Raw genomic sequence first — 42925 nt, 5'->3', positions numbered from 1 at the left:
ACAACATCGCCATCGAGGTGGAGCTCATCACCCCCATCGCCATGGAGAAGGAGCTGCGCTTCGCCGTGCGCGAGGGCGGCCGCACCGTGGGCGCCGGCGTCGTGGCGGACATCATCGCGTAATTCGGGGTTATCCCGGCCCTTCTGGCATCCGCAGCGTAGGCGGATGTCAGAAGTTGAAGATTCGTCCTTGCATCCACCGGGGCGCGGTGGTATTTGCCGCGCCCCTTCGTCTGCACCAACGGCTCTGTGACATCCAGGGGACGTGGTTTCGAGCGCCTCCGTTTGTAGGGGCCGTCAAAGAGGTTTTTCCGAATGGCGACACAGAAGATTCGCATCCGGCTGAAGGCGTACGACTCCAAGCTCCTGGACCAGAGCGCGGGTGAGATCGTCGAGACGGCCAAGCGCACGGGCGCCAAGGTGGCCGGTCCGATCCCCCTGCCGACCCGCATCAACAAGTTCACGGTCCTTCGTTCGCCGCACGTGGACAAGAAGAGCCGCGAGCAGTTCGAGATCCGCACGCACAAGCGCCTGCTCGATATCCTCGAGCCGACCCAGCAGACGCTGGACGCGCTGATGAAGCTGGATCTGTCCGCGGGCGTTGACGTCGAGATCAAGTCCTAGAGAGCAGGGCCGGCGCGGCGCAACTCCCGCCGACCCGCCTGAGGAAAGAGCCATGGCGAAGTTTGACGTAGTCGATCTGGATATGAAGAAGGTCTCGGAGATCGAGCTCTCCGACGACGTGTTCGGCGCTGCCCCGAACAAGAACCTCTTTTACGAGGTTGCGAAGATGCAGCAGATCAACCGTCGTCGCGGCACGGTCGGGGTGAAGAACACCTCGCTCGTGAGCGGTGGCGGCAAGAAGCCCTGGAAGCAGAAGGGCACTGGCCGCGCTCGCCAGGGCTCGATCCGCGCTTCCCACTGGGTCGGTGGCGGTAAGGCGATGGCTCCCAAGAGCCGCGACTACTTCTACCGTCCGCCCAAGAAGGTGCGCCGCGGCGCCCTCCGGGCCGCGCTCAGCCTGCGCGCCTCCGAGAAGACCCTGATCATCCTGGACGGCTTCAAGCTGGACGCGCCGAAGGCGAAGCAGGCCTTCGAGACGCTGACCAAGCGCCTGAAGCTGGCGGATGCCCTGGTCATCGAGGAGAAGGGCAACGAGAACCTGCACCGCAGCGTGCGGAACCTCGCCAAGTTCGACGTGCTGCCTCCCGAGGGCCTGAACCTCGAGAGCGTGCTGCGTCACAAGCACCTCGTCATCACGTCCGCGGCCGCGAAGGCCCTCGAGGGGTCGCTCTCATGAACATCAACGACGTCGTCAAGGGTCCGCTGATCACCGAGAAGCTCGATCAGGCCCGCGAGAAGTTCCGTCAGTACTCCTTCATCGTGGATCGCAAGGCCACCAAGCTGGACGTGGCCCGCGCCGTCGAGACCCTCTTCAAGGTCAACGTCGAGGCGGTCCGCACCAACGTCGTGCGCGGCAAGATCAAGCGCGTCGGCAAGAGCATTGGCAAGCGCCCCAACTACAAGAAGGCCGTCGTGACCCTCAAGGAGGGTGACAAGATCGAGCTCTTCGAGGGAGGGGCGGTCTAAGGCGCGCGCAAGCGCACCGAGGAACCGCCAGGAGACCACCATGGGCATCAAGAAGTTCAAGCCGACCTCCGCCGCCCGCCGCTTCATGACGGCGTCCGACTTCGCGGACATCACCAAGAGCACGCCGGAGAAGAAGCTCACCAGCTCGCTCTCCAAGAGCGGCGGCCGCAACGTGCACGGCCACATCACCCGTCGTCACCAGGGTGGTGGTCACAAGCGTCGCTACCGCGAGATCGACTTCAAGCGCCTGGACAAGGACGGCGTGCCGGCCAAGGTCGTGGGCGTGGAGTACGACCCGAACCGCACCGCCAACATCGCGCTGCTGCACTACGCGGACGGCGAGAAGCGCTACATCCTCGCCCCCGTGGGCCTGGCCGTCGGTGACACGCTGTTCGCGGGTCCCACCGCGGACATCCGTCCCGGCAACAGCCTCCCGCTGCAGAACATCCCGGTGGGCACGGTCATCCACAACATCGAGCTCCACCCGGGGCACGGTGCGCAGATGATCCGCTCGGCCGGCAGCTGGGGCCAGCTGATGGCGAAGGAGGAGCGCTACGTTCAGGTGCGCCTGCCCTCCGGCGCCGTGCGCAAGGTGCTGCTCGAGTGCCGCGCCACCGTGGGCCAGCTCGGCAACATCGAGCACGAGATCATCCGCGTCGGTAAGGCCGGTAAGAGCCGCTGGCTCGGCATCCGTCCCACCGTCCGCGGTCTGGCCATGAACCCCGTCGACCACCCGCACGGCGGTGGCGAGGGCAAGTCCGGTCAGGGTAACCCGCACCCGGTCTCGCCCTGGGGCAAGAAGACCAAGGGCCTCACCACGCGCACCAACAAGCGCACCGACAAGTTCATCGTCAGCGGGCGCCGTCAGGGCCCCCGCAGCCAGTAAAGGATTTGATCAATGGCTCGTTCGATCAAGAAGGGTCCGTTCGTCGACCAGCACCTCGCCAAGAAGGTCGAGGCGATGCTGGCGGCCAACAAGAAGGCGGTCGTGAAGACGTGGTCGCGTCGCTCCACGATCCTGCCTGAGTTCGTCGGTCACACCTTCGCGGTGCACAACGGGAAGAAGTTCGTCCCGGTGTTCGTCACGGAGAACATGGTGGGTCACAAGCTCGGTGAGTTCTCGCCGACGCGTACGTTCGGCGGGCACTCGGCGGAGAAGAAGGTCGCCAAGGCTCCGGGTAAGTAGAGCTCGCAGGGCGAGCTTCGCCCACTGAGGAGATGACGATGGAGTCGACTGCACACCTGCGTAACCTGCGCATGGCCCCCCGGAAGGTCTCGATGGTGGTCGCGCTTGTCCGGGGCAAGCCTGTGGAGGCTGCCCTCAACATCCTGCGCTTCACCCCGCGCGCCGCTGCGCGTCCGGTGGAGAAGCTCATCAAGAGCGCCGTGGCGAACGCCACCGACCTGTCCAAGGGCCAGGTCGACGTGGACACGCTCTACGTGAAGACCATCTCGGTCGACCAGGGCCCCACCCAGCGCCGCTTCATGCCGCGCGCCATGGGCCGGGCCAGCCGCATCAACAAGAAGTCCAGCCACATTCACGTGGTGCTCGCCGAGGCGAAGAAGAAGTAGCCCCCGAAGCGCCGATCACGTCACAACTTCTGAAGGAGAAGCACGTTGGGCCAGAAAGTTCATCCGATCGGGTTCCGCCTCGGGGTCATCAAGACCTGGGACTCCAAGTGGTTCGAGCACAAGAACTACGCGCAGTGGCTCCATGAGGACATCCGGATCCGCGAGTTCGTGAAGAAGTCGCTCAACCACGCGGGCGTCTCCAAGGTGGAGATCGAGCGCGCGGCCAACAAGGTGAAGGTCAACGTGCACACCGCTCGGCCGGGCATCGTGATCGGCAAGCGCGGCGCGGGCATCGAGACCGTGAAGAAGGACCTCCAGCAGTTCACGAAGAACGAGGTCTTCCTCAACATCGTCGAGGTCCGCAAGGCCGAGACCGACGCGCAGCTGGTGGCCGAGAACATCGCCACCCAGCTCGAGCGCCGCATCGCCTTCCGCCGCGCCATGAAGAAGGCCCTGCAGACCGCCATGAAGTTCGGCGCCAAGGGCATCCGCGTGGCCTGCTCCGGGCGCCTGGGCGGCGCCGAGATGGCGCGCTACGAGTGGTACCGCGAGGGCCGCGTGCCCCTGCACACCCTGCGCGCGGACATCGACTACGGCTTCGCCGAGGCGAAGACCACCTACGGCAAGATCGGCTGCAAGGTGTGGATCTGCAAGGGCGAGGTCCTCCCGGGCAAGGGTGGCCAGGCCGCGCTGCCCACCAACCGCTAATTTCCGCTCGAGGGTCGCTCTCCGGAAGGGGAGCGCCCCGGCGCTCGAAGGACGACCACGATGCTTCAGCCTGCTCGTACCAAGTACCGCAAGATGCAGAAGGGCCGCATGCCTGGGAAGGCATACCGCGGCAGCAACCTCACCTACGGTGAGTTTGGCCTGATGACCCTGCAGCCGGGTTGGCTGACCAGCCGGCAGATCGAGGCGGCCCGTATCGCCATGACCCGCCACGTGAAGCGCGGCGGCAAGATCTGGATCCGCGTGTTCCCGGACAAGCCCATCACCAAGAAGCCCGCCGAGACCCGTATGGGCACCGGCAAGGGCGGCGTGGAGTACTACGTGGCGGTGATCAAGCCCGGCCGCATCCTCTACGAGATGGAGGGCATGACCAAGGACGTCGCCACCGGCGCCCTCAAGCTCGCCCAAGCGAAGCTGCCCGTGCTCACCAAGATCGTCCACCGCAGCGAGCTCTCGCTGTAGCCGAGCCGCGGGGGGGCCTGATAAGGGGCCCCCCGGAGCTCCACCGGAGAAGAAGAACATGGCGACTGCCAAGGAACTGAAGGAACTGTCGGGCGAGGAGCTGGCGAAGCGCGCGTCCGAGATGCGCGAGACGCTGTTCCAGGACCAGCTCAAGCGCCGCACGGGCTCGCTGGACAGCCCGGCGGAGCGCACCGCGCACCGGCGCGACCTGGCCCGCATCCTCACCGTCCAGGCCGAGCAGGCCCGCGCGGCGAAGGCCAGCAAGTAGGCTCAACGGTGCCGCCCCCGGTGACGGGGGCCCACGGCACGGGGCGCTTTCGGCGAGGAGCCGGGTGCCCAGACTGACAGGCGAGATTCACGATGGCTGAAGCGACCCAGACCCCCGCTGAGAAGACCACCACCCGCGGCCGTCCCAAGACGCGCGTGGGGATCGTCACCTCGAACAAGATGCAGAAGACGGTCGTCGTCACCGTCTCCCGCCGCACCGCGCACCCCCAGTACGGGAAGATCATGAACGTGCGCGAGAAGTACAAGGCGCACGTCGAGGACCACGACTACCCCGCCAAGGTCACCATCAACGAGGGTGACCGGGTGCGCATCGCCGAGACCAAGCCGGCCAGCAAGGACAAGCGCTGGCGCGTGGTCGAGGTGATCGAGAAGAGCAAGGGCATTTAGTTGCGCGCACGGGCCCTCCGCCCAGGCCGGTAGACCGGCCGGTAGGGGAGGGCCCCGTCTGCTGCCGCACGCCGCCGCCCGCCGGGAGGTGGTCGGCGCGTTCGTAGGTTCCGAAGAGGGAGATTCTCAGATGATTCAGATGCAAAGCGTGCTCGACGTTGCCGACAACTCGGGCGCCAAGAAGGTGTTCTGCATCAAGGTGCTGGGCGGCTCGAAGCGCAAGTACGCCTCCATCGGCGACGTGATCGTCGTCTCCATCCGCGAGGCGCTGCCGAACTCGAAGGTGAAGAAGGGTGACGTGGCCAAGGCCGTCATCGTCCGCACCAAGCGCGAGCTCGGCCGTCCGGACGGCAGCTACATCAAGTTCGACGGCAACTCCGCGGTCCTCATCAACAAGGACCTGGAGCCCATCGGGACCCGCATCTTCGGGCCGGTCGCCCGCGAGCTGCGCGCCCGCAAGTTCATGAAGATCATCTCGCTCGCCCCCGAGGTCCTGTAGTCCCGGGATCCCCCTGAGCGGCGCTCGAGCGAGTCGCTCACAAGAGAGAAAAAGCCATGCAGAAGCTCAAGGTTGGAGACACGGTTCAGGTCATCTCGGGCGCCGAGCGCTCGGAGAAGAGCCCGGCCAGCAAGCGGGGCAAGGTCCTCAAGATCGACCGCGAGGCCGAGCGCGTCACCGTCGAGGGCGTGCGGATGGTCAAGCGCCACACCCCCAAGAGCGCCCGGAACCCCGAGGGCGGCGTCATCGAGAAGGCCGGCACCGTGGCCCTCTCCAACGTCCAGGTCGTCTGCGCCAAGTGCGACAAGCCGACCCGCGTGGGCATCCGCGCTGACGGGGACAAGAAGAAGCGGTTCTGCAAGAACTGCGACGCGCTGATTGACTAGCGGTCGTCACTAGGGCATGTACGCGCTCCCTTCCGCCTACCCGGGCTGGAGGGGTGGGCGGGCAGGCGTGCGCGAGGGTCCGAAGTTTCCTCGGACCCTCTGGTGTTTTGAGAGTTCTCCATAGCGGTAACTGATCGGCGCGGCTGGGTTCAACGACGGCGCTCCGAAGCAGAGGAAAGCACGATGGCTGACGAGAAGACTGAGAAGGCAGCGAAGGCCCCGAAGGAGAAGAAGGGCCGCAAGAAGGAAGAGGCGAAGAAGGTTGGCTTCGCGGCCAACATCGAGGAGGGCCTGAAGGTCGGCCCCGCGCGCCTCAAGCTGCGCTTCCGCAAGGAGGGCGTGCCCGCCCTCATGAAGGAGTTCGGGTTCAAGAACCCGAACCAGGTCCCGCGCCTCGAGAAGATCGTGGTGAACATGGGCCTCGGCGAGGCGCTCGCCAACAACAAGATTCTCGAGTCGGCGGTGGAGCAGCTGGCGGCGATCACCGGTCAGAAGCCGGTCATCACCCGCGCCCGCAAGTCGATCGCGAACTTCAAGCTGCGCCAGGGCCAGGCCATCGGCTGCGCCGTCACGCTGCGCGCCGACCGCATGTACGAGTTCATGGACCGCCTCATCGCCGTCGCGCTGCCGCGCGTGCGCGACTTCAAGGGCGTGTCCCCCAAGGCCTTCGACGGGAACGGTAACTACACGCTCGGCGTGCGCGAGCAGATCATCTTCCCCGAGATCAACTACGACCAGATCGAGAAGGTGAAGGGGCTCAACATCAGCTTCGTCACCACCGCTCAGAACGACGAGCAGGGGCTGGCGCTGATGCGTCACTTCGGCATGCCGTTCCGCACCTAAGCCTTCCCAAGGACACCTCTTCACATGGCCAAGCTCTCCAAGATTGCCCAGGCGAAGCGCAAGCCGAAGTTCTCCGCTCGCGCGTACAACCGCTGCCCGCTCTGCGGTCGCCCCCGCGCCTTCCTGCGCAAGTTCAAGATGTGCCGCATCTGCCTGCGCAAGCGCGCGCTGGCCGGTGAGATCACCGGTCTGACCAAGTCCTCCTGGTAGCCCCAGGCGGCAGGTGGCCGGCTCCAGCAGGGCAGGGGAGCCGGCGCGCAGCAGGCAGCAGCCGTTCCAGGTAGCACCGCAGTTGGACGATCGCAGCGAACCCCCGGGATGGGCCCGGCAGGCGCGGCGGTCACGAGCAGGGCGCGCGCCTCCCCCAGGGGACGCGCCAGCCGCCCCGAGAAGGTAGCCTCACCATGCCGGTCAATGACCCCGTCGGCGACATGCTGACCCGCCTGCGCAACGCTTCCCGCGCGCGGCACGACAAGTGCGTCATCCCTCACAGCAAGCTGAAGGTGGAGATCGCCAAGGCCCTCAAGAGCGAGGGCTTCATCGGCGACTACACCATCCACGAGAAGGCGCCCCAGAGCGAGATCACCGTGCAGCTGAAGTACGGCCCGGACCGCAGCGCGGTCATCGCCGGCATCAAGCGGGTGAGCAAGCCGGGTCTGCGCCGCTACGTGAACGCCCGCGAGATTCCGAGCGTTCTGGGTGGCCTGGGCATCGCGATCCTCTCCACGTCGCGCGGCGTGATGACGGACTCCGAGGCGCGCAAGGCCAATGTCGGTGGCGAGCTGATCTGCACCGTCTACTAGCCAGCAGCCCGGGTGCGAGCGGGGCCGAGAGGCCCTGCGCGCGCTGGGCAGACTGCACGAGGCAACTATGAGTCGGATTGGAAAGTTGGCGATCAAGCTCGGCGACAAGGTGAAGGCGACCGTCGCGGGCCAGAAGGTGAACTTCGACGGCCCCAAGGGCAAGCTGTCGGTGGACGTGCCCGAGCTCATCGCGGTCCAGATCAAGGACGGCGAGATCACGGTCAGCCGCAAGGACGAGTCGCGCCAGGCCAAGAGCCTGCACGGCCTGTCCCGCACCATCCTCGCCAATGCGGCGAAGGGCGTGGGCACCGGCTTCGAGCGCAAGCTCGACATCCGCGGCGTCGGTTTCCGCGCCGAGGTGAAGGGCAAGGCCATTCACTTCGCCCTGGGCTTCAGCCACCCCATCGTGTTCCCGCTCCCCGAGGGCGTCACGGCGGAGATGGACAAGACCAGCCGCACCGAGGACGGCCTGCCCACCCTCGGCCTCACGCTCCGCTGCGCGGACAAGGAGGTCCTCGGGACCACCGCCGTGAAGATCCGCGCGCTGCGCCCGCCCGAGCCGTACAAGGGCAAGGGCGTGAAGTACTCGGACGAGCGCGTGCGCCGCAAGGAAGGCAAGACCGGTACCGCCTAGTCTTTTTGAACTCACAACCCGGCCGGTGCGCCTGTGGCGCTCCGGCCCTCATCCGGCGGTGGAAGGCCCTATCGCCGCCGGACGGAAAAGGAAGCAGCCATGGCCATGGTCGAAGCGCGCATCAAGAGGAAGAACCGCATCCGCCGGAAGCTCTCGGGCACCACCGAGCGTCCGCGGCTCACCGTCTACAAGAGCCTCAAGCACATCTACGCGCAGGTGGTGGACGACTCCACCGGCAAGACGCTCGCCTTCGCCTCCACCCTGTCCAAGGAGCTCAAGGGCCAGGACGAGGGGGACAAGAAGGCCGACGCGAAGCGCGTGGGCGCCCTCATCGCGCAGAAGTGCAAGGCCGCCAACGTGGACGCGGTGGTGTTCGACCGCAACGGCTTCCCCTATCACGGGCGCATCGCCGCCGTGGCTGACGCCGCGCGCGAGGCCGGGCTGAAGTTCTAAAACTTTCGAAAGGCATCCCAAGTGGCAACTCCGATCAATCCGAACGATCTCGACCTCACCGACCGCGTGGTGAACATCAACCGCGTGGCCAAGGTGGTGAAGGGTGGCCGCCGCTTCAGCTTCGCCGCGCTCGTCGTGGTGGGTGATGGCGCCGGGCACGTGGGCGTGGGCCTGGGCAAGGCCAACGAGGTCCCCGAGGCCATCCGCAAGGGCGGCGAGAACGCGAAGAAGAACCTGTTCCGCGTCCCGCTGCAGGGCCACACCATCCCGCACGAGGTGCTCGGGCACTTCGGCGCCGGCTGGGTGCTGCTCAAGCCGGCCGGTGAGGGTACCGGCGTCATCGCGGGCGGCGCCGTGCGCGCGGTCCTCGAGGCCGCGGGCATCCGCAACATCCTGACCAAGAGCCAGGGTTCGCGTAACCCGCACAACGTGCTCAAGGCGACCGTGGCGGGCCTCAAGGGCCTGCGCTCGCCGGAGCTGGTGAGCCGCCTGCGCGGCAAGGACATCGAGCTGGCCAAGGCCGGCGGAGCGAGGGGTTAAGTCATGGCGCTGAAGATCAAGCTCGTGAAGAGCTTCGCCGGCGCGAGCGCGTCGCAGCTCGCCACCATCGAGGGGCTGGGCCTGAAGAAGTTCGGTCAGGAGCGCCTGCTCAAGGACACGCCCGCCAACCGCGGCATGGTGTTCAAGGTGAAGCACCTGGTGACGCAGGAAGTGGTGAGCGAGGAGGCTCCGGCGCCGAAGCGCCGCAAGCCCCGGAAGATCGTTCGCCGTGACCAGGCCCGCGCGAAGGCCGCGCAGTAGGCCCTAACAGTCTGGATGCGGGGCCTCCGGGAGGAGGCCGCCCGCGAGACGAGGATTCACAGATGGCTACTCTCAACAACCTGTCGCGCCCCCGCAACAGCTGGCACAAGAAGAAGCGCGTCGGCCGCGGCCAGGGCTCCGGCCTCGGCAAGACCGCCGGCCGTGGTGGCAAGGGCCAGAAGGCCCGCTCCGGCAACATGCGCTTCGAGGGCTTCGAGGGCGGTCAGAGCCCCCTGCAGCGCCGCATGCCGAAGATCGGCTTCAACTCGCCCAACCGCCTCGAGTACGCGGTGGTGAACCTCGCGGACCTCGAGGGCTTCGACGCGGGCGCCACGGTGGACGAGGCGGCGCTGCGCAGCGCGGGCCTGGTCAAGGGTCGCCCGGACGGCATCAAGGTGCTGGCCCAGGGCACGCTCTCCAAGAAGATCGCGGTCACCGCGCACAAGTTCTCCGCGGCCGCCCGTGAGGCGATCGAGAAGGCGGGCGGCTCGGTGAACGAGCTCCCCCTGATGGCGCACAAGCCCGAGGCTGCCAGCAAGGCGCACTCCGGCAAGGGCGTGAAGGCCCCGCGCAAGGCCCAGGGCTGACATTTGTCGGGCGCGCATCACTTCCAGGTGACGCGCGCCCGGCTGCTTGTGTAGGCTTTCGCGCCCCTCTCCGTTCCGGACAGGGGCGCTGTTGTTCTGGAAGAACCTTCACCAGGGGATGGCTCCCACGTGGCTCTGAACGCCTTCGCCAACGTCTTCCGCATCGCGGAGCTGCGCAACCGGCTCGCGTACACGCTGATGCTGCTCGCGGTGTACCGCATCGGCATCTTCATCAACACGCCGGGCGTTGACCGCGCGGCGATGAACGCCTTCATGGACGCCCAGAAGCAGTCGGGCGGCCTCGTGAGCCTGTTCAACCTCTTCTCGGGCGGCGCGCTCGAGCAGATGTCGATCTTCGGCCTGGGCATCATGCCGTACGTCTCCGCCTCCATCATCATGCAGCTGCTGGCGGTGGTCGTGCCCACCTTCGAGCGCCTCCAGAAGGAGGGCGCGGCGGGGCGGCAGAAGATCAACCAGTACACCCGCTACGGCTCCATCGTGCTCTCCATCGTGCAGGGCATCGGCATCTCGCGCTGGCTCGCGAGCCTCGGCCGCGGTGACGTGGGGCAGACGGGCATCAACCAGGTGGTGGTCCCCAACGACAACCTCTGGTTCACCTTCATGACGGTGATCTCGCTCACCGCCGGCACGGCCTTCATCATGTGGCTGGGCGAGCGCATCACCGAGCGCGGCATCGGCAACGGCATCTCGCTCATCATCTTCGCGGGCATCGTGGCGCGGCTCGTGCCCGGCGCGAAGAACCTCTTCGACCTCACCAGCCAGGACGTGATCAACGCGGGCGCGGTCATCGCGCTGCTCGCCTTCATGGTCCTCGTGGTGGGCGTGGTGGTCTACGTGGAGCGCGGCAACCGCCGCATCCCGGTGCAGTACGCGAAGCGCATGGCGGGCCGGCGCATGTTCGCGGGCCAGGCCACCTACTTCCCGATGAAGGTGAACACCTCGGGCGTGATCCCGCCCATCTTCGCCGGCGCGCTGCTCAGCTTCCCCGCGACCCTGGGCACCTGGTTCCCGTTCCTCCAGAGCTTCGAGCGCGCCATCACCGGCAACCTCTGGATCTACAACGGCATCTTCGTGCTGCTCGTCATCTTCTTCAGCTACTTCTACACGGCGCTCACCTTCAAGCCGGACGACGTGGCGGACAACATCAAGAAGCAGGGCGGCTACATCCCCGGCATCCGCCCGGGCCGCCAGACGGCCGACTACATCGAGCGCGTGCTCAACCGCATCACCTTCGGCGGCGCCATCTACCTCGCGGCCATCTGCGTGATCCCCTCGGTCATCAGCAGCCTGCTCGGGGTGCACTTCACCTTCGGCGGCACCGCGCTGCTCATCGTGGTGGGCGTGGCGCTGGACACCGTGCAGCAGATCGAGGGCCACCTCATCAGCCGCAACTACGAGGGCTTCGCCGGGCCGCGCGGTCCGCGCATCCGCGGCCGCGTGCGCGTGGCGGCGTAGCAGGGCCGCGAGCCGCAAGAGGTCTCCCGGCGCCTCTCCCCGGCCTCCGGGGAGGGGCGCTGTGTCGTTGAGGGTTGGGCGTTTTTGCAGCGGGCGTGTCAACTCGGGCTTGGCCCGAGCCGCCGGGCGTGCATTGGTACTCGGAGGCGAGAGGAGCGTATGAATCTCATCCTGTTGGGCCCGCCGAACGCGGGGAAGGGCACCCAGGCGAAGAAGCTGTACGCGGAGTTCCAGATCCCTCAGATCTCCACGGGTGACATTCTCCGGCAGGCCGTTCGCGAGGGCACCCCGCTGGGCAAGAAGGCGGGGCCTCTCATGGACGCAGGCCACCTGGTGCCCGACGATCTGGTGATCGCGATCGTGCAGGAGCGCCTCAAGGCGCTCGACTGCGCGAACGGCTTCGTGCTGGACGGCTTCCCGCGCACGATTCCGCAGGCGGATGCGCTCGAGCAGGCGCTCGCCCAGCTGGGCCGCAAGATCGACGCGGTGGTCTCGCTCGAGGTGCCGCGCGAGAAGCTCGTGGAGCGCGGCAGTGGGCGGCGCAGCTGCCCGGTGGACGGCTCCGTCTACCACGTCTACCAGAACCCCCCGAAGCGGGCCGGCTTCTGCGACAAGTGCGGCACGGGCCTCATCCAGCGCCCGGACGACGCGCCGGAGAAGATCCTCGAGCGCCTGGACGTGTACGACCGCCAGACCGCGCCCCTGAAGGACTACTACGCGAAGAAGGGGCTGCTCACGGTGGTGGATGGGATCGGGAGCCCCGAGGGCATCTTCGCGGAGATCAAGGCCGCGGCCGGCAAGCGCTGAGGGCGCGCCCGCGGCGGAGACGCCGGGGCCGCTCGCGCATCGAACAACGCATGGGTCAGGTCGAGATCAAGAGCGCGGACGAGATTGCGCGGATGCGCGAGGCCGGCCGCATCGTGTGCGAGATCCTCGACGAACTCGAGCGCGCGGTCGCGCCGGGCGTGAGCACCTGGGACCTGGACGCGCTCGCCGAGAAGCTGATCCGCGCCAAGGGGGCCAAGCCGGCGTTCAAGGGCTACCACGGCTTCCCGAGCTGCCTGTGCGCCTCGGTGAACCACGAGGTGGTGCACGGGATCCCATCGCGCAAGCGCAAGCTCGCGGAGGGCGACCTGATGAAGCTGGACTTCGGGGTCGTCTACCAGGGCTTCTACGGCGACTCGGCGCGCACGGTGCCGGTGGGGAAGGTGAGCGCGCAGGCCCAGGCGCTGGTGGACGCGACCCGCGAGGCGCTGGCGAAGGCGATCGAGGCGATGGTGCCGGGCAACCGGGTGGGGGACATCGGGCACGCGATCCAGAGCTACGTGGAGCCGCGCGGCTTCTCCGTGGTGCGCGACTTCGTGGGCCACGGCATCGGGCGGGCGCTGCACGAGGCCCCCCAGGTCCCCAACTACGGCCAGCCGGGCAGCGGGCTGCGGCTGCGGCCGGGGATGGTGCTGGCGGTGGAGCCGATGATCAATGCCGGCACCCCCCAGGTCGAGGTGCTGGAGGACGACTGGACGGCCGTCACCCGGGACGGAAAGCTGTCAGCTCACTTCGAGCACACCATCCTGGTGACCGAGGCGGGTCCGGAGATCCTGACGCGGCGCGCTTCCTGATGTAGGCAGAGGGGCGAAATAAGCGACCGTCGGGCGGGGTTCGTAGGGATTTGTGGTTCCCATGCGCGAGGAGGCTTGCCTCTAAAGAGGCGAAGTGCTATCCCGCCGCGCTTCCAAGAGCGTTTGCTGTTCGAAGGACGGGTGTTGATTGCCGAAGGATGATTCCATCGAAGTCGAGGGCACCGTGATGGAGCCCCTCCCGAACGCGATGTTCCGCGTGGTGCTCGACAACGGCCACAAGGTGCTCGCGCACATCTCGGGCAAGATGCGCATGCACTTCATCCGCATCCTCCCCGGCGACAAGGTGAAGGTCGAGCTGTCGCCCTACGATTTGAGCCGCGGCCGCATCACCTACCGCGCGAAGTAGCCCAGCCGGGCCTCCCGAGAGGGGAGGCACCCGGCTGCTTGATTTTTCATTACTCGAAGGAGAAGCACCGCCATGAAGGTTCGGGCGTCCGTCAAGAAGATCTGCGACAAGTGCAAGGTTGTCCGCCGCAAGGGCATCGTGCGCGTCATCTGCGCCTCCAACCCTCGGCACAAGCAGCGCCAGGGCTAGCGACTCCGGTCGCCAGCTTCAGACCAACTCCACCCAGAAGGAACGACTCAGATGGCTCGTATCGCAGGCATCGACCTCCCGCCCAACAAGCGCGCCGTGATCTCGCTGCAGTACATCTACGGGATCGGCAGCACCTCCGCGCAGAAGATCATCGAGAAGGCCGGGATCGATCCGACCACGCGCACCAAGGACCTCACCGACGATCAGGCGCGCAAGCTCCGCGAGATCATCGAGGCCGACTACAAGGTCGAGGGTGACCTGCGTCGCGAGGTGACCATGAACATCAAGCGCCTCATGGACCTCGGCTGCTACCGTGGCCTGCGTCACCGCAAGGGCCTGCCCGTGCGCGGCCAGCGCACCCACACCAACGCCCGCACCCGCAAGGGGCCCAAGCGCGGCATCGTGCGCGCCAAGGCCACTGCGCCGGCCGGCCGCTAGTTTCCCACCCCTGCGCGGGGAGGCCGCTTAGACGGCGCCCCGCGTCGATCATCTACTTTCAGGAGCTCCGACTCACATGGCTGAAGAGGCGAACACCAGCGCTGCAGCGCCCGCCGCCCCGGAGGGCGCCGAGGCCCCCAAGAAGGTCAAGGCCCGCAAGGGGAAGAAGAACATCCTCAACGGCGTGGTCCACATCCAGTCCACGTTCAACAACACCATCATCACGATCACGGACGTGTCCGGGAACGTGATCTCCTGGTCTTCCGCTGGCGCCCGTGGCTTCAAGGGCAGCCGCAAGAGCACCCCGTTCGCCGCGCAGGTTGCCGCGGGCGACGCCGCCGCCAAGGCGATGGAGCACGGTCTGAAGAACGTGACGGTGCTGGTGAAGGGTCCGGGCTCGGGCCGCGAGTCGGCGCTGCGCGCGCTGGCCGCCGCGGGCCTGAAGATCTCGCTCATCCGCGACGTGACCCCCATCCCGCACAACGGCTGCCGTCAGGCCAAGCGCCGTCGCGTCTAATTCCCTCTTCGTGGAGCCGGAGAGCCCCCGCGGGGGCGCCGGCTCCTAGACCACCTCAAGGAAAAAGCCATGGCCCGTTATACCGCCAGCGCCTGCCGCATCTGCCGGCGCGAGAACCTGAAGATGTACCTCAAGGGTGACCGCTGCTACACCGACAAGTGTGCGATCGAGCGGCGTCCCTATCCCCCCGGTCAGCATGGCCAGGGCCGGGTGAAGTTCTCCGGCTACGGCGTGCAGCTGCGCGAGAAGCAGAAGGTCAAGCGCATGTACGGCCTGCTCGAGAGCCAGTTCCGCGGCTACTACCACCGCGCGTCCGCGGCCAAGGGCAAGACGGGTGAGAACCTGCTGCAGCAGCTCGAGCTGCGCCTGGACAACGTGGTGTTCCGCATGGGCTTCGCGGACACCCGCGCCGAGAGCCGCCAGCTGGTGCGCCACGGCCACTTCACGGTGAACGGCAAGCGGGTCAACATCCCGTCCTTCGCCGTGCGCCCGGGCTCGACCATCGAGGTCGCCGAGAAGAGCCGCAAGATGCTGCGCATCGCGGAGGCGCTCGAGACCGTGGACCGCCGCGGCGTGCCGCAGTGGATCGACCTGGACAAGAAGAACTTCAAGGCCACCGTGCGGACCGCGCCGAACCGCGAGGACCTCACGATGCCGATCCAGGAGCAGCTGATCGTGGAGCTCTACTCCAAGTAGTCGCACCGCGCTCCCTGGAGCTCTCCCAGAGCTCCCAATGGAGCGTCTTGCGCGCCCCGGCCTCATCCGCCGGGGCGTGCGTGCTTTTGCGGTACCCCGCTCGGGCGGTTAGAAGAGCGGTTCATCCCGTGCCCATCCTCCCGCCATTGCGGCGGGTACGTCGGTGGTGGCGCACGCACGAGGAGCAGCACACATGGCAGATACGTACGTGGCGAAGAACTGGCGCGACCTCATCAAGCCGCGCCGCATGGACGTCGACCAGGACTCCCTCAGCCAGACCTACGGCAAGTTCGTGGCGGAGCCGCTCGAGCGCGGCTTCGGGACCACGCTCGGCAACTCGCTGCGCCGCGTGCTGCTCAGCAGCCTGCAGGGCGCCGCCATCACCTCCGTGAAGATCGAGGGCGTGGACCACGAGTTCACCACGATCCCCGAGGTGGCCGAGGACGTGACGGACATCGTGCTCAACCTGAAGGAGGTCCTCCTTCGGATGCACACCAACGAGACCAAGACGCTGCGCATCGAGGTGGAGGGTCCCAAGGAGGTGAAGGCCGGGGACATCATCACCGACGACCAGGTCGAGGTGCTCAACCCTGGTCACCACATCTGCACGGTGTCCGAGGGTGGCAAGCTGCGCGTGGAGCTCACCTGCCGCCGCGGCCGTGGCTACGTGCCGGCCAACTCCAACAAGGTCGCCGGCAGCCCCATCGGCACCATCCCCATCGACTCGCTGTTCAGCCCGGTGCGCAAGGTGAACTACCAGGTCACCAACGCCCGCGTCGGTCAGGTCACCGACTACGACAAGCTGAGCCTCGAGGTGTGGACGGACGGCTCCGTCACCCCGCAGGACGCGGTGGCGTACGCGGCGAAGATCATCAAGGAGCAGCTCACGGTCTTCGTGAACTTCGACGAGACCGAGGAGCCGGTGGTCGCCGAGGCCCCGAAGGAGGAGGCGAAGCTCAACGAGAACCTCTTCCGCTCGGTGGACGAGCTGGAGCTCTCGGTGCGCTCGGCCAACTGCCTGCAGCAGGCGAACATCAAGAGCATCGGTGACCTCGTGCAGCGCAGCGAGGCCGAGATGCTCAAGACGAAGAACTTCGGCCGCAAGTCGCTCAAGGAGATCAAGGAGATCCTCGCGGAGATGGGCCTGTCGCTCGGCATGAAGCTCGAGAACTGGCCTCCGAAGGCTCCGGCCGCGGCCCCTGCCGCTCCGGCCGCCGCGAAGGTCTAGCGTTCCCGCAGGACCCTTCCCGGTGCGCGCGACACGCCCTCAAGCAGGGGCGCGGGCCGGGGAGGGGGTGGCGCCCGTACGCGGCCACCGAACCCACGCAGTGGTGCCCTCCGGTGTCGGGGCGCCCTTCCCACCCGGTACCTGATACGGCCGGAGTGGTGGAGCCGAGAGGCTCCGGAGTGCAACGCCCATGCGTCACAAGGTTGGACAGAGGAAGCTGCACCGCACCACGAGCCACCGTCTCGCGATGCTCAACAACATGGTGACCTCGCTGCTCGAGCACCAGGCGATCAAGACCACGCTTCCCAAGGCCAAGGAGGCCCGGAAGATGGCCGAGCGGATCATCACGCTCGGCAAGCGCGGCGGGCTGTCGAACGTGCGCCTCGCGGCCAAGATCGTGAAGGACAAAGACGTGCTGCAGAAGGTCTTCAGCGAGTACAAGGACCGCTATGCGACCCGTCCCGGCGGCTACACCCGCATCGTGAAGCTCGGCTTCCGTCGCGGCGATGCGGCCGAGATGGCGCTGCTCGAGCTGGTGGACCGCCCGGCGAAGCCTGCCAAGGGCACCGAGGCCTCCGAGGCCGAGAGCACCGAGGAGACGGCCAAGGCGGAGTAGTTCCCGCTTCCGGCTGCTTCCAGCGACGCCCTCTTCGCCCTCCCGGCGGAGAGGGCGTTCGTGTTTCCAGCGCCCGCGGGCGCTGCCGTGCGCTCAGCGCAGCTCGCCCTCGCGCATCAGGGTGGCGCGCCCCTCGGAGGTGCGCAGCTCCACGTCCGTGACGTGCAGCCCCAGCGGCGCGAGCACGTTGCCCGGGCCCAGCAGCAGCTTGGGCGTGAGCGTGAGGTTGCCGCCCGCGGCCACACTGCCCGACGAGGCGCGGTACTGGCGGTTCACCACCACCGTGACGTCCTGCCAGGGCTCCTTGCTCTCGTTGTAGATGAGGATGATCGGGGGCACCCGCTCCGCGTTCACCACCAGGCGCGCGCCCATCTCGCCCGCGCTGAGGGCCCCGCTGGGGCACGCCACCACCACGCCCGACACCGAGAGCAGCACCCACGCGGCCACCACCATCGCCTTGAACTTGAAGAAGCGGTCGCGGCGGCGGAAGTCCTCCACGGCCTCCCGCGCGTAGGCGAGCGCGTTGAGGCCCGCGTTGGTGAGCGCCGCGCTCACGCGCTTGCCCAGGGGGGGCGGAGGGCCGGCGGGGGCCAGGGGGGTGGCGCGCGCGGCGCTCACCGCCCGCATCGCGGGGCGGCTGGTCCCTGCCGAGGGCGGCGGCGGCGCTTTGCGGTCTGGCGGCTGGCGGGCGTCGCTCATGGGGTCTCCCGGGGCCGGCAAGTCTAGGAGCCGGCGCGCGTGCTGGCTACTGCGCTCGTCACTGCCCTCGCAAGGAGGCGAGGGCGCGCGAGGCGACGGCGTTCTCCGGCTGGGCCTCGAGCACCTGGCGCAGCCACTTCTCGGCCTCCGCCTGGGCCGCGCGCCGCGCCGCGGGCTCCGGGGTCTTGCCTGCGCGCTCGGCGTGCAGGAGGCCCAGGCGCAGGGCGAACTCCACGTTCTCCGGGTCCCCGTCCAGCACGGCGTGCAGCTCGCGGTCCGCGCCCTTCCAGTCGCCCTCCAGCTGCAGCACCAGCGCGAGCTTGCCGTGCGGGGCGGGCGAGTCCGGCTGCAGGGCGCTCAGCACCTGGAAGCAGCGGCGGGCCGCACCGAGGTCGTGGCGCTGCAGCTCGAGGTCTCCCAGCTGGTACCAGGCCACATCCAGCAGGGGGTGCAGCGCCACGGCCTGCTGGAACTCGGGGCGCGCGGACTCGGGGCGCTGGCGGGCGAGGTACAGCTCGCCGAGGTACTGGTGCGTCTTGCCGTCCGAAGGGGCGAGTTCGAGCGCGCGCCGGTACTCCTCCACCGCGCGGCCCGCGTCGTCCAGGCGCTGGTAGGCGAGGCCCAGCAGCGCGTGCACCACGGCCAGGTCCGGGAAGTCGTGCAGCACCTCCTCGAACGCGAGGATGGCCTGCTGGGGCACGTCCTGCTCGTGCAGCGCCCGGAGGCCCTCCTCGAAGCGGGGCCCGGCGCCCTTGGGCAGGCGCGCGAAGGGGTCCGAGATCTGCTCCATCAGGGCCCGCGCCGTCGCGACCTCGGCGCGCGAGGGGGACTGCTGCACCAGCGCCGAGAGCGCCGCGACGGCGCCCTGCGTGTCCCCCGTGCGGTGCAGCGCCTTTGCGAGCGGCAGCTGCAGGCCCGCGCGCCCGGGTGCCAGCTCCACCGCGCGCCGCAGCGGGCCCACGGCCTGGGCGTACTGCTCGGATTCGAGCAGGGCGATGCCCAGGCGGTGGTGCAGCTCGGCCTCCCCGGGCGCGAGCGCGATGGCCCGCTCGAAGGCGCGGATGGCCGGCTCCCCGGCGCCGGCGGAGCGCGAGAAGTGGGCGAGGCCCAGCATGTAGTGCTGCGAGGCGCGCTCGTGGGCGCGGTTGCGGCGCTCGAGCTCGGCGATCCACGCGTCCGTGCGGCCCGCCTTCACCTGTGCCTCGGTGAGCGCGCGCGCGAGCTCCAGGTCGTCCGGCGCGGCGGCGTGCAGGCCCTCCAGCAGCGCGATGGCCTCGGCGGGCTTTCCGGCCTCCACCAGGGCCCGCGCCCGCTCGCGCGGAGCGGTGGGAGCGGCGGTGCGGTGCGCGCTGCAGCCCGAGGCCGCGAGGCCGAGGCAGAGCAGGGCGCAGAGGAGCCGGCGCGAGGAGGCAGGCGCCATGATCAGGCCTCCGCGGGGGCGCGCGCAGCGCCCTCCTGACCCGCGCCGGCGACCGCTGCGTCCCGGTCTCCGCCCGCGCCGCCCAGCTCGAGGCTCTGGTCGATGATGATGTTGCGCACGTAGCGCGCGAGCCCCTCGCGATCCTCGGCGGCGAAGCGCGTGGTGTCGATGGGGGCGCCGATCTTCACGTGGATGGTGCCCGGGGTGATGTTCCAGCTGTTCTTGGGCATGACCTTCCCGCTGCCCTCGATGGTGACGGGGCAGATGGGCACGCGTGCCTTGAGGGCGAGCGCGAAGGGGCCCTTCTTGAAGGGCAGCACGCGCCCGTCGTCCCCGCGGGTCCCCTCCGGGTAGAGGAAGATGCTGACGCCGCCGCGGATGCGCTCGGCGGCCGCGTCCAGCGAGGCGATGGCGGAGCGGCGGTTGGAGCGGTCGATGAGGACGTGCCCCGCGAGCCAGAGGTACCAGCCGATGAAGGGCACCCAGCGCAGCTGGCTCTTGGCCACGTAGCGGAAGTTCACCGGCACCGAGACGAAGTGCGCCGGGATGTCGATGGTGGACTGGTGGTTGGCCACGTAGATGGTGGGCCGCTTCGGATCCACGTTCTCCGCGCCATGCACCACGAGCTTCGCGCCGCCGGCCCACAGGAGAATGGGGCCCCAGAGATGGCGCGCCACCCACACCGAGTTGCTCGGGTTCAACGTCACGACCATCGCGAGGATCGCGAGCACGAAGCAGACCGCGGAGGCCACGACCGCGACGAAGACACAGAAGAGTTTACGCAGCACGCGCTGGGGTCCTCGGGGCTGGGCCCCCGGCGGGACCCGCCGGCGCGCACCGGCCGGGAGCTCCGGACGGGGGGCAGCGGGGCAGGGCTCGCGGGGGCAGGGACGGCGCGGTTCTAGCACGGTCCCCTTGGGTCTGGCGCGCCTGCTCGGCCGGGGTTACAAGCCGCACCCTCGTGGCCCGCAAAAAGTTCATCGCGATCGCTGGCAACATCGGCGCGGGGAAGACGGAGCTCACCTCCTTCCTCTGCCGCAAGTACGGCCTCACGCCCTTCTTCGAGCCGAACGAGCAGAACCCGTACCTCGAGGACTTCTACAAGGACATGAAGACCTGGGCCTTCCGCTCCCAGCTCTTCTTCCTCACGCACAAGTTCAAGCTCCAGCAGGAGCTCGAGCGCACGCCTGGCACCGCGCTGCAGGACCGGACGCTCTACGAGGACGCGGAGATCTTCGCGCGCAACCTGCACCGCCAGCGCCTCATCGACGCGCGCGACTGGCGCACCTACCGCGAGCTGTACGAGACCATCGCGCGCAGCCTCGCGCCGCCGGACCTGATGATCTACCTGCGCTGCCCCGTGCCCACGCTGCAGGCGCGCATCAAGACGCGCGGGCGCGAGATGGAGCAGGCCATCCCGAGCAGCTACCTGCGGCGGCTCAATGCCCTGTACGAGGAGTGGTTTAAGGGCTACACCCTGTCGCCCGTGCTCGTCTTGCCGACGGACAAGCTCGACTACCTGACCGACCTCGTGGATCGCGTGGACCTCTTCCGCCAGATCGAGAAGCACCTGTGAAGGAGGTCTACCTCGTCGCCACCGAGGCCGCGCAGCCCCTCTCGCTCGAGCAGCTGCGCGCCGAGTTCGAGTCGGACGAGGTGCGCTTCCTCCCCTCGGAGGACGGCCGCTCCTTCCTGCTGCAGGCGGACGGGACCGAGGTGGACGTGCGCTTCGACTCGCGCGAGGCGCCCATGTCCTGGACCCCGGAGCTGCTCACCGGCAGCGACGAGGCGCACGCGCAGCTGCGGCGCGCCCACGGCTTCTACCGCATCGCCTTCGAGCCCGGGCAGCCCCAGGCCACCACCGCCGTGTTCGAGGCGCTGTGGTGCGCGCGCGCGCTGATCGAGAAGGTGGGCGGCGTGCTGGTGGACGTCACCGCCTACAAGCTGCACGAGGCGGCGGACGTGGAGGAGATCACGGAGCTGGAGTTCGACATCCGCGACCACCTCAACCTGCACGCCGTGGAGGCCACCGAGGGGGACACGCCCCTGTGGGTGCACACCCACGGGATGGAGAAGTTCGGCGTGCGCGACCTCGAGATCTTCCACCTCGCCGAGGAGGACCTCCTGCCGGCCGAGAGCTTCCTGCACGAGCTGTGTGCGGACCTCGCCTTCGGCCAGGGGCCGGCGCTGCGCACCCAGGTGGAGACGAGCGAGGGGCAGAGCTTCATGCTGGTGCCCTCGGAGGAGGCGCGCGCGAACCTGCTCGGCGTGCCGCTGGACGCCTTCGAGGGGCACGAGGGGCTCTTCCTCACGGCCGTGTCGCCGCTGGGGCGGCACAACACCGGCGAGCTGCTGCGCCCCTTCCGCGAGCGCTTCGAGAAGGAGCCGGAGGAGCGCACCCGGGCGCTGCGCGAGAGCGCCCAGGCGCTGCTGCCCGCCTTCGTGGCGCGCTTCCACCGCCGCGGCCTGATGGAGCCGCTCAACTTCGTGGCCCGCGCCCCCTTCGAGACGCACCCCGAGGGCGAGCCGGTGACGGAGAACCTCTGGCTCGAGGTGCAGAGCCTCGAGGAGGACAAGGTGCTGGGCCGCCTGCTGGACGGCGCTGCTTACACCACCGAGTGGCGCAAGGGCGCGCAGGTGGCGGTGCCCTACGAGCAGATCAACGCGCTCTCGCTCAGCCGCGAGGGCCGGCAGCTGGACGACGACGAGGTGCGCGCGCTGCTCGGCAGCGAACGCCCCGCCTAGCCCCGCGGGTGGGGTGGGGATGACCCGCAAGGGCGAGGAGCGCTAGGCTCGCCCGTCCGAATGCCTTCCCTCCTGCTCCTCACCGGTCCCTCTGCCGGCCTGCGCATCGAGCTCACCGAGCAGCTGACGCTGGGGCGCAGCCCCTCCTGCGAGGTGTCGCTGGAGGACGACAAGGTGTCGCGCCGGCACGCGCGCATCTTCCGGCTGGAGGGCCAGACGCGCATCTGCGACCTCGGCTCGCGCAACGGCACCGCGGTGAACGGCGAGCGCATCGAGGGAGAGGCGGTGCTGCTGCCCGGGGACCGGGTGCAGGTGGGCGCCACCACCGCGCTCTACGAGCCGCCGGCTCCCGCGGCGCTCGGCGACCACGTGCCGGATGGCGTGCAGCACCTGCCGCTCGCCGAGGTGCTGCCGCACGTGGGGCCGGAGGCCGCGCTCTGGGCCGTGGGCGTGGCGCTGCTCTCGGCGACGAGCGAGGCGATGGTGCTGCGCAGGGCGGCCGAGGAGGTGACGCGCGCGCTGCAGGCCGACCGCACCGCGGCGCTGCTGGGCGGCACGGAGGGGCTGCTCACGGCGGCCGTGGTGGGCGCCGACGCGATGAGCGTGCCGCGCTCCATGGCCGAGGCGGCGCTCGCGAAGCGCGAGGTGGTGCAGAGCGCGGCGCGGCTGTGCGCGCCGCTGGTGGCCTCGGGAGGCGCCCCCTTCGGGGTGCTCTACACCGAGCGCGACGAGCGCCCCTTCGAGGCGGCGGACCTCCGGGTGCTCTCGGCGCTGGGGCGGCTGGTGGGCGAGGCGTGCGCGGCGGCGCGCGCGCGCGCGGAGACGGAGCAGCCGGCGGTGGTGCTCGCCGGGAGCACGCGGCCGCTGCGCAAGGCGGTGGAGCAGGCGCGGCGCCTCGCCGCGGGCGCAGAGCCCGCGGTCATCCTCGGCCCGGGCGGCAGCGGCAAGCGGCTCTTCGCCCGCTACATCCACAGCCGCTCGGCGCGCGCGCTGGGCCCGCTGGTGACGGTGGACTGCCGCCAGAGCGCGGCCCTGGTGGAGGAGGCGCTGCTGGGCCGGGCTTCTGCGCCGGGCCAGCCGCCTGCGGCCTCCGCGCTGCTGCGCGCAGACGGTGGCACGCTGCTGCTGCTGCACGTCGAGGCGCTCCCGCGGGCACTGGCCGAGCGGGTGGGCCGGCTGCTCGAGCGCCGCAGCGCGCCTGCGCCCCAGGGCGGCGAGGAGCCGGTGGACCTGCGCCTCGTCGCGACGGCCCCGCGCTCGCCCCAGCTGCTCGCGGCGCGCGGTGAGCTGGACGGCACGCTCGCGCGGGCGCTGGGCACCCAGGAGCTGGAGGTGCCGCCGCTGGCCGAGCGGCGCGCGGACGTGGTGCCGCTCTTCGAGCTCTTCGCGCAGCGCGCCGCCCAGCGCGCGCGTGGCGCCCCGCCCGTGCTCACCCCCGAGGCGCGGCGGCTGCTCTCCGAGTACGCCTGGCCGGGCAACGTGCGCGAGCTGGAGCTGACGGCGGAGCGGCTCGCGCTGGTGCACCCGGGGGGACGCGTCACCGCGCTGCACCTGCCCCCGGACGTGAAGGAGGTGGGAGCGGCGAGCCTCGGCCCGCTGCACAACCGCATCGCCCAGCTCGAGCGCGACGCCATCGCAGAAGCGCTCCACGCCTCGGGCGGGCGCAAGACGCGCGCGGCCGAGGAGCTGGGCATCAGCCGGCCCACCCTGGACAAGAAGATCTCGGACTACGCGCTCAACGTCGAGCGGGTGCGCCGCGGCCCGGGCGGCTTCAACGTCGGCGGCTGAGCGCCACGCCCGCGAGGATGAGCAGCGCCCCCACTCCCTGCACCGCCGTGGGGCGCTCGCCGCGCGCGAGCCACGCGGTGAGGCTCGCCGCGATGGGGATGCCCGCGTTGTAGAGGCCGGTGCGGCTGCTGCCCACCGCGTGCACGCTGCGGTTCCACACCACGTAGCCGAGCACCAGCGGGACGAGCGCGGAGTAGACGACGCCCGTCCACGCGAGCGCGCTGACGTCGGTGAGGTGCATGGCGGCGACCGCCGGTGCGCCCACCACGGCCAGCGCCGGAGCGCCGGTGAGCATGGTGAGGGCGGTGACCGCGAGCGGCGAGAGCCCCTGGCCCAGCGCGCGCACCCCCACGGTGTACAGCGCCCAGCACACGCAGCCGCCCACGATGAGCAGGTCTCCGCTGCGCGTCTCGGCGCTGAGGGAGGGGCCGCGGGCCGAGACCACCAGCAGCACCCCGGACACCGCGAGCAAGAGCCCGAAGACCAGCGGCCGCGTGAAGCGCTCCAGCCCGAGCACGCCGCCGAGCACCATCACCAGCACCGGCGTGAGCGCCGAGAGCATGCCGCTGTTGGCCGCGGTGGTGCGCGAGAGGCCGAGGATGAAGCACAGCTGGTACAGCGTGTTGCCCACGAGGCCCAGCAGCAGGAGCCGGCCCCACAGCGCGGCGCTCAGGCGCGGCCAGCCCTCGCGCCACAGCAGGAGCGCGAGCATCGCGAACGCGGCGAGGCTGAAGCGCAGCGCCATGAAGGCCAGGGGCGCGAAGGCATCGAGCGACGCCTTCACGATCACGTAGTTGGACCCCCAGACGAGGACGACCCCGAGCATGGCGAGGTCGGAGGCGGTGAACGCACGCGGCGGGGCGGAGGAGGTCACGGCCCCGAGCGTTTAGGGCGGTTGCACCCGCGCGTGCAACCGGCGTGACGCCGCGCTTGTGGGGCCGCGGCGGGCGTGGCGTAAATGTGCCCATGAACTTCCGGTACTCGGACGAGGTGCGGCGCGCGCGGGAGGCCTCCGCACCGCTGGTGGCGCTGGAGACCAGCGTGGTGGCGCAGGGGCTGCCCTACCCGGAGAACCTCGCGGCGGCGCGCGCCTGCGAGGAGGCGGTGCGGCGCGCGGGCGCGGTGCCCGCGGCGATCGCCGTGGTGGACGGCGAGGTGTGCATCGGGCTGGAGGAGGCGCAGATGCGCCGGCTCGCCGAGGGGCGCGAGCGGCTCCTGAAGCTGGGCTCGCGAGACCTCGCCGTGGCGATGGGGACGCGCGCGACGGGCGGCACCACCGTGAGCGCCACCTGCGAGCTCGCGGCGGCCGCGGGCATCCGCGTCTTCTCCACGGGCGGCATCGGCGGGGTGCACCGCGGGGTGGCCGAGCACCTGGACGTCTCGCAGGACCTGTGGGCGCTCGCGCGCTTCCCCGTGGCGGTGGTGTGCGCGGGGGCGAAGTCGGTGCTGGACCTGCCCCAGACGCTGGAGGCGCTGGAGACGGTGGGCGTGCCCGTGGTGGGCGTGGGCACCTCGGAGCTGCCGTCCTTCTACAGCCGCTCCTCGGGCCTCGCGCTCGAGCACCGGGTGGAGGACGCGGCGACGGCGGCGCGCATCGCCCGCGCGCGCTTCGAGGCGCTGGGGCAGGGCGGCCTGCTCTTCACCGTGCCGCCACCGGAGGCCGCGGCGCTGCCGCGCGCCGAGGTGGAGCTGCACATCGCCCACGCGCTGGCGGAGGCGGAGCGGCAGGGCGTGCGCGGCAAGGCGGTGACGCCCTTCCTGCTCGGCGAGCTCGCACGCCGCACCGCAGGCAAGAGCCTGCAGGCGAACCTCGCGCTGCTCGCGAACAACGCGCGCTTCGCGGGGGCGCTCGCCGCCGCGTACGCGCGCGGCTAGGCGCTAGAAGTTCACGCCCTCGGCGAGCGGCTGGGGCAGGGTGAGCCCGAGGTGCGGCGAGCGCTTCGGGTCTCCGTAGAGCGAGTGGTAGAGGTAGAGGTCGCCCACCACCTGCTTCACGTAGCCGCGCGTCTCGCGGTACGGGATGGCCTCGACGAAGAGATCGATGGGCAGCGCGCCGCGCTCGCGCGTCCAGCGCAGCGTCGCGCTGGGCCCGGCGTTGTACGCGGCCGCGGCGAGCGCCGGGTGGCCGAAGCGCTTCATCAGCGCCCCCAGGTACCAGGCGCCGTAGCGGATGTTGCGCTCCGGGCTGAAGAGCTCGTCCGGGGCGCTGAAGCCCTCCTTGAGCTGCTCGGCGATGGCGGCGCCCGTGCGCGGGATGACCTGCATCAGGCCGCGTGCATCCGCTGCGCTCGCCGCCTCGGGGCGGAAGGCGCTCTCGCGGCGCATGATGGCCCAGACGAGGTAGGGGTCCACCTTCGCGTGCTCGGCCTCCTGCTCCACGGCGCCGGCGAAGGCGCGCGGATAGAAGGCCGCGAGCGCCTCGGGCGCGCGCGCGGTGTAGGCCTGGCCCCACAGAAGGCGCGCCGCGATGGCATGCGCCTGCCCGTACTCGCCCAACTGCAGCAGCGCGTGCACGAAGGGCAGGGCCTCCTCACCGGAGCGCAGGCGCGCCGCCTGGGCGCGCACCTCGTCCGCCGCGTCCCGGTAGAGGCCCGCCTCGCTGAGGGCCACCGCGAGCGCGAGCTGGGCGGGACGCTGACCTGCGAGCACGCGCGGGCGCTCGGGGAAGGCGGGCGGCGGCTGGCGGCTCTGCTCGCGCAGCCGCTCGGCGGCGAGCAGCGCGTAGTACGAGCCGGGGGCCGCGCGGATGAGGGCCTCGTAGGCCGGGGCCACGGCCTCCGTGGGGGCGCCGCCCAGCGCGTCCGCGCGCGCAATCCAGTACTGCGCCTGCGGCACGAGGCTGCTGCGCGGCATCAGCGCCACGAGGCGGGAGAGCGCTCCGCGCGCCTCGGCGTACTGCTCGAGCTGCAGGTGGGCGAGGGCGCGGAACCACAGCCCCTCGTCGCGCCGCCGCGAGCGGGGAAAGCGCTGCTCGAAGGTGGCGAAGGCGGCGACCGCCTCGGTGAGGTGGCCGGCCTGCAGCTCCAGCCAGCCCACGAAGAACGAGGCCTCGTCGGCCGCGGCCTCGTGCGGATAGCTGCGGGCCACGGCGGCCATCAGCGTGCGCGGAACGCTGTTGTCGGGATTCTTCAGCGCGCGGCGCGCCTGGACGAGCGCCGCCTCGGCGGCGAACTCGCGGGGGCCCTTGCGCGCCTGGGCAAGCGCGGCCTCCGCCTGGGGCTCCTGCCCCAGCGCGTAGTGGGCGAGCGCGCGGGTGAGCGAGGCCTGCGCGAGCAGGGCGGGCTTGCGGCCATCGCGCGCGCGCTCCATCAGGGTGAGCTCGTCCAGGGCGCGCGCAGGGGCGCCCGCGTCCAGCAGGCCGCGCGCGCGCCGCAGGCGCTCGTCCGGAGTGAGCACCACCGGAGGCGTGAGCGCCGCGAGCTGCGTGAGCGCAGCGTCCGCATACGGATGCGCGGGGCTCTCCACCGCGACGCGGCGCAGGTCGTCCTGGGCGCCCTTGATGTCGCCCACGGCCTGGCGCGCGGCAGCGCGCTGGAAGAGCAGCTCGGGGCTGGGCTGGGCGCGCGCGGCCTCCTCGAGCACCGGGGCCGCCGCAGCGGGCTGCCCCGCAGCGAGCAGGGCCTCGCCCCAGCGGGCGCGGGCGCGCGGCAGCAGCGCGGGGGAGGCCCCCTGCACGGCGCGCGCGAAGGCGTCCGCGGCCTGCGCAGGGTTGCCGGCGTAGAAGGCCGCCTGGCCGAGGTAGAAGGCATGTACGGGGGCGAGCGGCGCCGGGGGCGGCGTCGAGCGCAGGAGCGCGAGCGCGTCCGCGGCCTGGCCGTCCGAGAGGGTGAGGGTGCCTGCGAGCAGCGCGAGCCGGCCCTGCTCGGCGCACTTCTTCACCCGGCAGGCCTCGAGCTCCGCGCGCGCCTGGGCGGCGGCGCCCGGGCGGTGCAGGCGCACCGACTCGAGCAGCCCGGCGGACTGTGCGTGCGCACCCGACCCCAGCAGCGCTGCCGCGAGCGCCACACCCACTCCCACCTGTCGGACCTGCGCTCTCACCTGCGTCGCTCCTCTCAGCACGGCAACGGCAACGGTAATCCGGCGAAGGACATTCCGGCGGCTGCTCGGCCGCCCCCCGGTTTGACAGCGGGCCGGGCAACGCCTAGATCCCCGCGCGGCCGGTGACCCTGGGGGCAACCGCGGGGTCGTCGCATTCGTCTACACCGTCCAAGGAATAAGTGGCGCTTGCACCGGCCACCGGTCGGCTCGTTGTGTCACGGAGGGACCGCAGCCTAGGTTCCGCCGCCACTTCGTGCCCTGTCTTTCCGCCGCAGCTCGGGCGGCGAAGTCCGCGACAACACGATCGTGCATCTGCGCTCGGGGGGGAGAAAACACTCTTGAGGAGGGCTCAGCACCATGAAGCCATGTCCTACCGATTTGCCTCAGACCATCAACCCTGAGGCTGGCCCCAAGCGCGCCGGGGTCGAGACTCACCGCAACCTGAACTGCAACCACTACGACAACTGCCTCGACGAGGCGGTGAAGCGTGGGTGGCAGTCCTTCACCTGCGCGAAGTGCCCGCTGTACGCGAGCGCCGCGCCGCCGCAGATGGGCATCGAGGCGTACGCCACGCAGCGCCGCGCCATCTGAGGCCGTACGCCCGTCGGGGCGAGGCGGCGCGCCTCGCCCCCGGGCTGGACCCTGCTCCTACTTCGCCAGGGTCAGCACGCCGCGCCGCACGAGGTCGCGGACGATCTCCTCGATCTCGAGCGGCGACGTGTCCACCCTCGCCAGCACCTCGCGAGGGGTGAGCCGCTCGGCGCACAGCAGGCGCGCGGTCTCCAGCCACGGCTGCGGGCCCACCTGCGTGTAGAGGGCGTAGAGCTCCGAGTTCACCTCCACGCGGCTCGCTCCCGTCATCAGCTCCTCGCGCACCCGGCGGTCGCGCTCGTTGAGCCCGGCCTGGGCGCGCGCGAGCAGCGCCGCGAGCGGCTGTGAGAGGTTGCGCGGGCCGTCGCCGGCGCGCTCCCCGGGCTGCCACAGCGCTCCGCGCGGCCGGGAGGCGAGGAAGGCGACGAAGGCGCGCTCTCCGTCCGCACGGTGCGGCCCGGCGACGGCGGTGGCTGCGACGGGCTCGCCCTCCTCGAGGCGCAGCTCGTAGCGGGCCCAGCCGTCCTCGGACTGCAGCCGTCCGCTCGCGAGGCGCGCCTGCAGCTGCAGCAGCAGCCACTGGGTGCCCACCGCGCCCAGCGGCAGGCGCACCGCGCTGCGGGCCTGCAGCGCGTCGCGCGTGGCCTGCTGGGGGCCGAGCAGCGCGCGCAGCTGGTCCGCGAGCGCATCCAGCTTCACCGTCTTGGAGAAGTAGGCCTGCGCGCCCGCCTGCAGGGCCCGGAGCGTCTCGCGGTAGTCGTCGTGGCAGGAGAGGAAGGCCACCGGCAGCTCGCGCGTGCGCGCGTCCTCGCGCAGCAGGCGCAGGAGGCCCCAGCCGTCGAGGCGGGGCATGTTGAGGTCCGCCACCACCGCGTCGAGCCCTCCCTCCAGCGCGCGCTTGAAGCCCTCCACTCCGTCGCGCGCGAGCGTCACCGCGAAGCCGTGGCGCCGCAACAGCGAGGAGAAGAGGCGGCACAGCTCGGCGTCGTCGTCCACGAAGAGCAGGCGCAGCGGGTTCTCCGGAGCGCGGTCGGCGGCATCCGGCGAGGAGACGAGCGCGTCGAGGCTCGAGCGGGGCGGCAGCTCCAGCACCACGCCTGCGCCCTCGCCCGCGCCGCCCGCGAGCTCGCGAAAGCCGAGGCCTCCGGCCGCGCCCGCCACCAGTGCCGCCAGCGCGGCCTCTCCCTGGAGGGCACTGCCGCTCACCTGCTTCAGCTCGCCGTGGGCGAAGAGGGCCTGGGGCGCTCCGGGCGCCGCTCCCACGGGCGCGAGCACGCCGGTGCGCGCGAAGGTGCGCACGTGCGCGAGCAGCGCGCTGCGCTCCTCCACGGCCATGCCGGAGCTCAGCTGCCCGCTGCGCGAGGGCAGCTCTCCCAGGAGGAAGCGCAGGGCGAGCGCCTGCGGCACGGAGAAGGGCGGCGCGACGAGGCCCACCACCCCCGTGCGCAGGTGCGTGGCGAAGCGCTCGGAGGCGGTGTCCTGGCACAGGAGCACCACGGGCGTGGCGCTGAGGGCGACGTCCTGCGCGAGCGTGCGCAGGAGCCGCTGCAGGCCTGCGGCCGAGGGCTGTGCGTGCACGAGCACGAGCGCTGCCCGGGTGGCGTGCAGCTGCGCGGGCAGGTCCTCGAGCGAGGTGACGGGGCTGGCCTGCAGGCCGGCGGCGCCCAGGGCCGCGGCGAGCGCGCGCGCCCGCGCGGGGTCGGGGTCCACGGCGAGGGCGCGCAGGTTGGCTTCCATGGGGCCCCTCGCTTAGTGCGTCGCTGCGTAGATGACCACCACCCAGTAGCGGCCCTTGCCGTAGGTGGGGGAGTCGCCGCGCACGGTGGCGAGCCCCACGCGATCGTTGCGCGGCTCGGTGAGGCTGCGCGACTCGGGCAGCTGCGAGGGGTCCTCGGTGACGTACATGTCCACCGAGGTGCTCTTCACGTCCTTCATCGCCGCGAACACCCGCTCGTGCAGCTCGGAGCCGGGGAGACTCACGCGCGGCTGGTCCAGCTTCAGGGCGCGGCGGGCGTGGTCGAAGGCGATCTGCTGGAGCACCTCGCTGCGCTCCAGCGGCGGCAGGTGGCGGTCGGCGCGGTGGGCGTTCACCGCGCGGTACGCATCGCCGAGCGGGTCCGCGCTCTGCTGCGCGGTGGCGGCGAAGACCTCGACGACGATGGCCTGGGGCCGGCCCTCGACCGTCTGGAACGCCACGCCGATGCCGGCGGCCGAGTACTGCGGCCCGAGGAGGTTCTTGCGGTGGCCGGGGCTGTGCTCGATGCCGAAGTGCGCGGCGACGGGCCCTCCCGCGAGGCCGAGGTTCTCGCCGTAGCTGCGGTAGCCCGGCCCGGCCGCCTCCATGCGCTGGCGCAGGTCGCTTCCGTCCGGTGCGACGTGCGCGAAGAAGCCCTCGCGCGCCATGCGCTCGGCGTAGCGCTGGGCCACGGCCTCCAGCGCGGGGTCCGCGTGGAGCGCGGGCTGCTGGTGGGCGCGCCGCAGGGCGTTGATCTGCCCGAGCAGCAGCACGCGCGCCTCGGCCAGCGTGCGCGGCTCCTCCACGCGCAGGCGCGCCTCGCGGCTGCGCGTGCCGCCCACGTCCACGAGGAAGAGCGCGGCGACCTCGGGGCCGCGCTGCCCGCGCCCGATCACCTCCACCGCGTAGTTGCCCGCGCCCGGGAAGCTGAGGCGGCTGCAGAAGTCGGCGCCGGCGTCGCGGGTGAGCTTGGGGCGGTCCACGTTGCCATCCGGCCGGGTGACGAACACCTCGGCGCCGCGCAGGGGCGAGGCCAACTGGCCGCACAGGGTCTGCGTGGCGCCAGGGCGGGGCAGGGTGCGCTTGAAGGAGGCGAGCGTCGCCTTGCGCTCGGCGAGCAGCACCACGAGCGCGGCGCGCTCCCCCTTCACCGCGGCGCCCACGCCCACGTGGGTGGCCGGCTCGCTCGCGAGATCCTTGCGCGCGCGGAAGGTGCCGATGGCGTGCTCGCGCACCCAGGCGCGCACCACGTAGGAGCGCGGCGTGGGGTCCGCGCCGCCCGCGTCGCTCACGGCGTCCGTGAGCACGTAGGGGTCCGCGGCGCCCGTGGAGCCCTCGGTGAGGGCCTCCTGGGCGAGCGCGCGCGCGGCCTGGGAGAGCGCGGCGTCCAGCGCCGGCGCGCGGCGGCCCACGCGCTCGTACTCGCTCGTCACGTGCGCGGCCGCCTGCTGCTCGATGTCCCGGGGACCGGGCTCGGCCGCGCCGAGCAGCGCCACCATCGTCAGCGCGAGCATCACGGCTGGAGCCGGAATCCCAGGGCGCGCACCACGCCCTCTCCCAGCTGCGCATTGAGCCGCGCGAGGAGGCTGGCCTGCTCCCGCTCGAGCGTCCTCGCCCACTCGGCGCTGCGCACCGTGATCACCAGCGTGCCTCCTTCCAGGGTGTAGGGCGCGGTGTGCTTGGCGATGTGCTCGCCCACCGCTGCGGCCCAAACCGGGGTGAGGCCTCCCGCCTTCCCGGAGGACTCGGCGAGGCGTGCGAGGAGGCGGGGCAGGAGCGAGGCGGCGGACTGCGGGGCGCGGCGGGACATGGGCGGATCCTAGCCCGCGAACACCGAGCGGCGCTCCTGCAGCTGCGCCTGGAGCATGCCCTGGATGGACTCGCGGGTGCGCTCCGTGAGGCGCTGGACCTCGGACAGGTCGTCCGCGGCCTCCGGGCCGGCCTCTCCCAGCGGCAGCGGCTCGCCGAAGCGGATGCTCCACTTGGCCGGCAGGGGCAGGGGCCCGAGCAGGGTGAGCGGGAGGTAGGGCAGGCCGAGGAACTCGCCGGGCAGGCGCGCCAGCAGCGGAGAGGTCTCCTCCGCGCCCACGATTGCCACCGGCACGATGGGCGCTCCCGAGCGCAGCGCGAGCTTCACGAAGCCGCCGCGCCCGAAGCGCTTGAGCTGGTAGCGCTGCGCGAAGGGCTTGCTCAGGCCCTGGATGCCCTCCGGGAACACGACGACCGGGCGGCCCTCCTCCAGCAGCCGCGCGGCGTTCTCCTGGCAGGCGCGCACCGCACCGAGGCGGTTGAAGAGCGTGCCCAGCACCGGCGCGTGGAACACCTGGTCCTCCGCGAGCCAGCGCGCCTCGGCGAGGTCCGGCCGCTCGCGGCCCAGCGCCAGCTGCATCACCGGCCCATCGAAGGGCAGGGCGCCCGAGTGGTTCGCGACGAGGACCACCGGACCCTGGGGGATGAGCTCCGCGCCCTGCACCGACACGCGCCAGTAGCGCTCGTAGAGGAAGTCGAGCACCGGAGAGAGGTCGCTCACGAGCGCCGCGTCCCGGCCGTACACATCCAGCGCCGTGCTGCCGCCGGTGCCCAGCCCTGCGCGCAGCGCGCCCAGCAGCCCCTGGGCCACGCCGACGGCGCGCCCCATGCCCTCGCTGGCCAGCGCCTGGGCTGCCATGTCCCGCGCGAGCTGCAGCAGTGCGCCCGCGCGCCCCGTGCTCCCCTCGGGCGGCGAGACGCGCCGTGTCTGGGGCGTCCGGGGTACCGCGAGCGAGGCCTGCTGCGCGGGAGCGGGCGGCTCCAGGTCCTCGAGCTCTGCCGCGGGGGCCGCGTCAGCGAGCCCGACGGCGGATGCATGCGCGGCCCCGGAGTCGTCGGCGCGAGGCCTCCCCGCGTCTGCCGGTCCGCTCGGCGCGCCGGTGTGCTCCCGCGCCTCCTGGGCGTCGCGCGGCTCGGCCGTGGGCTCGGGTCGCGCGTGAAGCTCCGCCGGTGCCGGGGCGGTCTCGCGCGGCGCCTGCTCCTCGCTGCGCGCGGCCGCGGGGCGCGTGGGCGCCACGCCTCGCGCAGGAGGCGGTGTCGTCGACCCCGCCTGCTCCGCAGACGCCGAAGGTGCGGTTTCCGCGTCGCGCGAAGGCGCAGCGGGGGCGCGCCGGGCGGGCTTCACCTTCTTCGCAGCGGGCGCCTTCTTTGCCGCGGGCGCCTTCTTCGCAGCCGGGGGGGGAGTCGCGGCCGCCTTCTTCGCAGCCGCCTTCGGAGCAGAGGCCTTCTTCGCGGGGGCCTTCGCGGCTGCAGCCTGCTTCTCCGCCGGCTCGGCCGCGCCGCGCTGGAAGGGATCATTTCCCAGGACGCCCTTGGCCATGCGTCAGCTCCTCTTCAACGCGGCCGCTGCGTCGCGGGCGTGGTAGCGGGGGACGAAGCCGAGCACGCGCGCCGCGCGCTGGCCATCAGCGACCCAGCTGTAGTGGATGTAGTCCAGCATGTTGAGCGGCAAGCTCCCGGTGCCCACGAGGTTGAGCGCGCGCAGCGCGGTCCTCGCCAGGGGGCCGGGCAGGGGCAGCGGCTGTCCGCCTGCCTCACGGATGAGCGCGGAGAGGGGGATGACCCCGTCTCCCACGATGTTGAACTCCCCGTCCGCGTCGGCCGTGAGCGCGAGGTGCAGGGCGCTCGCCGCGTCCTCCTCGTGCAGCGCCTGCCAGAGCGGGTCGAAGCCCAGGAGCGTGGGCACCACGCGGCGCGAGAGCAGCCGGGTGGCGGGGTTGTCCAGCGAGGGGCCCAGGGGCGGGGCGAGCCGGAGCACCAGCACGCGCGTGTCCGGGTTGCGCTCGCGGAAGGCGCGCACCTGCTGCTCCACTTCCACCTTGTCGCTGATGAAGCGGCTGCCGGGGCTGCCGGCGAGCGGCGCCTCCTCGCGCAGCAGGCAGGGGCTCTGGCTGCGCGCGCCGTAGAGCGCCGTGAGCGAGGGGATGACGAGCCGCGGCAGGCGCGCGCGCGCGGCCGCCGCGAGCACCGCCATGGAGCCGATGACCTCGAGCTCGTGGGCGAAGGCGCCGTCGTGCACGCGGCCGGAGAGCAGCGCCAGGTGGTAGAGCGCGTCCACGGGGCGCTCGGCGAGCGCGTCGGCGAGGTCCGCGTCCGCGTCGTGGCGGGTGAGCTCCACGCGGCGGAAGTCCACCTTGCGGCCCTCGGGCTTGGCCACGTCCAGGACGAGGATGCTCTCCACGGCGGGGTCCTGCTCGAGCCGCGGCAGCAGCAGGCCCGCGAGGTCGCCGGTCGCTCCGGTCACCGCCACGCGCAGTCCCCTGCGCTCTGCGCTTGTCTCGGCCATGAGGTGGGCGCGCTTTAGCGCAAATCGGAGAAGGTGGGTAGCGCAGGTGCAGGGCGAAGCCCGCGCTGGCCAAGGGAGCAGGCCTTGCCCATGATGCCGGCCCCATGCCGCGCATCGCCGTGCTCAGTGAGGTGCTGATCAACAAGATCGCCGCGGGCGAGGTGGTGGAGCGCCCGGCGTCGGTCGTGAAGGAGCTGTGCGAGAACGCGCTGGACGCGGGCGCGCGCACGTTGAGGGTGTCGCTCGCGGGTGGGGGGCTCGCGCGCATCGTGGTGGACGACGACGGCCACGGCATGGCGCGCGAGGACGCCGAGCTGTGCCTGCTGCGCCACGCGACGAGCAAGCTGCGCGACCTGGACGGGCTCTTCTCGCTGGTGAGCAAGGGCTTTCGCGGCGAGGCGGTGCCGGCCATCGCCTCCGTGTCCCGCTTCCGGCTGCACACCGCCGAGGTGGGCGCGGCCGTGGGCACGGCGGTGACGGTGGAGGGCGGTGGCGCGCCCGTGCTCGAGGAGGCGGCGCCCCGGGTGGGCACGGTGGTGACGGTGGAGGACCTCTTCTTCAACACCCCGGCGCGCCGCAAGTTCATGAAGCGCGAGGACACCGAGCTCAAGCACGCGGAGGAGGCGGTGATCCGGCTCGCGCTCGCCCACCCGGAGGTCTCCTTCTTCGTGGACCACGCGGGCGAGGCGCTGTTCACCAGCCCGGCGGCCCCGGAGGACCCTCGCGAGCGCATCGCGGCGGCGCTGGGCGCCGAGGTGCACCCTCACCTGGTGCCGGTGGAGGAGCGGCGGCTGGGCGTGAGCGTGACGGGCCACATCGCCTCGCCCGAGTTTACCTTCCCCAACGCGCGCGGCCTCTACACCTTCGTCAACCGCCGCTACATCCGCGACCGCGGGCTCAACAGTGCCATCCAGCGCGCCTTCCAGGAGTACCTGCCCACCGGGCGCCAGCCGGTGGTGGTGATCTTCATCGACGTGGACCCGCGCGCGGTGGACGTGAACGTGCACCCGCAGAAGACCGAGGTGCGCTTCGCGGATCCGCGCGGGGTGGGGGACGCGGTTAACGCCGCCCTCGTGCGCACGCTGCGCGCGGCGCCCTGGCTGGGCGCGGGCCCCACGCCCGAGGCCCCGCGAGAGGCCGCCCACTACGCGCTCGCCGTGGAGCGCTTCCTCACCCGCGCGCAGGAGGCCGGGGGCGGCGCGCCCCTGCCCATCCCCGGCACCCAGGACGCGCCGGGGGAGCCGGGGGCCCCGGGCACCGTGGCGCCCGCGTTCGGGCAGGCGCGGCCGCTGCTCAACGAGGCGCCGCCCCCCGGCTACTTCGGGCAGCTGCGGCCGCTGGGCCGGCTCGCGGGGCGCTTCCCCGTGTGCGAGGGACGCGGCGGCACGCTGGTGGTGCTGGACCTGCACGCGGCGCTCGAGCGGGCGCGGCGCGCCACCTTCGAGCGCGCGCTCGCGCAGGGGCGCTCCCCTGCGCTCTCGCTCTTTGCCACCACCGTGGAGCTGCCGCTGCCGGCGGCGCGTGCGCTGGTCTCCGGGCAGGAGGCGCTCGCGCGGCTGGGCTTCGAGGTGGAGCCCTTCGGGGGCACCAGCCTCGCGGTGAAGGCCCTGCCCACGGCGCTGAGCGGGGCGGACGCGCCCGCGCTGCTGGAGGCGCTCTCGCGGGCGCTGCCGCCCGCCGGCGTGCCGCTGGATGCGCTCGCGCTCGCTGAGCCGCTGCGGGTGATGGCCTGCCACGCGGCGCGCGCCGCCGAGGCAAGCGTGACGGACGCGCAGCTGCGCGCGCTGCTCGAGGAGCTGGACGACGCGGACTTCCACCTGCCGTGCCTGCACGGCAGCGTGGTGGTGCTGGAGATGCCGCTGCTCGAGCTCGAGCGGCGGGCGCGCTGAGCGGCGCGGGGGGCCTTGCGCGCAGCCGGGGCAGAAAGTTGACCCGCCCCTGGCCCCCACTAGCGTGCGCACATCCCTGTAGCGGTGCGGGGACGTGAGGAGGGCGCACATGCTGGGCGTCATCACCCTGCGGCACCTGCTGGTCCACCCGGGCCTGGTCGTCCGGGAGTTCGGCGCCGGTTGTCTCGCGCGCTGCGTCCTCGCTACGATCCTGCGCCGGCGCACCACCTTCCTCGAGATCGCCCTGCGCTCGAGGACCTCCGAAGGCCCCTGATGCCCCGCTTCACCCTGCCGTTCGCCCTGCTGCTCTCGCTGCTCGCCGCCCCCGCCGCCCTTGCCCAGACGAGCCTGGACGGGGTGGGGCGCATCACCGTCGCCGGGGGCTGGCGCCGCACCTCCAACGACACCTTCCTGAGCGGCTACTACGCGCGGCCCGAGAACCAGGGCCTGCAGCGCGGCGCGCCCTCGCCCGGCGGGCCGCTGCTGGTGGCCACCTTCGGCTACGCGGTGAGCGAGCACGTGGAGCTGGGGGTGGACCTGTTCGGCTCGGCCGAGCGCATCCGGCTCAGCGGCGCCCCGCAGCTCACCACGCTCACCTACGGCGCGCTGCTGGGCCTTCGGCTGCAGACCCTGCTGGAGGGCGTGGGCCCGCAGGGCCTGCTGCCCTGGGTGGGGGTGCTCGGCGGCCCCACGCTGGTGCTCTCCACCTTCCAGGGGCAGCCGGGCACCGAGGGCGTGAAGCAGGCCTGGGGCCTCACCGCGGGCGGCTCCCTGCGCCTCACGGACCGCTGGGCCGCGACGATGGAGCTGCGCGGGCTGCTCGCGCGCGGACCGGTGAAGGACCTGGGCAGCGTGAACGGGGGTGGGGTGTGGCTGGGTCTGGGCGCCACCTACACCTTCGACGCCGAGCCGAGCCGGCCGGTGAACTGGTAGCGCCGGCGATTGCCTGCCCGCTCGCCCTGCGGGCAGGTGAAACTCGGGGAAATTCCGTGGCGGCCGGTCCGGTTTGGGACCGTCAAAGCAGTTGCCGTAGCCAATTATCCACGGGGGTTGTCCCACGATGCGCGAATCGGCCGAGATCATTTCCGGGCCCAACAGGAAGATGTCCATGGTTGCTGAGCAGAAGCCTGAGGTGGAGAAGGAGCTGGGGGAGATCCGCAAGGAGGTGATCGAGGCGCGCAACCTCGTGATCAAGACGGACAACCTCCTCAAGAACCTCCACGCCGAGCTGAAGCTGGTGGGCAAGCGCCAGGAGGACTTCCAGAAGCGGCAGTGGATCTCGTCCGGTGTGGCGTACGCGCTCTTCGCGATCCTCTGCATCGGCGCCGCGGTGGGCATCAGCTCCGCGCGCACCTCCACGGCGACCGGCGAGCGCGAGCGGCTGGAGAAGACCGTGGCGGAGCTGACCACCCAGGCGGAGAAGCAGCGCGCCGAGCTCACCGCCTCGCAGAACGCCGAGCGCTCGGCCGCCGAGGTCTACAAGCTGATGACCACGCTGCCCGGCGACGAGCGGCTCAAGGGCATCGACGCGCTGGTGAAGCTGGACACCAGCCGCCTCTCCTCGCTGGAGAAGCAGGCGCTCAACGACCGCGCGGTGGCGCTGCGCCGCGAGGTGGGTGACAGCGCGTTCGAGCGCGGCAAGGCCGCCTTCCGCCGCAACGACATGCCCACGGTGGTGAGCGAGCTCAGCCGCTTCCTCGCGATGAACCCGGGCGAGAGCGACGGGCTGGACGCCTCCTTCTTCCTCGGCACCGCGTACAACTCGCTCAAGAAGCACGAGCAGGCGGTGCCGCTGCTGACCCGCTTCGTCGAGGGCGACAAGAAGTCCAAGACCCGCGACTACGCGATGCTGCTGCTCGCCCAGTCGCTGCAGGAGACGAACCAGCTGCAGAAGGCGGCGGACACGGTGCGCGATGCGATCGGCACCTACCCGAACAGCGAGTTCGCCTCGCAGATGCGCGGGCGGCTGGCGAACATCAAGCGCGCGATGAACCCCGACGCGGCGGCTGCGGCACCGGGCGCTGCCCCGGCGGCGGCGCCGGCCACGGCGGGTGCGGCTCCCGGCCAGTAGTCCTCAGCCCGGAGCGAGCAGGTGTTGCCACACGGGGCCCACGGTCATAAGACCGGGGCCCCGTGTCCGTTCCTGCCCCCGCCAAGGATCCCCGCTACCGCCACTTCCGCGCCGCCGCGTACGGGCTGTACATCGCGGTGGTGAGCGCCTTCTCGCTGATGCTCATCGTCAGCGTCACGCGCTCCATCCGGGCGATGACGCCGCCGCGCCTTCCCGCGGCCGAGCCCACCCTGTCGGTGCGCGAGTGCCTGGACGGCGCCCAGCAGGCGTGGCGGGACCTGGAGCGCGAGCGCGAGGCGCTGGTGAACCTGTCGCCTGCGCACAGCGTGGACCAGGAGTGGATGGTGTTCCGCACCGGGTGGCTGAAGCAGCTGCGCGAGCGCGAGTCGCACTGCGCGCTCGAGTCGCGCGAGCGCGCGCAGGTGAAGGTGGTGTACGGCCGCCTCGAGCAGGTGCTGGACCTCTACACCATCCACGCCGTGCAGTACGCCGGCGAGGTGGGCTACGCCGTGGACGGCCTGCACGACGCCTTCGAGGCCGCGCGCGCCTCGCCCGCCGCGGGCCGCGTGCCCTAGCGCTCAGCGCGTGGGCAGGATGACCTCGTACTCGCCGTTCGCGTCCGAGGTCGACTGCGCGAGCAGCTGGCTGGTCGGCTTGCCGTTCACGCTCACCACGCGGAAGAAGCGCACGGAGGCGTAGGCCAGGTTGGGCGCGGAGGCATCCGCGCTCGCGAGGCGCACCGGGCCGCTGATGTGCCGGCCGCGCGAGAGCGTGATGGCGCCCAGCTCCAGCGGGAACATCACCGGGGCGTTGGGCACCGGAGCCACGGTGAGGTAGCGGCTGGTGCGCGGCAGGTCGCCGGAGGGCACGAAGTCCAGGCGGTACTCGGCGGCGTCCAGCAGCAGGGAGAAGGTGCCGTTCTCGTCCGTCAGGGTCTCGCTGCGCTCGGCCGGGCCGGGCAGGCCCTGCACCGGGCGCAGCGGCTCGGCGATCACCCGCACCATGGCCGCTGGCGACCCCTTCGGGGTGAGCACCGTGGCGCTGACCCGTCCGCGCTGGCGGCAGGCGAAGGCGAACCCCGTGGTGCCCGTGGGCTGCACGTGCACCGGGCCCTGGCTGACGGCCGCATCCAGCGAGCCGCGGGTGGGGCGGGCGGGCGGCGCCACGATCAGCGTGAAGTCCGCGCCGGGGGCGCTGGGCAGGGTCTGGAGCGTGAAGTGGCCGTCGGCATCCGTGAGGACGGAGCCGCTGAGGAACAGTCCGCCCCCCTTCACCTTTCCCTCCAGCCGCACGCTGCCGCCCACCACGGGCAGGCCCTCCTGCCCGATCACGATCCCCTGCAGGGTCACGGGGGCTCCGAAGTCACCGAGGGAGTACGTGGCGGGCGGGTTCGCGAGGTCCACCGGGAAGGTGACCTGCGGCAGCAGGCTGTCCGCGCTGCGCGGGGTGGCCTGCAGGATGACCTTCGCGAGGGCCCGGGCCGCAGGCGACACGAAGAGCGTGAAGGCGCCCGTGGTGCGCGACACCGCCACCCGCTGCGAGAGGGGGCGCAGCCCCGGGTCGAGCAGCTGGACGTCCATGTCCACGTCGAAGGGGGCGAGCGGCTCGCGCACCAGGGTGCCGGAGAGCGGGGTGAGCGCGGCAGGGTCCGGGAGCCGGAAGTCGAGCGACACCTGCGCCCCCACCTGCACCGAGCGGGTCTCGGTGAGCGGGGGCAGGGCGGTGTCGCCGGGGACGAGGCTCACGCTGAACTGGCCCGTTCCCACGGGGAAGCGGTAGGCGCCGTTGCTGGGGACCACGGTGCCCTCGTAGCGCCGCTCCACGCCCGGAAGCAGCAGGCTCTCGCCCGTGGCGCGCACGGTGACCGAGCCCGCGTAGAGCTCGGGTCCGCTGCCGCCATCCGCGGCCGGCTCGCTCAGCACCTGGCCCTCGAGCAGCGCGGGCCCCTGCAGCTGCAGCACCGGGTGCGCCTCCTTCAGGTCGATGGCGAAGTCCTGCGCGTGGAGGCCCGCCTGCGAGTTGGGGACGACCTCCACCACCAGGTCCTTGCCCGGGTCGCCGCAGCCGTCCGCGAAGCACACCTCGCCCGCCTCGCACTCCGCGTCGCTGCGGCACACGAGCGGCGCGCCGCTGGCGCTCGAGCCGCTCGCGCAGCCGCCCGCGAGCGTGCCGCCCAGGGCGAGGGAGGCGAGCACCCAGCGCAGGGGCCTCGCGCCGCTCACTGGCACACCCCCGTCACGGTCTCGACCGTCCACGCGTAGGTGACCGCGTAGCCCTCGTCCAGGACGATGGCGGCGCCGCCGTCCGGGTTTTCGCCGAGCTGCTGCGAGGGCTGGCGGGTGGTCAGGTCGAGCTGCCGGTCCGCCAGCACCGCCTCCACCGTGTGCAGCCCCGGTGCGCGCAGCTTGCTGTTGGCGGCGGTGAGGTCCGCGACGAAGGTGGCGCGGTCGTTGCGCTCGGGTCGATCCGAGGGAGCGAGCAGGTCGAGCTTGTCCGTGCTCGCTTGCCCGGGCACGTAGTCCACGAACCAGTAGACGGTGAGCAGGTCGAGCACGTCGGGATCGGTCGCCAGGACCTCGAAGGTCTGGCGGCAGGTCCCGTTGCCGAACTCCCGGATGATGCGCGTCTGCGGACTCACCTGGTTCTCCAAGATCCGGGGGGGCCGATTCTTCGGCTCGCGGGGCCACGTGAAGAGCGTGTCATCCTGGGGGATGACGCAGCCGCCCAGCGCGAGGCTGCCCCACGCGAGCAGGGCCAGGAGGGCCGCGCTCGCGGAGGCACTGCGTAGCAAGGCAGCGGCCAAGGGCAGCCGGGGCAAATCCCTCGTGCGGACGCGCACTTGCGAGGGGACGGAGGGCGCTGGTCCCGGGGGACCCTGACAGGGGCGTCGTGGGCTCACGGGGCCTACACCTCGTCCAGGGGTGGGAGGGCGTCCGGCGCCTCGTCGTCGTCCGGAGGCAGGGCGCGGCCGTTCTTCTCCGCCTCCAGCTTCTCCAGGTGCCGGAAGATGGTGCGCGGGTCCACGCCGAGGTCCTTGGCCGTCTTGGTGCGGTTGCCGTTGTTCCGCTCGAGCACCTCGTTGATGTAGCGCTTCTGGAACTCCTCCTTGGCCTGGGCGAGCGGGAGCACCGGCTCGAGGTTCTCCGGCTTCAGGTCCAGGTCGTCCGGGCCGAGCAGCGGCTTGTCCGCGAGCACCACGGCCTTCTTGAGGCGGTTCTCCAGCTCGCGGATGTTGCCGGGCCAGGCGTACTTGCGCATGGCCACGGTGGCCGACGGGGTGAAGCCGCGCGCGCGAGAGTTGAACTCCTTCGCGTACTTCTGGAGGAAGAAGCGGCCGAGCACCACCAGGTCCTCGCCGCGCTCGCGCAAGGGGGGCAGCTTCAGGGTGACCACGTTGAGGCGGTAGTAGAGGTCCTCGCGGAAGCGGCTCTGGCGCACCTCCTCCTCGAGCACCTTGTTCGTGGCGGCCACCACGCGGATGTCCACCGGCTCGCCGCGGTTGTCGCCGACCTTGTAGACGATCTTCTCCTGCAGGGCCCGCAGCAGCTTCACCTGCAGCTGCAGCGGCATCTCGCCGATCTCGTCCAGGAAGAGGGTGCCGCCGATGGCCGCCTGGAACTTGCCCATCTTCGTGGCGACGGCGCCGGTGAAGGCGCCCTTCACGTGGCCGAACAGCTCGCTCTCGAGGAGGTTCTCGGGGATGGCGCCGCAGTTGATGGTGACGAAAGGCCCCTTGGCGCGCGGGCTGCGCCGGTGCAGCTCGCGCGCGATCAGCTCCTTGCCCGTGCCGGTCTCGCCGGTGATGAGCACGCTGATGTCGGTGACGGAGATCTTGTCGATGCGCTTGTACACGTCGCGCATGCCCTGGCAGGCGCCCACGATGTCGCCGTAGCGCTGGTCCTCGAGCTTGCGGCGCAGCTCGGTGTTGTCGAGGCGCAGCTCGTTCACCAGCATGGCGTTCTGCAGGATGAGCGAGGCCTGGGCGGCGAACACCGTGAGCATGTCCAGGCTCTTGGGCTCGAAGCGGTTCACGAGCCGGTCGTTGCCCACGTAGATGAGCCCGAACAGCTCGCCCTTGTGCATCAGGGGCACGCACATCACGGAGAGCAGCTTGAGGCTCACCACGGACTGGCTCGCGCTGAACTCGGGGTCGTCCAGCGCGTCGCTGAGGATCAGCGGGCGCTGCGACTTCACCACCTTGGCCACGATGGAGTCGCTCAGGCGCTCCACCGCGTCCTCCAGGTTCTCGCGCGCCAGGTTGCGCGCCACCTTCACCCGCAGCTCGCCGCTCTCCAGCAGGATGAGGAAGCCTTTGTCCGCGCGGGTGACCTCGATGGCCTCGTCCATGAGGCTCTCGAGCACCTCGTCCACCGCGTAGCTGCGCAGCAGCCGCTCGCTGAAGGCGGTGAGCCGGCGGAGCATGGTGATCTCGCGCGCCGCGAGCGCCGGCAGATCGCG

54 protein-coding genes (1 of these 54 cut by a window edge) are annotated in these 42925 nt (G+C 71.3%); 41 read left to right on the top strand and 13 right to left on the bottom strand.

The features are described from left to right. The 31 genes from FGE12_RS01480 to rplQ all read left to right on the top strand — a co-directional run. Window positions 1-122: hypothetical protein (locus tag FGE12_RS01480; protein WP_153864815.1), on the top strand; the 122-nt coding region annotated here is incomplete at its 5' end. A 192-nt stretch (window positions 123-314) separates the two neighbouring features. Next, window positions 315-623: a 30S ribosomal protein S10 gene (gene rpsJ / locus FGE12_RS01475; RefSeq protein ID WP_002633608.1), complete on the top strand. Its 309-nt coding sequence runs from the start codon at window positions 315-317 to the stop codon at window positions 621-623. Window positions 624-675: 52 nt separating this feature from the next. Beyond that, complete coding sequence (rplD, locus tag FGE12_RS01470; protein ID WP_153864404.1) at window positions 676-1299, top strand: 50S ribosomal protein L4; 624 nt, start codon at window positions 676-678, stop codon at window positions 1297-1299. Further along, window positions 1296-1589 carry a 50S ribosomal protein L23 gene (locus tag FGE12_RS01465; RefSeq protein WP_153864403.1) on the top strand — a complete coding sequence of 98 codons (294 nt, stop codon included), beginning with the start codon at window positions 1296-1298 and terminating at the stop codon, window positions 1587-1589. The genes rplD and FGE12_RS01465 overlap by 4 nt, the downstream gene beginning before the upstream one ends. Window positions 1590-1629: 40 nt before the next feature. Beyond that, window positions 1630-2475 carry a 50S ribosomal protein L2 gene (gene rplB / locus FGE12_RS01460; protein WP_153864402.1) on the top strand — a complete coding sequence of 282 codons (846 nt, stop codon included), beginning with the start codon at window positions 1630-1632 and terminating at the stop codon, window positions 2473-2475. 12 nt (window positions 2476-2487) lie between these two features. Next, on the top strand, window positions 2488-2775 hold the full coding sequence (gene rpsS, locus FGE12_RS01455; protein WP_153864401.1) for a 30S ribosomal protein S19: 288 nt from the start codon (window positions 2488-2490) through the stop codon (window positions 2773-2775). 38 nt (window positions 2776-2813) lie between these two features. Next, the gene (rplV, locus tag FGE12_RS01450; RefSeq protein WP_153864400.1) at window positions 2814-3161 is read left to right on the top strand and encodes a 50S ribosomal protein L22; all 348 of its coding nucleotides are present in this window, start codon (window positions 2814-2816) and stop codon (window positions 3159-3161) included. A gap of 45 nt (window positions 3162-3206) precedes the next feature. Then, on the top strand, window positions 3207-3869 hold the full coding sequence (gene rpsC / locus FGE12_RS01445) for a 30S ribosomal protein S3 (protein WP_153864399.1): 663 nt from the start codon (window positions 3207-3209) through the stop codon (window positions 3867-3869). A gap of 60 nt (window positions 3870-3929) precedes the next feature. Next, window positions 3930-4349: a 50S ribosomal protein L16 gene (gene rplP / locus FGE12_RS01440; protein ID WP_153864398.1), complete on the top strand. Its 420-nt coding sequence runs from the start codon at window positions 3930-3932 to the stop codon at window positions 4347-4349. Window positions 4350-4407: 58 nt separating this feature from the next. Then, window positions 4408-4617 (top strand): 50S ribosomal protein L29, encoded by a 210-nt coding sequence (gene rpmC, locus FGE12_RS01435; protein WP_153864397.1) that lies wholly within the window; start codon window positions 4408-4410, stop codon window positions 4615-4617. A gap of 92 nt (window positions 4618-4709) precedes the next feature. Further along, complete coding sequence (gene rpsQ / locus FGE12_RS01430; protein ID WP_153864396.1) at window positions 4710-5024, top strand: 30S ribosomal protein S17; 315 nt, start codon at window positions 4710-4712, stop codon at window positions 5022-5024. Window positions 5025-5154: 130 nt separating this feature from the next. Next, entirely contained in the window at window positions 5155-5523 is a 369-nt protein-coding gene (gene rplN / locus FGE12_RS01425; RefSeq protein WP_153864395.1) for a 50S ribosomal protein L14, read from the top strand. Between the two features lie 56 nt (window positions 5524-5579). Beyond that, window positions 5580-5909 carry a 50S ribosomal protein L24 gene (gene rplX / locus FGE12_RS01420; RefSeq protein ID WP_153864394.1) on the top strand — a complete coding sequence of 110 codons (330 nt, stop codon included), beginning with the start codon at window positions 5580-5582 and terminating at the stop codon, window positions 5907-5909. Between the two features lie 183 nt (window positions 5910-6092). After that, window positions 6093-6752, top strand: a complete 660-nt coding sequence (gene rplE, locus FGE12_RS01415) for a 50S ribosomal protein L5 (RefSeq protein ID WP_153864393.1) — start codon at window positions 6093-6095, stop codon at window positions 6750-6752. A gap of 24 nt (window positions 6753-6776) precedes the next feature. Beyond that, window positions 6777-6962 (top strand): type Z 30S ribosomal protein S14, encoded by a 186-nt coding sequence (locus FGE12_RS01410; RefSeq protein WP_153864392.1) that lies wholly within the window; start codon window positions 6777-6779, stop codon window positions 6960-6962. A 194-nt stretch (window positions 6963-7156) separates the two neighbouring features. Next, on the top strand, window positions 7157-7555 hold the full coding sequence (gene rpsH / locus FGE12_RS01405; RefSeq protein WP_153864391.1) for a 30S ribosomal protein S8: 399 nt from the start codon (window positions 7157-7159) through the stop codon (window positions 7553-7555). A 67-nt stretch (window positions 7556-7622) separates the two neighbouring features. Next, a complete protein-coding gene (rplF, locus tag FGE12_RS01400) occupies window positions 7623-8189 on the top strand; it encodes a 50S ribosomal protein L6 (protein ID WP_153864390.1) in 567 nt (188 codons plus the stop codon). 99 nt (window positions 8190-8288) lie between these two features. Continuing rightward, on the top strand, window positions 8289-8642 hold the full coding sequence (rplR, locus tag FGE12_RS01395; RefSeq protein ID WP_153864389.1) for a 50S ribosomal protein L18: 354 nt from the start codon (window positions 8289-8291) through the stop codon (window positions 8640-8642). A 21-nt stretch (window positions 8643-8663) separates the two neighbouring features. Further along, window positions 8664-9182, top strand: a complete 519-nt coding sequence (rpsE, locus tag FGE12_RS01390; protein ID WP_194797454.1) for a 30S ribosomal protein S5 — start codon at window positions 8664-8666, stop codon at window positions 9180-9182. Window positions 9183-9185: 3 nt separating this feature from the next. Further along, window positions 9186-9443 carry a 50S ribosomal protein L30 gene (gene rpmD / locus FGE12_RS01385; RefSeq protein ID WP_153864388.1) on the top strand — a complete coding sequence of 86 codons (258 nt, stop codon included), beginning with the start codon at window positions 9186-9188 and terminating at the stop codon, window positions 9441-9443. Window positions 9444-9505: 62 nt separating this feature from the next. Continuing rightward, window positions 9506-10030, top strand: a complete 525-nt coding sequence (gene rplO, locus FGE12_RS01380; RefSeq protein ID WP_153864387.1) for a 50S ribosomal protein L15 — start codon at window positions 9506-9508, stop codon at window positions 10028-10030. A gap of 129 nt (window positions 10031-10159) precedes the next feature. Beyond that, complete coding sequence (secY, locus tag FGE12_RS01375) at window positions 10160-11506, top strand: preprotein translocase subunit SecY (RefSeq protein ID WP_194797453.1); 1347 nt, start codon at window positions 10160-10162, stop codon at window positions 11504-11506. A gap of 159 nt (window positions 11507-11665) precedes the next feature. Next, complete coding sequence (locus FGE12_RS01370; RefSeq protein WP_153864385.1) at window positions 11666-12313, top strand: adenylate kinase; 648 nt, start codon at window positions 11666-11668, stop codon at window positions 12311-12313. Window positions 12314-12363: 50 nt separating this feature from the next. Further along, the gene (gene map, locus FGE12_RS01365; protein ID WP_153864384.1) at window positions 12364-13125 is read left to right on the top strand and encodes a type I methionyl aminopeptidase; all 762 of its coding nucleotides are present in this window, start codon (window positions 12364-12366) and stop codon (window positions 13123-13125) included. 148 nt (window positions 13126-13273) lie between these two features. After that, the gene (gene infA, locus FGE12_RS01360) at window positions 13274-13492 is read left to right on the top strand and encodes a translation initiation factor IF-1 (protein WP_043409051.1); all 219 of its coding nucleotides are present in this window, start codon (window positions 13274-13276) and stop codon (window positions 13490-13492) included. Between the two features lie 72 nt (window positions 13493-13564). Then, entirely contained in the window at window positions 13565-13681 is a 117-nt protein-coding gene (gene rpmJ / locus FGE12_RS01355; RefSeq protein WP_002633586.1) for a 50S ribosomal protein L36, read from the top strand. 51 nt (window positions 13682-13732) lie between these two features. Then, window positions 13733-14119, top strand: coding sequence for a 30S ribosomal protein S13 (gene rpsM / locus FGE12_RS01350; protein WP_153864383.1), 387 nt, complete (start codon window positions 13733-13735; stop codon window positions 14117-14119). 76 nt (window positions 14120-14195) lie between these two features. Further along, window positions 14196-14636, top strand: coding sequence for a 30S ribosomal protein S11 (rpsK, locus tag FGE12_RS01345; protein WP_153864382.1), 441 nt, complete (start codon window positions 14196-14198; stop codon window positions 14634-14636). Window positions 14637-14705: 69 nt separating this feature from the next. Further along, window positions 14706-15332: a 30S ribosomal protein S4 gene (gene rpsD, locus FGE12_RS01340; RefSeq protein ID WP_153864381.1), complete on the top strand. Its 627-nt coding sequence runs from the start codon at window positions 14706-14708 to the stop codon at window positions 15330-15332. 193 nt (window positions 15333-15525) lie between these two features. Then, window positions 15526-16560, top strand: coding sequence for a DNA-directed RNA polymerase subunit alpha (locus FGE12_RS01335; RefSeq protein WP_153864380.1), 1035 nt, complete (start codon window positions 15526-15528; stop codon window positions 16558-16560). A 190-nt stretch (window positions 16561-16750) separates the two neighbouring features. Further along, window positions 16751-17176 carry a 50S ribosomal protein L17 gene (gene rplQ, locus FGE12_RS01330; RefSeq protein WP_153864379.1) on the top strand — a complete coding sequence of 142 codons (426 nt, stop codon included), beginning with the start codon at window positions 16751-16753 and terminating at the stop codon, window positions 17174-17176. 93 nt (window positions 17177-17269) lie between these two features. On the opposite strand, the gene FGE12_RS01325 is transcribed toward rplQ, so the two are convergent. Genes FGE12_RS01325 through FGE12_RS01315 form a run of 3 tightly spaced genes read right to left on the bottom strand, consistent with a single transcriptional unit; the run spans window position 17270 to window position 20080 of the window. Beyond that, the gene (locus tag FGE12_RS01325) at window positions 17270-17875 is read right to left on the bottom strand and encodes a hypothetical protein (protein ID WP_153864378.1); all 606 of its coding nucleotides are present in this window, start codon (window positions 17873-17875) and stop codon (window positions 17270-17272) included. 58 nt (window positions 17876-17933) lie between these two features. Beyond that, entirely contained in the window at window positions 17934-19295 is a 1362-nt protein-coding gene (locus tag FGE12_RS01320; protein ID WP_153864377.1) for a lipopolysaccharide assembly protein LapB, read from the bottom strand. 2 nt (window positions 19296-19297) lie between these two features. Further along, window positions 19298-20080: a 1-acyl-sn-glycerol-3-phosphate acyltransferase gene (locus FGE12_RS01315; RefSeq protein ID WP_153864814.1), complete on the bottom strand. Its 783-nt coding sequence runs from the start codon at window positions 20078-20080 to the stop codon at window positions 19298-19300. A 176-nt stretch (window positions 20081-20256) separates the two neighbouring features. Here FGE12_RS01315 and FGE12_RS01310 point away from each other — a divergent pair, with 176 nt between their 5' ends. Genes FGE12_RS01310 through FGE12_RS01300 form a run of 3 tightly spaced genes read left to right on the top strand, consistent with a single transcriptional unit; the run spans window position 20257 to window position 23828 of the window. Continuing rightward, complete coding sequence (locus FGE12_RS01310) at window positions 20257-20871, top strand: deoxynucleoside kinase (RefSeq protein WP_194797452.1); 615 nt, start codon at window positions 20257-20259, stop codon at window positions 20869-20871. Next, the gene (locus FGE12_RS01305) at window positions 20868-22040 is read left to right on the top strand and encodes a DUF2314 domain-containing protein (RefSeq protein WP_194797451.1); all 1173 of its coding nucleotides are present in this window, start codon (window positions 20868-20870) and stop codon (window positions 22038-22040) included. The genes FGE12_RS01310 and FGE12_RS01305 overlap by 4 nt, the downstream gene beginning before the upstream one ends. Window positions 22041-22100: 60 nt before the next feature. After that, complete coding sequence (locus tag FGE12_RS01300) at window positions 22101-23828, top strand: FHA domain-containing protein (RefSeq protein ID WP_153864376.1); 1728 nt, start codon at window positions 22101-22103, stop codon at window positions 23826-23828. Here the strand turns inward: FGE12_RS01300 and FGE12_RS01295 are convergent. Continuing rightward, entirely contained in the window at window positions 23812-24702 is an 891-nt protein-coding gene (locus FGE12_RS01295) for a DMT family transporter (protein WP_370458846.1), read from the bottom strand. The genes FGE12_RS01300 and FGE12_RS01295 overlap by 17 nt on opposite strands. 92 nt (window positions 24703-24794) lie before the next feature. Between FGE12_RS01295 and FGE12_RS01290 the strand changes: the two genes are divergently transcribed. After that, the gene (locus tag FGE12_RS01290) at window positions 24795-25703 is read left to right on the top strand and encodes a pseudouridine-5'-phosphate glycosidase (protein ID WP_153864375.1); all 909 of its coding nucleotides are present in this window, start codon (window positions 24795-24797) and stop codon (window positions 25701-25703) included. 3 nt (window positions 25704-25706) lie between these two features. Here FGE12_RS01290 and FGE12_RS01285 read toward each other — a convergent pair whose 3' ends face one another. Next, complete coding sequence (locus FGE12_RS01285; protein ID WP_370458845.1) at window positions 25707-27833, bottom strand: transglycosylase SLT domain-containing protein; 2127 nt, start codon at window positions 27831-27833, stop codon at window positions 25707-25709. A 390-nt stretch (window positions 27834-28223) separates the two neighbouring features. Between FGE12_RS01285 and FGE12_RS01280 the strand changes: the two genes are divergently transcribed. After that, window positions 28224-28457: a hypothetical protein gene (locus FGE12_RS01280; RefSeq protein WP_153864374.1), complete on the top strand. Its 234-nt coding sequence runs from the start codon at window positions 28224-28226 to the stop codon at window positions 28455-28457. A 57-nt stretch (window positions 28458-28514) separates the two neighbouring features. On the opposite strand, the gene FGE12_RS01275 is transcribed toward FGE12_RS01280, so the two are convergent. Genes FGE12_RS01275 through FGE12_RS01255 form a run of 5 tightly spaced genes read right to left on the bottom strand, consistent with a single transcriptional unit; the run spans window position 28515 to window position 34507 of the window. Further along, window positions 28515-30194, bottom strand: coding sequence for a response regulator (locus FGE12_RS01275; protein WP_153864373.1), 1680 nt, complete (start codon window positions 30192-30194; stop codon window positions 28515-28517). Between the two features lie 12 nt (window positions 30195-30206). After that, entirely contained in the window at window positions 30207-31706 is a 1500-nt protein-coding gene (locus FGE12_RS01270; RefSeq protein ID WP_153864372.1) for a CAP domain-containing protein, read from the bottom strand. Continuing rightward, the gene (locus tag FGE12_RS01265) at window positions 31706-32002 is read right to left on the bottom strand and encodes a DciA family protein (protein WP_153864371.1); all 297 of its coding nucleotides are present in this window, start codon (window positions 32000-32002) and stop codon (window positions 31706-31708) included. Before FGE12_RS01265 ends, FGE12_RS01270 begins: the two co-directional genes overlap by 1 nt. A 9-nt stretch (window positions 32003-32011) precedes the next feature. Continuing rightward, the gene (locus FGE12_RS01260; protein WP_153864370.1) at window positions 32012-33541 is read right to left on the bottom strand and encodes a lysophospholipid acyltransferase family protein; all 1530 of its coding nucleotides are present in this window, start codon (window positions 33539-33541) and stop codon (window positions 32012-32014) included. A 3-nt stretch (window positions 33542-33544) separates the two neighbouring features. Next, window positions 33545-34507: an NAD-dependent epimerase/dehydratase family protein gene (locus tag FGE12_RS01255; RefSeq protein ID WP_153864369.1), complete on the bottom strand. Its 963-nt coding sequence runs from the start codon at window positions 34505-34507 to the stop codon at window positions 33545-33547. A gap of 104 nt (window positions 34508-34611) precedes the next feature. Between FGE12_RS01255 and mutL the strand changes: the two genes are divergently transcribed. The 5 genes from mutL to FGE12_RS01235 all read left to right on the top strand — a co-directional run bounded on the left by mutL (window position 34612) and on the right by FGE12_RS01235 (window position 39042). Beyond that, window positions 34612-36396 carry a DNA mismatch repair endonuclease MutL gene (gene mutL, locus FGE12_RS01250; protein WP_153864368.1) on the top strand — a complete coding sequence of 595 codons (1785 nt, stop codon included), beginning with the start codon at window positions 34612-34614 and terminating at the stop codon, window positions 36394-36396. Window positions 36397-36505: 109 nt separating this feature from the next. Continuing rightward, complete coding sequence (locus FGE12_RS29950) at window positions 36506-36670, top strand: hypothetical protein (protein WP_194797450.1); 165 nt, start codon at window positions 36506-36508, stop codon at window positions 36668-36670. Further along, on the top strand, window positions 36670-37329 hold the full coding sequence (locus FGE12_RS01245) for a hypothetical protein (protein ID WP_153864367.1): 660 nt from the start codon (window positions 36670-36672) through the stop codon (window positions 37327-37329). The genes FGE12_RS29950 and FGE12_RS01245 overlap by 1 nt, the downstream gene beginning before the upstream one ends. Before the next feature lie 175 nt (window positions 37330-37504). Further along, window positions 37505-38467 carry a tol-pal system YbgF family protein gene (locus tag FGE12_RS01240; protein ID WP_228530531.1) on the top strand — a complete coding sequence of 321 codons (963 nt, stop codon included), beginning with the start codon at window positions 37505-37507 and terminating at the stop codon, window positions 38465-38467. 62 nt (window positions 38468-38529) lie between these two features. Beyond that, window positions 38530-39042 carry a hypothetical protein gene (locus FGE12_RS01235; protein ID WP_194797449.1) on the top strand — a complete coding sequence of 171 codons (513 nt, stop codon included), beginning with the start codon at window positions 38530-38532 and terminating at the stop codon, window positions 39040-39042. 3 nt (window positions 39043-39045) lie between these two features. On the opposite strand, the gene FGE12_RS01230 is transcribed toward FGE12_RS01235, so the two are convergent. The 3 genes from FGE12_RS01230 to FGE12_RS01220 all read right to left on the bottom strand — a co-directional run. Further along, on the bottom strand, window positions 39046-40689 hold the full coding sequence (locus tag FGE12_RS01230) for a carboxypeptidase regulatory-like domain-containing protein (RefSeq protein WP_153864365.1): 1644 nt from the start codon (window positions 40687-40689) through the stop codon (window positions 39046-39048). Further along, on the bottom strand, window positions 40686-41105 hold the full coding sequence (locus FGE12_RS01225; RefSeq protein WP_153864364.1) for a hypothetical protein: 420 nt from the start codon (window positions 41103-41105) through the stop codon (window positions 40686-40688). Before FGE12_RS01225 ends, FGE12_RS01230 begins: the two co-directional genes overlap by 4 nt. A 266-nt stretch (window positions 41106-41371) precedes the next feature. Next, a protein-coding gene (locus FGE12_RS01220; protein WP_153864363.1) for a sigma 54-interacting transcriptional regulator crosses the window boundary here: on the bottom strand, window positions 41372-42925 show its 3' portion. Its footprint extends 375 nt past the window's final position; only the last 1554 of its 1929 coding nucleotides appear in the window; its start codon lies off the right edge, out of view; its stop codon occupies window positions 41372-41374.

The sequence above is a fragment of the Aggregicoccus sp. 17bor-14 genome, assembly GCF_009659535.1.
Taxonomy (GTDB): domain Bacteria; phylum Myxococcota; class Myxococcia; order Myxococcales; family Myxococcaceae; genus Aggregicoccus.
The sequence above is the reverse complement of the archived record's forward strand: the minus strand, read 5'-3'. Positions and strand labels throughout refer to the sequence as shown.

Excerpts from the sequence above, each read along its gene's own strand:
- rpsJ (WP_002633608.1), top strand. The coding sequence starts at position 315 with ATGGCGACACAGAAGATTCGCATCCGGCTGAAGGCGTACGACTCCAAG.
- rplD (WP_153864404.1), top strand. The coding sequence starts at position 676 with ATGGCGAAGTTTGACGTAGTCGATCTGGATATGAAGAAGGTCTCGGAG.
- FGE12_RS01465 (WP_153864403.1), top strand. The coding sequence starts at position 1,296 with ATGAACATCAACGACGTCGTCAAGGGTCCGCTGATCACCGAGAAGCTC.
- rplB (WP_153864402.1), top strand. The coding sequence starts at position 1,630 with ATGGGCATCAAGAAGTTCAAGCCGACCTCCGCCGCCCGCCGCTTCATG.
- rpsS (WP_153864401.1), top strand. The coding sequence starts at position 2,488 with ATGGCTCGTTCGATCAAGAAGGGTCCGTTCGTCGACCAGCACCTCGCC.
- rplV (WP_153864400.1), top strand. The coding sequence starts at position 2,814 with ATGGAGTCGACTGCACACCTGCGTAACCTGCGCATGGCCCCCCGGAAG.
- rplP (WP_153864398.1), top strand. The coding sequence starts at position 3,930 with ATGCTTCAGCCTGCTCGTACCAAGTACCGCAAGATGCAGAAGGGCCGC.
- rpmC (WP_153864397.1), top strand. The coding sequence starts at position 4,408 with ATGGCGACTGCCAAGGAACTGAAGGAACTGTCGGGCGAGGAGCTGGCG.
- rpsQ (WP_153864396.1), top strand. The coding sequence starts at position 4,710 with ATGGCTGAAGCGACCCAGACCCCCGCTGAGAAGACCACCACCCGCGGC.
- rplN (WP_153864395.1), top strand. The coding sequence starts at position 5,155 with ATGATTCAGATGCAAAGCGTGCTCGACGTTGCCGACAACTCGGGCGCC.
- rplX (WP_153864394.1), top strand. The coding sequence starts at position 5,580 with ATGCAGAAGCTCAAGGTTGGAGACACGGTTCAGGTCATCTCGGGCGCC.
- rplE (WP_153864393.1), top strand. The coding sequence starts at position 6,093 with ATGGCTGACGAGAAGACTGAGAAGGCAGCGAAGGCCCCGAAGGAGAAG.
- FGE12_RS01410 (WP_153864392.1), top strand. The coding sequence starts at position 6,777 with ATGGCCAAGCTCTCCAAGATTGCCCAGGCGAAGCGCAAGCCGAAGTTC.
- rpsH (WP_153864391.1), top strand. The coding sequence starts at position 7,157 with ATGCCGGTCAATGACCCCGTCGGCGACATGCTGACCCGCCTGCGCAAC.
- rplF (WP_153864390.1), top strand. The coding sequence starts at position 7,623 with ATGAGTCGGATTGGAAAGTTGGCGATCAAGCTCGGCGACAAGGTGAAG.
- rplR (WP_153864389.1), top strand. The coding sequence starts at position 8,289 with ATGGCCATGGTCGAAGCGCGCATCAAGAGGAAGAACCGCATCCGCCGG.
- rpmD (WP_153864388.1), top strand. The coding sequence starts at position 9,186 with ATGGCGCTGAAGATCAAGCTCGTGAAGAGCTTCGCCGGCGCGAGCGCG.
- rplO (WP_153864387.1), top strand. The coding sequence starts at position 9,506 with ATGGCTACTCTCAACAACCTGTCGCGCCCCCGCAACAGCTGGCACAAG.
- FGE12_RS01370 (WP_153864385.1), top strand. The coding sequence starts at position 11,666 with ATGAATCTCATCCTGTTGGGCCCGCCGAACGCGGGGAAGGGCACCCAG.
- map (WP_153864384.1), top strand. The coding sequence starts at position 12,364 with ATGGGTCAGGTCGAGATCAAGAGCGCGGACGAGATTGCGCGGATGCGC.
- rpmJ (WP_002633586.1), top strand. The coding sequence starts at position 13,565 with ATGAAGGTTCGGGCGTCCGTCAAGAAGATCTGCGACAAGTGCAAGGTT.
- rpsM (WP_153864383.1), top strand. The coding sequence starts at position 13,733 with ATGGCTCGTATCGCAGGCATCGACCTCCCGCCCAACAAGCGCGCCGTG.
- rpsK (WP_153864382.1), top strand. The coding sequence starts at position 14,196 with ATGGCTGAAGAGGCGAACACCAGCGCTGCAGCGCCCGCCGCCCCGGAG.
- rpsD (WP_153864381.1), top strand. The coding sequence starts at position 14,706 with ATGGCCCGTTATACCGCCAGCGCCTGCCGCATCTGCCGGCGCGAGAAC.
- FGE12_RS01335 (WP_153864380.1), top strand. The coding sequence starts at position 15,526 with ATGGCAGATACGTACGTGGCGAAGAACTGGCGCGACCTCATCAAGCCG.
- rplQ (WP_153864379.1), top strand. The coding sequence starts at position 16,751 with ATGCGTCACAAGGTTGGACAGAGGAAGCTGCACCGCACCACGAGCCAC.
- FGE12_RS01325 (WP_153864378.1), bottom strand. The coding sequence starts at position 17,875 with ATGAGCGACGCCCGCCAGCCGCCAGACCGCAAAGCGCCGCCGCCGCCC.
- FGE12_RS01320 (WP_153864377.1), bottom strand. The coding sequence starts at position 19,295 with ATGGCGCCTGCCTCCTCGCGCCGGCTCCTCTGCGCCCTGCTCTGCCTC.
- FGE12_RS01300 (WP_153864376.1), top strand. The coding sequence starts at position 22,101 with ATGCCTTCCCTCCTGCTCCTCACCGGTCCCTCTGCCGGCCTGCGCATC.
- FGE12_RS01290 (WP_153864375.1), top strand. The coding sequence starts at position 24,795 with ATGAACTTCCGGTACTCGGACGAGGTGCGGCGCGCGCGGGAGGCCTCC.
- FGE12_RS01280 (WP_153864374.1), top strand. The coding sequence starts at position 28,224 with ATGAAGCCATGTCCTACCGATTTGCCTCAGACCATCAACCCTGAGGCT.
- FGE12_RS01275 (WP_153864373.1), bottom strand. The coding sequence starts at position 30,194 with ATGGAAGCCAACCTGCGCGCCCTCGCCGTGGACCCCGACCCCGCGCGG.
- FGE12_RS01270 (WP_153864372.1), bottom strand. The coding sequence starts at position 31,706 with ATGCTCGCGCTGACGATGGTGGCGCTGCTCGGCGCGGCCGAGCCCGGT.
- FGE12_RS01265 (WP_153864371.1), bottom strand. The coding sequence starts at position 32,002 with ATGTCCCGCCGCGCCCCGCAGTCCGCCGCCTCGCTCCTGCCCCGCCTC.
- FGE12_RS01260 (WP_153864370.1), bottom strand. The coding sequence starts at position 33,541 with ATGGCCAAGGGCGTCCTGGGAAATGATCCCTTCCAGCGCGGCGCGGCC.
- FGE12_RS01255 (WP_153864369.1), bottom strand. The coding sequence starts at position 34,507 with ATGGCCGAGACAAGCGCAGAGCGCAGGGGACTGCGCGTGGCGGTGACC.
- mutL (WP_153864368.1), top strand. The coding sequence starts at position 34,612 with ATGCCGCGCATCGCCGTGCTCAGTGAGGTGCTGATCAACAAGATCGCC.
- FGE12_RS29950 (WP_194797450.1), top strand. The coding sequence starts at position 36,506 with ATGCTGGGCGTCATCACCCTGCGGCACCTGCTGGTCCACCCGGGCCTG.
- FGE12_RS01245 (WP_153864367.1), top strand. The coding sequence starts at position 36,670 with ATGCCCCGCTTCACCCTGCCGTTCGCCCTGCTGCTCTCGCTGCTCGCC.
- FGE12_RS01240 (WP_228530531.1), top strand. The coding sequence starts at position 37,505 with ATGGTTGCTGAGCAGAAGCCTGAGGTGGAGAAGGAGCTGGGGGAGATC.